The organism is Runella sp. (genome assembly GCF_027484545.1).
Lineage (GTDB): Bacteria > Bacteroidota > Bacteroidia > Cytophagales > Spirosomataceae > Runella.
Window position 1 is genome coordinate 1 of the sequence record NZ_JAIXST010000203.1, and the last position, 49,506, is coordinate 49,506.

The window sequence follows — 49,506 nt, forward strand, 5'->3', positions numbered from 1 at the left end:
AATGAATGCATGAAATTTGCCAATCGTTCTGGTTCGCTTATTTCTACTTTCTTTTTCATTTCGCAAAATTGCAATTATTTTAGTTTTGATTCCAAGAAGTTCGGTCGTTCTCTATAACTTCTTCAATTTTTCTACCGTTTTTGCCAAACGTTCTATTTCGATGGGTTTAAGCAGGTAGTCAATCGAATTCTCTTCAAATGCTTTCATTGCATATTGGTCATAAGCCGTCGCAAAAATCACCATGGGCATATCAGTCAAATGAGCAAGCATTTCAAAACCGGTCATTAAAGGCATTTCGATGTCTAAAAAAATAACATCCGGCCGTAATTCCGTAATTAAAGTAAGCCCTTCGACACCATTACCGGCTTCCCCAATAATATCAAAAGTAGCTTCAAACTGATTAAGCAAGCGCCGCAAACGAGCGCGGGCCAAAGGTTCATCGTCAATTAGTAGCGTTTTTAATGGCATGATTTTCGTTTGCAGCTTACAATTTAGAGTGTATTATAAAATTTATACGGCAAAATAGTGAATTTCGTACTTGAACCAAACAGCGAGAAGAGGCGTTTTCATTTTGCTGAGAATAGAAGTAATTTTGAATTTAAAAAACGCCGGACCGTGAATTACCGCCTGTTAACTTATTATTTAGTGTTTGTTTGCTTCCTTTTGGAGTCTTGTAACATGGATCGCCGCGTTGAAGGCTCTAAAGAAGCCGTTGAAAAAATGAAAAGCATGCAAATCAAACGCGTTACCAACCCGCAGGTTATTGAGATTGTGGATGACTGGGGAGAGCGGATTGTAAAGCAGGCCCAACTGCAGTTAGAAAGTGTTTTATCCAAGCCTAAAGCCGATTTTTCGCAACTCTGTCAACTAAAGGGAACGCGTAAAATAGATTCTTTAGCAAGCCTGTATGCCGTTCAAATCAGCCTGTTGGGGGCAAAAGACATTAAAAATCCGGCACTTTCCACCAAAGAACAGGAGGTAATGGACGCTTATCTGTACAATGCGGAAAATAAGATTTCGCAAATCTCCAATATCCAGAAGTTGGGAGATTCGTTATTTATATATACCTCCCCTATCCCACTTACGAATAGGATTTGCCAAAAATGTTTTGGTGAAGATGCCACGCATTTAGCAGTATGGCGCGTAAGGTTCAGAAAGAGCGACGTCATACGAAAAGTGAATGCGAAGTCGTTGGAAAATAAGAGAAAAAGTTAATTGTTCCCAGTCATCCTTAATTACCTATGAAAAGTTTAATCAGTGCTGTCTTCATTTTATTGACTTTTACCGCTTTTGGCCAAATCCAAAATCGGGCACAGTGGACGTTTGAATCTCCCAAAAACGAAGTAAAAGTAGGGGATGTAGTTGAAGTTAAATTCAATGTGGTTGTTGACGCCGGTTGGTATTTATATTCCAGTGAATTTCCTGCCGAAGGACCTACAAAAGCCGAATTTAAATTTAAGAAAAATCCTACGTTTGAAACCATAGGGAAAATTAAGCCAGTCGGTTTTCATGAAAAATATGATGAGATATGGGAAGCAAAAATCAGTATAGCCGAAGGGAAAGCTTCCTTTGTCCAAAAAATTAAGATTCTTCAGGTAAATCCTGTGATTGAAGGAAGTTTAGATGGGCAAACCTGTACTGTAAAAGATGGATTATGTGTGCCAGTCAGCGCAGAGTTTAAATTTCCTGCCATTAAAGTTGTGGCCGCAGACACCAAAAAAGTCGAAGCCACTCCTACGCAACCCGTCACAAATGAGCAAGCAACAGCTGCCACTTCAACCACCGCAGACAGCAGCAAGTCTTCATTAGAAAGTGCACAACCTGAACCGGCAGCGCAAGCCTCAACCGATTGGTCGCCCACTGTCAATAGCGAACCACTTACCAACGAACCCGAAGAATCTCTTTGGAGTTTTCTATTGGCTTGCTTTTTAGGAGGATTGGCCTCGATTTTTATGCCGTGTATTTATCCCATCATGCCGATGACGGTGAGCTATTTCACCAAACAGGAACACGGCACAGGCAAAGCACTGCTTTATGGACTTTCGATTGTAGCAATTTTTACCTTATTGGGCTTTTTGGTATCCCGCATCGGTGGAGCACAAGCCGCTAATTTTATCAGTACTCACTGGGTGCCAAATGCCATTTTCTTTATTGTATTTATCCTTTTTGGGTTGTCATTTTTAGGTTTATTTGAAATTGTGCTTCCCAATTCGTTTGTCAATAGTGTCGATAAACAAGCCGATAAAGGTGGCCTTATCGGTATTTTCTTCATGGCTTTGACCCTCGTCGTTGTTTCTTTTTCCTGTACGGCTCCGATTGCCGGCTCGCTGCTGATTTTGGCTTCCAAAGGCAACGAAGTGATGCGTCCTGTCTTGGGAATGATTGCTTTTTCAGTACCTTTTGCAGTTGTATTCACGGGATTGGCAATGTTCCCCAAATTCCTCAAAAGCCTTCCTAAATCAGGCGGTTGGCTCAACGAGTTTAAAGTAGTTTTCGGTTTGTTGGAATTTGCCTTAGCGCTTAAATTTTTGAGTAATATCGACTTGGCGTATCGTTGGAACACACTCGACCGCGAGATTTTTTTAGCGATTTGGATTGTGTTATTCTCCATCATTGGATTTTACATACTGGGTAAACTTCGTATGGATAAAGACACGCCTATCAAAGGAATAAGCATTCCGCGATTGTTGATTTCGTCGGCTACCTTTGCGTTTGTGGTCTATATGATTCCTGGTATGTTTGGAGCTCCGTTGCGGGCCTTATCGGGTTGGTTGCCTCCCGAACAAACGCAGGATTTCTATTTGACCAATGCCGTGGAAAGCGGAAGTACTTCTACTTCATTCACCAAAGCAGACCGTAATAAACCACACCTTCCGCATGGCTTAGAGGGTTATTTTGATTACGAGCAGGCACTTGCCCAAGCAAAAACCGTTGGAAAGCCCGTTTTCATTGATTTTACTGGTTTCAACTGCGCCAATTGCCGAAAAATGGAAGCCAACGTTTGGCCACAGTCCGAAGTGCTGAACCGTCTTAAAAATGATTTTGTGATCGCGTCTCTTTACGTAGATGACAAAACCGAGCTTCCCAAAGAAAAGCAATTTGTTTCGAGCTACGATAAACGTGAAAAAACAACAATTGGCGACAAAAACGCCGATTTGCAAATCACGAAGTTCAATAATAACGCTCAGCCTTTTTACTGCGTCGTAACACCTGACGGTGAGCTCCTTACCAAACCCGTAGGATACACAAGTACTGAAGAATTTGTACAATTTTTAGACGCGGGCTTAGGGAAATTTAAACGTTAAAAATCTCTAAAAGAGGCTATTTTGAAGGATGTTCAATTGTATTTTGTTAGTTTTGTGATACTAATAATATATTTAAGCTATGGAAATTACAATAACTATTCCGAAAGGAAGCAACTTAGAGCAGGCTGTAAGGGATATGATAAAAGATAAGAACGAAATTCATCAGGAATTGAGTAAAGGAAATACTTCTGTTATCACACAAAAAGGCCGCAAAATTGTTCGAGTCTCCTTACCCAATCGTTGAAAACCCCGACGGTACTTACTCTTTTTTATCAGATTATGGCATCAATTACAGTATTGCTCTTTTTGATGCCTCTTTCCATTTCAACAATATAGTTATTCCTGAAGGAAATATTGTAGAGTTCAGCTTCGGGGCTGATAAGGAACTTCCAATTGACAAAAAAGTAACTGACACTGTACTACAGTTTTTATCTGATTTTTTTCAAAATCCACAAAATGTGCTGCTTTATGTTTGTGAGAGCATTGACCGTAAACAATTACCTCGCAAAAGAGTTTTTGATAAATGGTTTTTGAAATATGGTCATACAGATTTAGAAAAATATGACTTTTCATTCTCTTTAGATGATATTATCATCACGGGAGCGGTCATTATAGATGCAAAAAATACAGAGCGAGAAGTTCTGTTAAACGCTTTTTTAGAAAGCTATCAAGTTTATTCTGACTACAAATCATGAAAATTTTAGATAGATACATTCTCAAAAACTTTCTCATTACTTACGTCTTTACGGTACTTGTAACGCTGTTGATTATCTGCGTGATTGACTTTACCGAAAAGATTGACAACTTCCGCAAATTCAACCCTCCCCTTCACGAAATTTTGCTGGATTATTACGGCAATCTAATTCCGTATTATGCCAATTATTTGAGTCCGTTATTGGTATTTATTGCTACTGTATTTTTTACAGCCCGTATGGCTGCCCGCACGGAAATTATCGCCATTTTCAGCAGCGGAATCAGTTTTCTACGAATGTTAGTCCCCTATTTTATCGGTTCCATACTATTGGCAGCCTTTACATTTTACATGGTAGGTTGGGTCATCCCTCGGGCTAATAAAATCCGTTTGGCATTTGAATATAAGTACATCGAAGATCAATATTATTTCAGTCAGCGCAATTTTCACATCAAAGTAGCTCCCAAGCATTATGCCTATTTGGAAAGCTACAACAATGCCTCCCTGACGGGTTTTAAATTTACACTCGAACACATAGAGGGGAATCAACTAATAGAAAAACTGACCTCTGACCGCATCGTGTGGGAAAAAAAAAAAAAAAAATGGACTATTTTTGATTATAAAATCAGGAAAATCAATGGAATCCATGAGACAATTACTCAGGGAGTTCAAATAGACACTACACTCAATCTCAGCCCCAAAGACTTTGAAAACGATAAAAATCGCTTTGAAGAATTGACGCTAACTCAGCTAAACGATTATATAGAACTGCTCAAGTTGCGCGGTGCAGACGGAGTAGAAACGTATTTGTTAGAAAAACACACCCGTTTTACTCACCCTTTTGCATTTATTATCCTTACCATTATTGGGGTTGTGGTCTCTGCCCGAAAAAGTCGGCGCGGCTCGGGGCTGCAAATTGCCTTTGGTTTTATTCTGGCTTTTGTATATCTGTTGTTCTTTATGCTGGCTAAAGGCATTGCCGAGTCTGGCAAAATCAATACCATGTTGGCCGTTTGGCTACCCAATATTATCTTCGCAGGTATTGGCTTTGTTTTGTACAAAACCTTGCCGAGGTAAGCGAAAAAAAATTCACCCAAATTAGGGTACTTATCTCCCGAAGGTTTTGCACTATTTCACATCGTACAATCAACAACTAACAACAACTAAATCCACGTTTGAAATGAAAAAATGGCTAATCACCTACTGTTTAGTAGTTACGACTCACCTCCTCATGGCGCAGCAGCCTGCTCCCGCCAACTACCACGCCAACTCCCGTTTTGAGCAAATGGGAACCGCTATGCCTACGCCCAATACGACCCGAACGGCCTCCGGTGCGCCTGGAAAAGAGTATTGGCAGAACCGCGTAGATTATGACATCAAAGTGGAACTAAATGATGAAAAACAGCATTTAACGGGCTCCGAAGCCGTTACCTATTTCAATAATTCTCCCGATGAACTGCGTTACATTTGGATGCAATTGGATCAAAATCTGTTTCAGAAAAACTCCATGTCATCGCAAACGCGTACAAGTTCAGTCAATGAGAAAGGAATGCCAATGGCTTCTATCATGCGTACAATGATCGAAAAAGACTATGGTCATAAAATCACGTTGGTAAAAGACATCAAAACAGGCCAACCGCTTAAATACACGATCAACGAAACCATGATGCGCATTGAGGTTCCCGCACCCCTGAAAACCGGTCAATCGTTTAGTTTTCAGATAGACTGGAATTATAACATTACTGATTTTCGCTATGCGCAAGGACGCTCAGGAGCTGAGTTTTTCCAAAAAGACGGCAATTTTATCTACGAAATAGCTCAGTGGTTTCCGCGTGCCTGCGTCTATGATGATGTAAACGGTTGGCAAAACAAGCAATTTTTGGGACAGGGCGAATTTACATTGGCCTTTGGAAATTATAAAGTAGCGATTACGGTTCCTAATGACCATTTGGTTGGCGCTTCCGGCGAGTTGCAAAATGCCACACAAGTTCTATCTGCGGAGCAATTAAAACGTTTTGACCAAGCTCGCAAGACGTTTGACAAACCTGTACTTATTGTCAATCAGGAAGAAGCGACCAAAAACGAATCCAATAAACCAAGCGGCAAAAAAACGTGGATTTTCAAAGCAGATAACGTACGCGATTTTGCTTTTGCCACTTCTCGGAAATTCATCTGGGATGCTATGAACGTAGAGTTGAACGGCAAAAAAATTATGGCCATGTCGTTTTACCCTAAAGAAGCCAATCCGCTCTGGGGACAATATTCGACCATGCTGGTAGCGCATACAGTAAGAACGTATTCCAAGCTCACCTTTGATTATCCTTATCCCGTAGCTCAGTCCATTCACGGGCCCGTTGGCGGAATGGAATATCCGATGATTTCATTTAACGGCGCACGCCCGGAAGCTGACGGCACCTACTCACAAGGCACTAAAAACTTTTTGATTCAGGTCGTTATTCACGAAGTAGGACACAATTGGTTCCCGATGATTGTCAATTCAGACGAACGTCAATGGTCATGGATGGATGAAGGATTGAACTCTTTCATGGAATATTTGGCCACTAAAGAATGGGATCGCAGCATGGGTGGTGACGTAGCCGAACCACAGAACATTGTAGACTACATGCGCACCGAACCATCGAAGCAAGTGCCTATTATGTCAAGTTCGGACAACATCATGGGTTTTGGGCCAAACGCCTATACCAAGCCGGCAACCGGCTTGAATATCCTGCGCGAGACCATTATGGGCCGCGAATTGTTTGATTATGCTTTCAAAGAATACGCTAACCGTTGGAAATTCAAGCACCCAACTCCAGCTGACTTTTTCCGCACCATGGAAGATGCCTCAGGCGTAGACTTGGATTGGTTTTGGAAAGGTTGGTTCTACGGCGTTGAACCCGTTGACCAAGACTTAGTCGAAGTCGAGTGGTTTGCCTTGGATACTCAAAACCCCGATATTACCAAAGCCGACGCCAAAAAAGAAGCCGATGCCAAACGCAATACCGTAGCCCGTCAGCGCGACAAAGACTATATCAAAGAATCAGTGGTAGAGAAAAATCCGGATATGAAAGACTTCTACAATACCTACGACCCTTACAAAGTGACAGACGCTGATAAGAAAAAATACGAGACTTATTTGGCAAGTTTAAATCCTGATGAGCGCAAATTGGTCGAATCCGGGGTGAATTTCTACACATTGAAAGTAAAAAACAAAGGCGGTTTGCCGATGCCGGTCATTGTGAAGATGCAGTTTGAAGACGGCACCGATTCAGTAGCCCGATTCCCGGCGGAGATTTGGCGGTTGAATGACCAAAACGTTTCCAAAGTAATTACCAGTAAAAAGAAAGTCGTTCAATGGACTTTGGACCCCTATCGTGAGATTGCCGATATTGACGAAGAAAGCAACAGCTTCCCGCGTCAACCGACACAACCTACTAAATTCCAGTTATTTAAAGGTGGACAGGGTTTCCAACGCGGCGGAGGCACGAATCCGATGCGGGAAGCTCAACAAAGCCAACTTCCGAAAGCAGGACAGCAAGGCGGGGCCAAAAATTAATAGGTATTACAAGGGCGGGAATTTATTTCCGCCCTTATTTTTGTATAAACAATTGAGCAGAATCAGTTTGCAGTGTGTTTACAATCAGTATTCACTCAAAATTACTTACGCATGAAACGAATCAACATATCTTCGGGAGCACCGTGGGAGGCGGTTGTTGGCTATTCAAGGGCAGTACGAGTGGGAAATGTAGTCGAAGTAACGGGTACAGTAGCCACCGATGAAAACGGCCCTGTTGCCTTGGGAGATGCGTATGGCCAAACAAAGTTTATCATTAGAAAAATTGAGACCATATTAAAGCAGACAGGCGCTTCACTTTCGGATGTGGTGCGAACCCGGATGTTTGTAACCGATATTTCACAATGGGAAGCTTACGGACGTGCGCACGGGGAGTTTTTCGGCGAGATTCTTCCGTGTACTACCATGGTTGAAGTGTCGAAACTTATATCCCCGGAATATATGATTGAGATTGAAGCAACTGCAATTCTTCAAAATGGGTAGAAAATAGCAAAGGGGATGCAAACTCATCCCCTTTGATTAAATAAATTGATTTCCTAACAGCTTGGCATCAGCCACAAAGTCTCTTACTTTCTGTTCTTCTTCTATTTTACAAATCATCAACACGCCGTCGTTTTCGGCAATGATATATCCTTCCAGCCCCTGTACTACAACCAGTTTATCTTTGGGAGTTTTGATAATACACTGATTAGTACCGTATAACAGTAGTTTGCCTTCGGTTACGTTTTGTTGTTCGTCTTTTTCAGATACATCATACAGCGACTTCCACGTACCCAAATCTGACCAACCCAAATCGCTCAATACCACATATACATTATGGGCTTTTTCCATGATTCCAAAGTCAATGGAAATGTTTTTACAAAGCATGTATGCTTTTTCAATGAATTCTTTTTCCTGCTCGGTGTAATAATCATTTTCTCCAGCCTCAAAAACTTCAGCCACTTCCGGAAGGTATTCAGCAAACGCCTTTTTAATAGCCTGTACACTCCACACAAAAATACCTGCATTCCACACAAAATCACCGCTTTCTAAAAACTTAACCGCGATTTCCAACTGTGGTTTTTCGGTAAACGTTTTTACTTTTTGGGTCAACCCTTCTTCCGCCAAAAATTGAATATAACCATAACCGGTATCCGGCCGGGTAGGTTGAATTCCAAGGGTCAACAGAATATCATCGTTTTGAGCGGCAGTCAGTGCGATACTTATTTTTTCACGAAAAACATCTTCCTTTAAAATAATGTGATCGGCCGGAGCTACTACCACATTCGCTTTGGGGTCACGATTCGCAATCTTATAACAGGCATAAGCAATGCAGGGCGCCGTATTACGTCGGTTTGGTTCCAACAGGATTTGGTCATCGCTCAGAAAAGGGAGTTGTTGTTTTACTAAATCGTAATACTCCGTACTGGTAACAATATAGATATTTTCTAATGGACAAACTCCTTCGAAGCGGCTTGCTGTTTGCTGAAGGAGCGATTGTCCCGTACCCAATACATCGTGAAATTGTTTGGGATTATTGTTGCGACTAAAGGGCCAAAACCGAGTTCCGACTCCACCCGCCATGATGACTACATAGGTGTGATTCATTGCTTTTTCAGAAAACTTTCTACGCGCAAAGCTACGTTTTCTCTGATGCTCTGCCAAAAAAGGTTGATGTCGGCCGTATGCCATACTTTGGTTTTAAGAAAAATCCGTCCTCTAACATACGGTTTATTAATCCACAAAAGTCCCTTATGTACCTGAGCATCAGCCAATTGAGGATGAAAAGTATATTTCAGTCCAACTCCTCCCTTATTTAGTTTCTTTGAAGCGTACTCTTCATTCAAAACCCATGTCAGGGGATTGGTACACACACTCGTTTGAAAATTGTTGGTTTGGTATTTTTCAGGAAAAAAGCCTTTTTGATAGGTGCGCCAAGCCGCAAACCCGCCTGTTTCGTCGGGTGTCTGAGCAGGTTTTATTTGTTGAAATTCGTTAGGCTGAGTTGGAATGTCGGTTATATCACCTACCAAATACGCAAATATCAACTGTTGTTGTAATGGTTTTCCATCAAAAAACTCTTTGAGAAGGCGCTTGGCATGATGAGTGCCCTGACTGTGCCCAGCAATGACAATAGGCCGACCCTGATTATAGTGACTAAGGTAATGTTGAAAAGCGGCTTTTACATCCAAATAAGCCAAATCCAGCGCTTTTTGCCGGTCTTCCTGATTGCGGGTTACAAAAGAATAATAATGTGCCTGCCGATAACGGGGCGCATACACTCGGCAGGAACCGTTGAAAACAGACGCCTGATTCAAAATGGTTGATTCATCTACTCGACGATTCAGCTCAGCATCGTTGACATCAGCATTCCATTCAAAAGTCCCTTCTGCCGGGCGATTCGTATAGATGGTAGGATGTACAAAAAAAACGTCGGCTTTAGCCGTAGCCTGTTCATCTTTCAAATCATCTGCTTTATGAGGTATATTATCAGCAGCGTCTTTTTTGGTGGGCAAGGCAGCCCAGTTATCAAGATTTTCATACTCTGGAGCAGTTGGAATTTTTCCAAAACCGTACGAATTCTGCAATATGACTTGGGCTGTACAAACAGTCACAGCTCCTAAAATCAGTCCAATAACTCCTAAGAGTCGAAATTTTAATTTATTCATTTTGGATTTTTCAAATAATTATGCGTGCATAACACCTTATTTTTGTAATTATAAAAAGTATAAATTGTAAATTATCTTTAAAAGAGCGAAATTTACGCAGTAAATTTATCAACAAGTGAAATCAAAACCAACCTAAAACTTATGAGTAAAGCATTACATAGAGCCGTATTTTACCTAACGGCGTGGTTAGTCAGTACAGGTGCGTTACTGGCTCAAACCAAAATTTCGGGTAATATCACCGATGCCACCACGCGCGAAGGCTTGGTGGGAATAAGTGTTCAGGTACAAGGAAAAGTAATCGGTACTATCACTGATTCAAAAGGAAACTTCTCTTTGACTACCAACACACCTACGCCATTTACGTTGGTCGTGACCTCAATAGGATACGAAACCCAAGAAATAAAAATAGAAGGCAATCGCACTGACATTAAAATTGTCATGAAAGAGCAAGCATTGATGGGGCAAGAAGTAGTCGTGTCTGCTTCGCGGGTAGAAGAAGGTGTATTACAATCGCCCGTTACGGTAGAGAAAATGGACATTCGTGCGATTCGTGAAACACCTGCTGCATCGTTTTACGATGGATTGGCCAACTTGAAGGGAATTGACATGGCGACTCAAAGTTTGTTGTTCAAATCCATCAACATGCGCGGATTTGGCTCAACGGGAAACCCACGTACCGTACAAATGATTGACGGAATGGACAACTCGGCCCCAGGCTTGAACTTCCCGATTGATAACATCGTGGGTATGCCCGAATTGGATGTTGAAAGCGTTGAGATTTTGCCAGGTGCTGCTTCTGCACTTTATGGTCCCAACGCCATAAACGGTTTGGTATTGATGAATAGCAAAAGCCCTTTCTTGTACCAAGGCTTGAGCGCAGCAGTAAAAACAGGGGTAATGTCGGCCAATAACCGCACCGAAGCCACTACACCTTTTGGTGATTTTTCTATTCGCTATGCCAAAGCATTCAACAACAAATTTGCTTTCAAAATCAACTTAGGCTATATCCAAGCTAAAGATTGGCAGTCGAGTAACTACACCAATTTGAACGTAGGTGGCAATGCAGACCCTTTGAGGGGGGCAGGAACTGATACTGATTTTGATGGCACAAACATCTATGGTGACGAAGTACAGGCCAACATGAGGACAGTAGCCAATGGCCTTATCGCCGCAGGACGCTTGCCTTCGGCAGCATTGGCACTTATTCCAAATACCGACGTGAGCCGCACGGGTATTGTGGAAAATGGGTTGGTAGATAATAACGTAAAAAGTTTCAAGTTTAATGGTGCATTACACTACCGCATTAACGATAAAGTAGAAGCAGTAGCGCAAGTAAACTACGGCTATGGTACAACACTCTACACAGGTACTGGCAAATACTCATTGCGTGGTTTCAATTTGACCCAAGCCAAATTAGAACTACGTGGCGATAATTTTACTTTGCGGGCATACACCACACAAGAGCGTTCGGGTGATTCATACACTGCTGGTTTGACGGCATTAGGCATGTTGAACGATGTCAAACCTCATGCTACTTGGCTTGGTGAGTATGTAGGTGGATATGCACAAGCAAGAGGCGCAGGTGTAGCCGAAGCGCAAGCGCACTTATTGGCACGTCAAAATGCCGACAAAGGAATGCCTGCCGTAGGTTCAGACGCTTATAATACTTTGTTGGATAAGTGGAGAAATACACCCATTACAAAAGGTGGCGGTACCTTCTTAGATAAGACCAATCTTTACCATGCAGAAGGTGTTTACAACTTCAAAAACCAAGTTAAATTCATGGACCTGTTGGTTGGCGGAAACATCCGTCAGTATCAACTTCGGTCGGAGGGTACGTTGTTTGCAGATCAAAAAGATGGTAGAAATGGCACCATTCCAATCAATGAGTATGGCGCTTTTGCACAGGCGGCCAAATCGCTGTTTAACAACCACTTGAAACTATCGGCTTCTATTCGTTATGATAAAAACCAAAATTTTGAAGGCCAATTCTCACCACGTCTTTCTGCCGTAACAACTTTTGGTCAGCAAAACATCCGCCTTTCTTATCAAACAGGCTTCCGTATTCCTACTACCCAAAACCAGTACATTGACCTACAAACACCTGGTGGTACTTTGATTGGAGGTTTGCCAGAGTTTGACAGCCGCTATAAATTGTCAACAGGGGTGTTGCGTCAAACCTTAGTAGATTTCTCTATCAATCCAACCAAATACATTACGCCACAAGTCCTTGCCCAAGCCCAAGCGTATGCAACTGCGGCCGTTACGGCGCAATTGCCCGCCATTCAGGCAGGTGTACTTGCCGCAGTAACGGCGCAAGTAACGGCGGGAGTAACAGCACAAGTAAATGCGGCTGTGGCTGCTGGGCAAATTCCTGCGGCACAAGCTGCTGCTGCTATTCAAGCAGGAGTAGCTCAACAGCTGGCCTTACCTGCAACTCAGTCAGCTATTGCGTCAAACGTTCAAGCCACGGTGGTTCAGCAAGTAACGGCCGTAACAACCCAAGTCGCTCCTGCTTATGGGTTGGCGGCTTTACCTAAGTACAAGGCCAAAGCACTGACACCCGAGCGCGTAAAATCCATTGAGATTGGTTACAAAGGCCTGGTTGGCAAGAAATTACTTATAGATGCCTCTTACTACCATAGCACTTACAAAAACTTCATCGGCGGCGTGTCAGTGGTAGTTCCATTAGTTGCTGGAGGCCCTGGCTTGCCTATTGAGTCTGGCTTGGGGAGTGCCTCTACGCGCGCTGGCTATTCGCGCCCTGCCAATAGCGACCAAGACATCGTAGTAACTGGTTTTTCTATTGCACTTAACTACTCGTTACCAAAGAACTTTTTCATAGGTGGTAACTTTGCGAACAACACCTTACAAAACTTTACACCAACTCCTGAATTAGAGACTTCTGGATTCAATACACCTACCAACCGTTACAATGTTAATTTTGGTAAGCGCATTAGTTCAGGAAATAAAATTGGATTCAACATTGCCCTCAAACAGCAAGATGCATTCTTGTGGGAGTCAAACTTTGTGGTACCTACTACTGCGGGGGTTTCTCTTTTCTCCAATACTCAGGTTCCAGCTATCACAAACTTAGATGCACAGGTGAGCTACAAAATGTCAAGCCTGAAATCTATTTTGAAAGTGGGAGGTACCAATCTATTTGGTAAACCTTACTTCCAAGCTTACGGAAGCCCATCAATCGGCTCAATGTATTATGTTTCATTGACGTTTGATGAATTGTTGAACAAATAAATCTTCAAGTTTATACACAAAAAGGCGCCGAGTGGGCGCCTTTTTGTGTTTGTGGGGTTTCATACTTTCCAAGTTTTAAAAACTTAGAAAGTATTCGTCTCATATAGCATCAGTTACTTCCACCCGTCCCTTTGGTGCCGATGGCAGTCATTAACGGCGGAACAGTAAGTGCAGTGCCATTATTCGTTTGGTCGGCTCCAATGTCCAATTTTACTCCTCTGGCACCGCCATCGTAATCTTTTTCTACCAAACTCCCCAAGGCTTTTCCCGCTCCAATACAAGGGCTACCCGTGGCAAGGTGATATTGCGCATCCAATTTGGGATCGGCGTTGGTGCTCGCAGCGTCGAGTTTGGATTGGGTCTTCCAATTGGCAAACCCGTCAAATTCTGTATAGTCATCGTCTGTTTTGTCAATTCGGAACGTAAGCGTTCCGGATTTAAAGTAAAAATTATTACTAACATCATTCGTACCTTCGGGTATACCCCGCAAACGGGCCATCTTTCCTTTAGCAGAAGTTGTTTGGACAAAAATATTGTTGGAAATTTTCAGGTCTTTGCATTTGGGATATTTATCTCCGGTAGGCGTTCCATAAATTTCCCCTCGGGCAATCATCAAGGCTGCACTTGCCTCCTGTGCTACGTTAATGAGCGTGTTGTTATACACTTGAGCATTGAGCGCCGCATAAAGACCAATACCTTCCCATTTGGTATTGACGACAATGTTGTTGCGAATAATGATGTTGATGCTTTCAAAATAAGTTGGATTGGTAGTCGTATTGAACCATTCAGCATCGGTATCCAAATAACCAGCCACCAAGCCGCCTTCCCCGCAATTCATAATAAGATTTTGTTCAAAAATACAGTCCTTGGCCCCTCCTTTGGCGTACAAAGCGTTGGTGGCAATGTCATGAAAATAACAGTTTCGAACAATCATCCTATCCGCATTTACATTATCAATTCCTTCCGCATTTTGGGTGCTTACATTTGCCGGACCAACGCCGGATTTATAAATCTCACAGTTCAGCACCTGAATGTCTTTACAGCCAGGCGTAATTTTTATGCAATCGCGACCGGTATCGTGGATCTTACAATTCAGGATTTTTACATTTGAAATTCCTTTTTTCTTATCGTAAGGTACTTTACGATCATCATCCCAATCACTTTCAAACTTGATACCGTAGTAGTAGCCTCCCACTATTTCCAAGTCTTGGAGGGTTATGTTTTCGGTACCCGGTTCGCGAAACCAAATACAGCTCGTTACATCTTCTACGTTGGTAACGGCCTTAATGATGGCCCACTCACCCGGATAGGAGCGTAAGATGATATTGGAAGTGCGAAACTTTATTTCTTTGCTTTCGTACGTACCTCCTCGCAAGATAATTTCGAGTCCTTTCACAGGGTCAGCTGCATCGGCCGCTTTTTGAATGGTTTTAAAAGGCTTACTTTCACTTCCGTCGTTAGAATCGCTACCGTTGGGAGAAACGTACGCCTTTCCACTGATAGTTTGTCCGCCATTATTTCCCGGATCGCTGCAACCCGGCGGCTCCTGCGGACAGCCACAGGCGGTAGGGTCAGCGTCGCACTCGTCGGTTTCGACGGTTGGTTTTTTACATCCTTCTGTAACCAGAAATAGGGTAGTTAGGGCAACAAATAATTGCTTTTTCATGGTTTTGATTTTAAAAATAGTGACTAAAACAGGCTGTTTTTCTGAAAGAGGCAATAAGAATCACTAATGAGGTTTTTCCTCATTTTGACATGACTCTGAAGTAAGATTACTATTTAGATTTTTGTGTAAACGATGGTCATGGATTTGCTTTTACCACCCGGATTCAATGTCTTGGGATTGGTCGAATAATCAAAAAACCAAATCATCATATTTCCTTTGAAGTCCACCTGATAGGTAGCCGTCGGTATTTTTGAAGAGGTAACGATGAGTTTGTTACCCGTCATGGTGCATTTACCATCGCCGTTCATGGATTCAAGTGTCTTTTTCAAGGCTCCGCACTCATCAGGCACGTTGGTCACAATACTCCCGTCAGCTTTGAAAGTGTACGTGATGTTTTTAGCACAGGGCATGGCCTTCAGCATCGAAGCATTGTCGTCGGAGGCAGTGCCGTTGATATCCACGGAAGTCATAGCTGTGCGTTTCCATGTACCCGTCACGCTGCTCGGAAGTTGGGCAAAAACACTATTATTGATTTGCCACCCCATTAAGAATAATAAGAAAATACCAGCGTTTTTCATTGTTTTCAATTGTTTGAAATTAGATACATTTTTATTCCTTTTGGCGAATAAGAGTGGCAATGACCTTTTTATCAAAGCGAGGATCTGCACTGCTCCAAAACGAGGAGCCATCAGCCTTGTGATAACTAAAACTAAGGGTTAGCTGAAGCTCATTAGTTTGCCAAACACCATTTTTTGCTTCACCCAACGTAAAATTTGGTAAAATTCTTTTCTTTTCGTCTTTAGGCCGAAAATTGAAATGCAGGCGGTGAAAATCCTCTTCTTCAACGGCTCCATAAATTTCGTATTCTTCCTTTCCCAACTTACCAGTTACGGCGGCAAAGCCATCAAACCCGCGCTTTTCACTTCGAGAACCCAAGCCACTCCGCCGCCGCGAACGCCTGCTTGCTTTTTCTGACCTTTCTTCGTCGGTCGTGGGCTCCACGATTTCGAGTTCAATGGTTTTTGATATTCCATCAGGGTCTTGAATAGTGCCTTGCCATTTACCCACGAGCAATGATGCGTTTTCGTCACGGCTATACGCCCAAGGTCGGTCTTTGAGGTCGGTATAGTAGCTATAATAGTATTTGCACTCATACACGCCCCAACTTAGCGCTGCCAAAACACCCAAAAAAAGCAATAATTTTATCCCCTGTGTCATTGGTTCTTTACAATTTATGATAGGTGTAAATAAGCGTATTTTTTTTATACGGGCTAATTTTGGTGGCATCTACCCTTAGGGACATTATTTTTGCCTCGGACGATGTCTCAATAAAATAGGTCAAGTCACCACTTTGACCCAGCGTTTGGGCCAGGTTTTTTTCTTCCGCTCCAATAATTTTCAATTCCCCCTTATCAATATTTTGACCGCTCAACCGTTCAACTTTTAATTCCCAACGCACTTCACGACTTTTTCCACCCTCCGTGGCTACCAATCTTCCATCGCTGAAAAATTCCCAGATAATAATCGTTCCTTTGGATTTCAGCTCTGTTCCAGTAGCAATTTCCGAACCGTCCTGTTTCACTATTTCGTAAACAAAACGTATTGCCTCCCACTTGCCAATCAGCGACTGGAAATTGTCGGGTGTTGGATTTTCGGTTTTTGAGCTGCATCCTGCACCCATGTTTAGGAATAAAATACTCAACAGCACTGCGTAAGGAAATAGTTTTTTCATGGCCTTATTGGTTTCTTTTCATATACCATCTCATCAAACTATAATCTGTATTTCCAATGGATGGGCTACCTGTAACTACCCAGACAATCTCATTATCACTAAGGATTTCCAAATGTCCTGCCAATTTATCCCCATATACTTCCGCGATGTCTTTATTATCGTTATAGAGCGTTAATTCACCCGTTCCGGCCACTGCGCTTTTTACTTGGTAAGACCAACGGCCCTGTTTTTGGCAAGTTTGCTGATAACATCCATCCATTGACCCATCTGCATAAAATTTATAGCCCAAGTATCCGTCTTTAATCATCAAAGTAATTTTGTCACTTGCTGATTCGGAATAGGTTTTGTACACATCCCATCGGCCACCAACAAGAAGTTTAACATATTCTGGTTCAGGTTCTTCCTTTTTATCACTGCAACCCGCTCCCGAATTGAGGATAAAAATGGCACACAAAATACCGTAAGCGAGCAATTTTTTCATAGCTTCTTTGTTATAAAATATTGTCTTTCAGAACTTTAAAAATACAACCCAGTATAATAGCTGTAAAGAACCGTCCACGCCAACACCTTGGCCGGATACGCTATAACGGTGGCTTTGGAGGCCGCGGCCAATTTTCGACAAAAGGAAGGACTATTGCCCAAATCGCAGCAGTATAGGTCGATGACCTTGACTTTTCCTTTCAGAATCCTGCCAATCGTTTCCACATTAGCAAGGCTGATACCCGGATAGCCTATTTGCAGATTAGCGCCCTGCGCATGACAGACAATGTACAGTTTCTCCAAGCCTCCTACACTTAGGGAGTACGTTGCAACCCACTTCATGATGCGCTCAATATCAATGTCACCTCTGGGAAAAATTCCGTAGCTGAATCCAATTTCAGTGCCGTTAAAACTCGTAGAAGGTACCGAAGGTAAAAAATCAGCGGCGTACAAACACATAATTCGGGGATTACCGGTCATTTTTGAGAAGGGTTAGTAAGCGTTGAAAGTTATTTGCCCGCGTTATAAATACTCATTAACAAAGCCTTACTGATACGCTGTCCTGCTTTTTTGCCAATGTGCCCCTGGCCATCGGAAGAGTCTATTCCGTTAACATCCGACGGGTCAGAAGCGGTGTTGCGATTTTCGGTACAAATACGCCACACATTATTTTGCTGACATGCTCCGTTGTTGCTTTCCAGCTCCTGCAAATCAAAAATGACATCGGTGCTTTTGAAGGTATCTTTCATCCATTGACCGACTTTCATTTTGGCAGCGTTGCCCTCAAAAGAAGTAGTGGAATACACCAGCGGAGGTGTTACGTGAACAAAGCGAAGATTGGGAGATTGAGCCCGAAGGGCATCCACAAAGGCTTTGTATTCGGTTTTTACCTTTTCAAAATTATCGTCCATCACATCGGCATAGCCAAATTTGAAGATGGCGATTTGGAGCAAGTCTTTGTTTCGGGTCGCATTTTCTCTAAAAACCCTGGTTTTTTCGGAGGGATTTCCGTTGGCTATGCCGCCTACATCCACAAAGATGCCGCCCCGTAATCCTCCTTCGGTCTTATCGTTGGGACCATAGTAATCAAACGGAAATCCGTTGGCTTTGGCGCCCTCTTCTAAATCCTGTCCAACAGACTGATGAAGGAATAAAGCATTCCAATTTTTGATGCGGTCTTTTTCGCTCGAAGCGAGCTTGTCCCAGGCGTCTATTCCGGCGATACCCACCACGCCGGGTTGGCCTTTGCCGAGTGTTCCGCCGCCGGTGTTGTTACCATTTGTGTTGCCGGAGCCGTTAGGATCAGGCTCACTCTCTGATTTTGAACAACTTACAATCAAAACGAGTAAGAGTAGAGTAATAAGGAGATTTTTCATTGTTGCTGAAATGGGGAAATTTTATTCAAAGTTCAGTACTAAGCGCGATTGTTTAGAGGTAAAAAACGGACATTATGCAAAAATCAGAACCAGCACTACGAGCAGCGCATACAGAAACCCTTGCCAGAGGTACTGTCGAGTGTTAGACATCTTCATAAAGCAGGAAGCAGTTTGGTTGAGGAACGAAAACTACACAAACGCCCGTAACGGGTGGGTTACCATTGCGTAAACGGCGGAGGAAAATGAGTGAAGTGCAGGAAATGGCATTTGGGTTTGCTGATGTGTGTCAGCAAACTCAATGAATTTCGTCATAAAATAATGGTAGCCTTAAATATACCTTCAATGTACCGCGACTAACTTACGGTATTAAAAAAATGCTTATCGGTATGAACACGGTTACTCTTCCATTTCATAACAAAACTCTCTCGGTAGAAACTGCTGAAATCATACGATTGGAAGCGTCAGGCAACTATACCCTTTTTTATCTGTTAGACGGACGCCAAGTGCTCACGTGTAAAAGCTTACATTTTTATGATGAACTTTTACCTTTTCCCTTTGTGAGGGTTCACAAATCCTGTTTAATCAATATCAATTACGTCACGGAGAGAAAAACGCCAACGCTGTTAAGCCTGACAGATGGGTCAGAAATACACATAGCTAGACGCCGAAAAGCTACCATAACCCAGTACATGAGCTACAAACGTAAACCCAGAAGCAGTTCATAAATTTGCCCTTATCAGCTTATCTTCAATGGCTTCCCACGTATAGCTATGACGAAGCATTTTGTCAAATACGAAGTTTTTTTTCTGTAGAATCAATTGCTGGAGCAAACGGGAAGGGGATTTTTCATAATAACTCTCCAAGACGTACCCAAGGCGATTTTGCGCCACAAACTGCGAAACTTTTATTTCAGCATTGATGATAACGGGCGTTTGCGCCTGAATGGCATCGTAGATTTTATTGGGGCTGGCGTTGAGGTTGTTGTCGTTGATGGTCTCATACACCGACAGAATATAATCACATTCTGATGCCAATCGCATGGTTTCCTGTTGCGTTTTCACTCCCCAAAACGTCACTTGCGGATCTTGGCTTAGCTGTCGGGTCGGGTCATCATAGACCCATCCAATCATCCAAACCTGTACTTTGGGAGAAAGTTGGATTAAGTCAGCTAAGAGTTGCGTACCGCGCGTTACCCCTAACGAACCACTGTACAAAATCAATAATTCGTCATCGGCGGCAGCTTTGGGTTGAACGTCCTCAAAAGCATACGGATAATTCTCGACAACCGTGATTTTCGATTGAAATTTTGTTGGAACAAGGGCTTTACGATTTTCGTCCGTAACGATGATTTGTTTGGGTAAACGATACACCAATGACTGCAACGAACGGACCAATGAACTTTCGGTTCGCAAAAAAATCGAGTCAAAAATATCAGCCACGACTCGCCTTCTGCTTCCCCACAAAAACGGGAAGAAAATCAATAATAACTGTTCATTTACCACATGAATACTTGCGTAGCGACGGGAAAAATACAGCCTGATGAAGGTTAAGAAGTACTTGGCAAGCGTTGGAATCGACTTATGGTGGCCTTTTACTAAACAAAATTGGGTACAAAACGGCTTTACAAACGACTGAGAATCATCGCGTCCAATGCCCAAATAAGTAATATCAAACTGAGTGGCTAAGGTCTTGATTTCTTTGTTAATGCGCGTATCAGAACCATCATTAATGCAAACGTAAAGTAGACGGGGCAAAGGCATAGTTGAGAAAATATCAGTATTTTGAAGCAATTTTCGTGGTTTTACGGGAGATTCGCAACTACTCAGGAATCTCCATTCGGATACGCCAATCTTTGGGCAAATAATTATTAATCCGATTCCCCAAACCTTTGACCCAGCCCAAACCCAAGCCCTGATGCGTGACCAAAAGCCAGCCTCTGGGAGCTTCAATGTTTAAGTTTTCTTTTTTCAAAAACAGTAAAGCTTCGTTTTCCGATAACTCCAATCGAGGTATAGTGGGCGAAATTGCAGTACTCAACGCCAACGCGTGGGAAGGTATAAAATCATTGCCCTTAAATTCGCCCATTTCCAAACCAATTCCTTTGGCTGACAGCGTGTTGTCTAAAATCCGAACCTCTTCCAACTGACTATCCATCAGCGCAAGTACCTCTCCGTTGGGTTTGACAAAAAAATGAAAGTTTTCGGGTTTTTCCAGCCAACGACTCACTTCGGGCGTTTGCTTGGCGTGAAGCCGCTTGCAGGACCGAAACCCTTCTTCTTTGCTTCGTCGGGGAAGCGTGTCATAGGGTTGGGCGGTTTCAAAGCCTGATTGTTTTTCAAATACCGAAAAGAAAAAGCCCTCGCCTTTCACCCGATGCGGATAACATTGATAGCCAATGGGTTTGGCAACCACGCCCCACGATTCGGGAATATCTATTTTGATTTCCGCAAACAGTTCACTGTCCAGTATCCACTGTCCGCTTTCTTGATTTTCAATGTCATTGTAGGTACAGGTACAATAAATCAAAATGCCCGACGGCCTTAGCAAGGGCATCGCCGCATCCAAAATGCGCTTTTGCCGCCCCGCGCAGACTTGCACACTTCCGGGCGACCATTCATTAACGGCAGCGGGGTCTTTGCGAAAAAGCCCTTCGCCCGAACAGGGAGCGTCTATTAAAATCACATCAAAAAATGCCTCCAACCGCTCAAAATCCTCCGGGTCATGATTGCTGACGTGTACGTTAGGAAAACCCCATTTCTGAACATTTTCCTTCAAAATCATCACCCTGCTTTTAATCACTTCGTTGGCCAGAATAAGGCTATCGGGGTGCAAAATGGAAGTCAAAAGAGTAGTTTTCCCTCCCGGTGCTGCACACAAATCCAGTACGCGCAACGGTTTTGAAATAGTAGCCACCTGCGGCAAAACGTACCCCACAAGCATGGAAGAAGCTTCCTGCACATAATACGCACCCGAATGAAAAAGTGGATCCAAGGTAAAGACAGGGCGTTGCTCCAGATAACGACCTTCCTCACACCACGGAATAATTTCGCCCGCAGAGGCGTGCTTTTTTCGGGGGTTATAACGAATACTGACGGGAGGAGTTTGCAGTAAAGCGGCCTCAAAATCAGCGAATTCGGTGCCGATTTGGGTTTTTAATTGATCGGTAAATGCTTGGGGAAGTATCAAAATGGGATTGATTCGTAAATAGTCACTAATTTCTTTGCTATGTTTTCTGCCGCAAATTGCTTTACGTGCGTTTGGCCCTTGGCACTCAATCGTTGACGAAGCCCTTCGTCCTGCCAAAGTAACTGTAATTTTTGGGCTAATTCATTTGTATCGTTAGGATTGACATACAATCCACCCTCACCACCCGCCTCTTCCAGGCACGAACCTGTCGCCGCTATCACGGGAACGCCGCTGTGTAATGCTTCGACAATCGGAATCCCAAACCCTTCAAAAAACGACGGATAAGCAAACACCCGCGCCGATTGGTACAGGGCCGGTAAATCAGCAAACGGAACGTTATTTAAAATCCTAACTTTGGTTTCTAACTGATTTTTAACCACAAAAGATTCTATTTCCTGCTGAAATTTGGTTTTTCCGCCTACCAACACCAACTGAGTATCAGCCAACTGAGCGGCCTGAAATGCCTGCACCAATCGCAACTGATTTTTCCGCGCCTCAATCGTCCCTACACATAAAACGTACGGTTGCGTAATACCGTATTTCTGGCGAATATCGCTCAAAAAGCCCTTCTCCAAAATGGACGGGGCCGCCCGAGCGGAAGGTTGGGATGAGGCAAAAAAAGCTTCATGACAATCCTGATACACCACCTGAATTTTCTCCGAAGATGTCCCGTAAAACTCCATAATATCCCGTTTGGTTTGCTCACTGACGGCCACAATCACGTCGGCTTGCTCGCAGGCTTTCCGAAATTTTTGACGGTAAAAAAAGCGGTCTATCGCAGGATACAATTCCGGATAACGCAAAAAAATCAAATCGTGAATGGTCACAACAGACTTAATTCCAGCCTTTTGGAGTCCGGTGGGAAGTTCGTTGCTCAATCCATGAAAAAGTTGAATGCCATCTTTGGAAAGTTGGTTGGTAATTCCATAACTCCGCCACCACGCGCCGTACAGTTTGTTTTTAGAAGACGGCAGTCGAATAGCATCCGCCGGAAATTCGTTAAAAAGCCCCGTTTTTATTTTAGGTGTATAAGCCCAATAAGTAGGCTCGGGAGCATAGTTGCGCAGCGCATTCAGTACAAATCGACTGTAATTGCCTAAACCTGTCCTGTTATTGAAAGCCCGTTTGGCGTCGAATCCGATGCGCATCACTCTTTTTCTGTAGGTTTATGAACGTGCTCAACTTTCTGTAAATCAATCCATTCGTTGCAATGGGGGCACTGAATGTACTTACGACCTTTGTCCCGACGAATTTGTTCCATAAAACCCGACGCAATGATACCCGTAGGAAGCGCAAACAAAGCAATTCCTAACACGAGGACAACTCCTCCGAAAAATTTACCGACGGGCGTCATGGGATACATATCGCCGTAGCCCGTAGTGGTCATTGTAATAACGCCCCACCAAAGCGTGGCGGGAATGCTCGAAAATTTGGTAGGCTGAATGCTGTGTTCCAAATAATACATCACGCTCGACGAAATGAACAGCGTAAAAAAGATAAATGAAAAACAAAGCAGCAATTCTTCTTTATGCTCCAGGATAACGGTTCGAATGAGCTTAAGGGCGTGCGCGTAGCGGGTAGCGCGAAACAAACGGAACAACCGGAACACGCGCAGAATCCGAATAATCCCGAAATCGGAGGTAAGCAGTGTGAAGTAAAAAGGAAAAATACCCAGAAAATCAATGATGGCCCAAAAGGAGAAAATATACGACAATCGCCCGCGCCAACCGCTTTTAATGGCGGGGTTTTCGACACACGACCAGATACGCAGGAAATACTCAATGGTAAATATACCCACTGAAATAATCTCAAAATCCTGAAAAACCCGCTCGTAAAGGCGATTATTTCGGATTTCCGGAACGGTATGAAGAATAATAGCGACCGAATTGAAAAAAATGATGGACACCAAAGCTACATTGATGTACAAACTCAGCCCTCGACGGCCCAAGGCCGAAAATTCCAGCGTATGATAGACTCGTTTACGAAAGGTCACGGTTGATACGATTTTGTACAAAAGTAAGGAGATTACCTCACTTTTTTCATTCTATCGTACTTGTAGGACAAAGCGAACGGGACTGAGCAACAGATAATCTGAAAACTTTTCTAAGCAACTAAACTGGTTTTCTGACGGCTCATGTTTTTCTCTTTTTGTAAAAAATAAAGTATTGCCGCCAGACTGAGCAAAATAATCAGCACGCCCGTTCCGTACGAAATTTGGTGTATAAAATCCAGCCAGCCCGTTTGATTGCTCCGGAAATTTCGATAAAACAGAATCCCTACACTCCCCAGATACCCGAAGGCATCGGCAATATAAAGCAGGAAACCAATATTACTTCGGTAGCGAAACAAGGCGATCCAACGTTCAAAAAGCATGGTGTGAAAAGTAACGTAAGCAAGGTAAGTGGCAAAACCAAACAAAATCATCCACAACGGCGCGGACAGCAACCCATTGGTGAATAAATAGGTAGTAAGCATTAAGAGAAACCCGCTGAAGAGAACAATCATCAGGTTTATGTAAAAGGCCACTCTATTGTTTTTTATCAGCACCATCAGACCCGTAATAATCATGATGGCAATGGCAATGGGAATTTCGGCCGTAGCCAACACCTGGGAGTTTCCTTCGTAGCCTAATCTTGCCCAGATTTCTACCGCAAAATTGTCGCGGATATCCCTGAATATGGTCAAAGCCATGTAAATGAACACGACGAAAACAATGCCGGGCGCAAACATTAAAAAGAACCGCTTTCTTTCCGCTTTCCTCATCGGTACCCGCTCTGTTCTTAAATGAATGTCGTCCGGTGCTTGAGGAGGAATTTTACTCAACATCCATACGCCAACCAATAATAAAGGCACAAATAAAAACCCAGTATAAAAAGGCATCCAAAAATCGCTGACGCCTGCATTTTCTATCAAATACTTTCCCACCGCTTTTACCAAACCCGAAGAAATAATAAAACTGACACTCATGGCCGCCCCCGATAACTCGGTATTTTTCCTGCCTTCCAAAAAAGAAAAGACCAGTCCCCAAATCATCCCAAGAGGAAGGCCATTGAGAAACAACCAAACAAAACCAAAGGATGGGGGAGTAAGGGCAAAAAGTAATAAGGCCAACCAAGAGACACCAATCAGACCCAAAATAGCTTTTATCCGTCCTCGCGGCTGCATCTCGGATACAATCTTGATTCCTGCAAACTTTGAGAGGGCGTATCCTATTACCTGTGCCGTAATCAGCACAATTTTGTAGTCAATTCCCCACAATTGTAACCCGTCGAAAGTAGCGGCCGTAAAAGGTTTCCGAAAAGCATACATGCTGCAATAGGTAATAAAACCGGCCATCATGCAATAGAGGGAGAAACCCAATTTATGGGTTGGGGTAAGCCACGTTATTTTTGTCATTGGTAAAAGGGTATAGGGTAATTACGAAAATCTAATGGAGTAAAAGCAACTAAAAACGAATTCCAACGCGATAGGGATTTTGTTTTAGGGCATATTCAAAGGCTTCGTTTACGTGGGCAAGGTCGAAACCATCATAGACAAGTTCCGTAAAGGGAAACTGAGCGTAATACTGCTCCATAAATACGACAGCGGCTACAAAATCCTCCGTATTATAATTGTGCAACCCTTTGATAACATGCAGGTTGCGGATAATTTTTTCGGCGTCCAATTGCAGGGCAGGCTGGGGGAAAACGGCCCCCACCCACACCGCTGTCCCACCGATACCGAGCAGATTGAGCGTATATTCCATCACTGCCCCTACGCCGCTCAATTCAATAAGTCCATCTATCGGATTTGATTTTCCCATAAGTGCGTTCAATTCGGTAGCATACGAAGTATCTCCTCTCAGGCATATATCCGCTCCAAATCGCTTGGCTGTTTTCAGTCGCTCATCCTCTACATCTACTGCTACGATAGTTTTTGCGCCTGCGGCCTTCGCCATCGCGCAGGCGATAATACCGAGCATTCCTACTCCTGAAATCAAAATATTTCTGTTTTGAACATCTCCTAGCAAGCGATAAGCCCCCGCAACGGTAGCCACGGCACAATTGATAATGGCGGCTATTTTTACGGGCACGTCTTCTTTCAGTTTGGCAAGCGGCGTATGGATATGCAGGATGGTGTACTCACTCAATCCTCCGTGCAGAGTGTTGGTTTCGGTAAGTTGCTCGTGTCCGTATTTGAATAGCCCTTCGGCCTTCTGCGGTATTCCTCTTTCCGCAAGTTCCGTTTGGGGGTTACTGGCAAAAATGGCCCAAGTCACCAAATCACCTTCTTTAAGTTCCTGTCCGCGTTGGTCTTGGCGGGGAGTATTCGGGCCAAAAGATTCGATTCTCCCTACAATCTCATGACCAAGAATGGTAGGAGTTTTTTCCTTTCTTTTCCCGATATAGGTACTAATATCGCTGCGACACAACGTAGTACAGGCATTACGAATGAGCAATTCCCCTGATTTTAACGCTGGAATTGGCAGTTTCACTATTTCCAAAGCCTCACCGTTGGTATAAAAAACAGCGGTATGGGCATATCTTAATTCTTCGTCCATCATTCATTGAATTTAGCATCATTTTTGGAGACAGGCCGCATTTTAAGATTTTTCCATAGCTTTCCCTTGTTCAGAAGATTAAATAATTGTGTACATTGAGGCAAGAAGTAAGGTAAGATTGCCGAAGTGATGCTTTTTTGAAGATATAAAAAGAAGTTTGGAATACGTTGGCATCATAGCCTGAACGTTCTCCAAACTTCTTTTTTCTACTACAACCTTCTATTTTTTTTTGAGGAAAAGCTTACATCCATTCAATCGGGCTGAGTTCGTCTATTCAAAACCGACTGGTGGGTATGATTTTCACTTCCTCTCAAACACCTTCTCTCCCGCTAAGTACGTCTTCAACACTTTCACATCACGCAATTCATTGGCGGGAGCGGTCATCAAATCTTTTTCTAAGATGATAAAATCGGCGGCTTTGCCCAGTTCGATGCTGCCCAAACGGCCTTCTTCAAAATTGCCGTAGGCGGCCCAAATCGTCATGCCGCGCAGGGTTTGCTCACGGCTGAGTGCGCCCTCCATTTGATAGCCACCTGCCGGAAATCCTTTGGCATCTTGCCGAAACACGGCAGAGTGAAACGTATAAAAAGGCGAAACGGCTTCTACTGGAAAATCCGTCCCAAAGGTGATTTTGCCGTTTTGCTTGAATAATTCCTGAAAAGCGTAAGCGTTTTTCTCGCGCGCTTTGCCCAAACGTTCACCCGCCCAATACATGTCGGACGTAGCGTGCGTAGGCTGCACAGAAGGCATAATATTGAATTTACCAAACGTGGGCACGTCGGCGGCATCCACAATTTGCGCGTGTTCAATGCGCCAACGGCGGTCATTTTTCCCTTTTAGGTACTTGGCGTACAGATTGAGCATCAAACGGTTGGCTGAGTCGCCGATGCAATGCGTATTGGCCTGAAACTCGCTGTTGGCCAACTGAGCAATTGATTTTTCAAGTTCGGCGGGGCTAAAGAGCAAAAAACCCGTAGTTTCGGGCGCATCGCTATAAGGTTTGAGCAAACAGGCACCGCGCGAGCCTAAGGCACCATCGGCATAAATTTTGAACGAACGAACATTGAGGCGGTCGGTAACATAAATGCCTTTCTTCAACATTTTATCAATAGTCTCCTGACTCACGCTCACCATCGGGTACAACCGAATTTTGAGCGTTCCTGCCTTTTGGAGGCTATCCATGTGGTCGATAATCTCAGGTGATACACCCGCATCCCCCACGTTGGTAAGGCCATATTGAAAACAAAGTTGCTGCGCTTTGAGGAGTTTTGAGGTAATCTCAGTCTTCGTAGGGGTTGGATTGAGGGCCCGAACGAGCTGTTGGGCACGATCGACCAGTACGCCCGTGGGCTGCCCATTTTTCAAAACCACCAATCCGCCTTCCGCTTTGGTATCGGCAGTGATTTTGGCGAGTTGCAGGGCTTTGGTATTTACCCAACCCGCGTGACCGTCAATACGAGTCAAATAAACAGGATTGTTGGGAAAAGCTTTATCCAGAATGTCTTTGGTGGGAAACTCTTTGACCAGCCAGTCATTTTGGTCCCAACCACGACCGATGATCCACACGGCATCCGGATGCCCCGTTTGGTATTTTTTCAGGCGCTCCACAATCTCTTCCGCCGACTTCGTATCTACCAAGTCGGCTTGGTCAAGCATTTGGCCCAAACCATAAAAATGGGCGTGCGCATCGTACAAACCGGGATAAACCGCCTGTCCGTTGGCATTGACAACCGAGTCAGACTGGTACTTCCCAAAAACAGTGGCAGAATCGCCGATAGCCACGAATTTGCCTTCTTTTATGGCAAAAGAAGTGGCTTTACTAAAGGTAGAATCAACGGTATAAATAGTACCGTTGTAAACAATCAGGTCGGCTTTGTCGCGACTTGAGCAAGAGGCTAAAATGAACGCTAAAAAGGTGGCAAACAGCGCGTAAAAGTAGTTTTTCATCGTGTCAGGGTTAAATCTTGCCTAAAACTACGTTTTAATACGCTATTTTTGAAACGTAAAGCGGGTTTTGTCCTATTATTTGGCCAATACTTCCGCTGTTTAGTACTTAACCCAGTTCAGTCTGCATTATATACTTTTATAATGTTCTTATAATCAGAAAATTATTCACCAATTCGCCATTCACTAATTCACAATTAGTATTTAAAGGCTAACTCACTCCGTTTTTGCTTGTATGAAACGTTTTTTGCTACTTTTTTTTACGATTTTACTACAACCCTTCCTTTCATTTTCTCAAGAGTTGCTCACCCTTGAAAATGCAATTTCAACGGCCCTCGAAAAGAATTATGCCATTAAGATAGCCCGCAGCCGCGAATCAATTGCGCATAACGATAATACCCGTGGCAATGCAGGAATGTTGCCTGTGGTAGCAGGTTCGACCCAAGCCAACTTTAACAACAACAGCGTTAACCAAACCTTTTTTCCATTAGGAAGCACCACGCGTGACCCGTTGGTACAAAGCGGAGTTCATAACCGCAACTCTACTTCAGGCGTCAGCTTGGTATGGACGGTATTTGATGGAATGGGGATGTTTGCCACAGCCGAGCGTTTGCGTGAAATTGAAAAATTGGGAAAAACAAACGTAGAAATCAACATCGAAAATACCGTAGCCCAAGTAGCTGCGGCTTATTACGACATCATCCGCCAAAAGCAACGCCAAGAATCACTGAAAGATGCGTTGGATATTTCAGGAACTCGTCGCGAATTGGCCAAAGCAAACTATGAGGTAGGAACAACTTCCAAATCTGAATATTTGGCTGCTCAAGTAGATTACAATCAAGACCAAGCCGCCTTGGTGGCTCAAGAGCAATTTTTAAGAAACAGCAAAGTCAACCTTAATTCACTGTTGTTAAGAGACTTCAACGTTGACTTTAACGTACCCGATACGATTATCTTCCGTAAAGATTTAGATATAGCTCAATTGCAACAAAATCTTAAAAGTCAAAATCCCAATCTGCTGGCGGCCAATCAAAACCGAAAAATTGCGTCCATAAGTGAAAAAGAAATTCATGCGTTACGCTTGCCGCAGGTCGATTTATTGGGGAGTTATACATACAGTACCCTTAACAACGAAGTGGGATTTGGGGTAAAAAGCAGCAAAAACGGCTCGCTCAACTACGGTGCTCGGTTGGTCATTCCCATTTACGATGGCTATAATCAACGCCGCCGCGAACAAAATGCAAAAATCAACACCATCATTACGGAATACCAAGAAAATGACTTGAAAAATCAGCTTTTGTCAGCATTGGAACGTACCTATATTGCTTATCAAAACAGCGTACAACTTTTTGATTTTGAGGAGAAAAACTTAAAGATTGCCCGTCAAAACGTGGACTTGGCTTTTGAACGATACAAATTCGGAAACTCAACGGCTATTGAATTTCGCGAAGCCCAACGCAATGCCGTTGCTTCGGAATCGCGCCTGATTGAGGCCGCTTATAATGTAAAAGTGACAGAAATTGAGTTATTGCGTTTGAGCAGCTCCATTGTTTCGGACGTTAAATAAGAAAATCAAAGCACGTTTACGGGTTTAAAGTACCTTTGCAGCATGAATTAACTTCTTACACAACCGGTTTTATGCTCACTTTCTGGAATAAAAACTTTACTCGCGACGTTCTTATCACCCTCGTTACCAGTGCCGTTGTAGTTGTTTCCTGCTTTTATGGGCCTACTGTACACATGCCCTTTTTGGTCGGGATGCTTACCGCAGTTGGGCTGGGGTGGCTGCAACCTCGCAAAGGGTGGATACTTGCCATCGAACAAATCGTTTTGATAGCCATTTTCTATTTTGTCATTGATGCCTTAAAACTACTTCCTGCTTTCGATGTCGATGCCACTCAATTTTCGGCCCTTTTGCAATTTTTCCCTGCGTTTACGGGCAGTTTTTTGGGCGGATTTATCAAGCGCTCTTTTTAAGGGCTAAAACGTACGTTATCTGTGTATCGGTTAACCGTTATTAGTTTGATTATCTACACTTGATAGCGCGTGGCTCTGCCGCGTGTTCCTTATTTTAAGACCTACGGCTTTAAATCCTTCCTCTTTCAATTCCCTTTGCCGCTGTATTGCTCAAGGCATGGACACCCATAATCAAGCCTGCAAAACGTTCATCCTTACTGAAACCCTGTTTCCAACGCGCATAAATTTGCTGAATGACTACCGTATTTTTAAACAGCCCGAAAACGTAGTAATAAAGAATATTCGACAAGTCACGACCGCTTTGCTGAGCATACCGGTCGGCAAATTCCTGACGCGTAAAATTGCCGGGAAGCCACGTCAGATTAAAGCTTTTTTCAAAAGGTCTATCTGTTGCCTCTGACCAATACGACAACGACGTTCCAACATCCATCAGCGGGTCGCCTACGGTGGTCATTTCCCAATCCAACACCGCCACAATGTCCGTCAAATCATGGGCATTGAGCACCATGTTATCGTATTTGTAATCGTTGTGAATCAACGTAGGCGCATTTTCAACGGGTCTGTTTTGTACGAGCCAATCGTGTACCTGCTCAAAGACAGGCACTTCATCCGTTTGAGCGGCTTGATAGCGTTTGTACCAACCATCTACCTGCCTTTGTACATAGCCCTCGGGTTTACCCAGATTAATGAGGCCCGTTGCCTGTATGTCAATCGCGTGTAGAGCTACCATATTATCGACCAACGCTTCCGACAAACCTCGCAATAGAGTTGGTTCCAACCCCATTTTGGGGGCAGAATGGGCACGTAAAATTACTCCTTGAACCCGTTCCATCACGTAAAAAGGACAATCCAATACGCTTTCGTCTTCGCAATACACAATAGGTGCGGGGATTTTGGAGTAGCCTGCCGCCTTTAGCAGCGACAATACCCGAAATTCGCGTCCCATATCGTGGCCGCCTTTAATGTGTTTTGACCCAAACGGCGGCCGACGCAACACGTATTCTTTCTGATTGTCTGTTTTGAGAAAATAAGTCAGGTTGGAATACCCTCCGGGAAATTGACTCACTTCCGTAATCACTCCAAAATCAGGCACTTGTTGACTAAAATACGTGTTTAATTTATCGACGTCGAGTTGTTCGCCATCACGTACGGCAGCAGGAGAATCGGTTTTAATGGAAGACATGGGGTTTGGTTTATTTTCACAAAAATACGACTCTATCCGAATCTTCAAACCATCTGTTCAACGCGGTGCTCTTTCGGTTTATTTAATCTCTACATTTGTCTCCCTCCTCCCTTCTCACTACTTTTGTAACAGTTTTGGGTGCCTCACGCTTGTTTCATGACAAGCTTCGACGGCTTAATAGGGAATTCCGTTCAAAGCGGAAACTGTCCCCGCAACTGTAAGTTTCACCCAAAGTCGCTCTTAAACTGCAAAGACCACTGGCAAAATAATGAGTGAATGCGTGAATTAATGAATGAGTGATTTTAACTATTCACTAATTTACTCATTCACAATTCACTCATTAGAAAAAACTGGGAAGGTGCAAGGGCGATGAAACGAGTCAGGAGACCTACCCGAAGTCATTCTTAGTCGCTGCGTACGGAGGATGCGCCCCGATTGAGCGGTAGCTCATTTGTATCAAGTCCCAATTCAACTAAAAAAAGGGACACAACTCATTTCATTTCTATGAACCGAATTTTTAAATCGGTCGGTTTCACCGCGCTTGGCTTCCTAGCGCACGCCTCGTTTGCTCAACAGGAAGTAACTTTAGAAGAAGTCACCATTACCGCCAACAAGTTTGCCCAAAAACAATCCCAAACGGGTAAGGTTGTTAGCATTTTATCGGATTCAATCCTGCAAAAGTATCAATCCCAAACCCTCGGCGAGTTGCTGACGCGCCAGGTCGGACTAATGATTGTGGGCGCCCAAGGCCCCAACGGGACGAATCAGGACCTGTATTTACGTGGATCAAGCACAGGAAACACGCTCATTCTCATCGACGGAATGCCCGTTTATGACCCCTCGTTCATCAGTCCCACTTTCGACCTCAACATGATAACTGTCGGCGAATGTGAACGCATTGAAATCTTAAAAGGAGCGCAATCCACGCTCTACGGCTCCGACGCGGTGGCAGGTGTTATCAATATCTTTACAAAAAAAGGAAAATCAGCAAAATCGGTGGCGGGAATGGTTGCGGTAAACGGAGGTTCTTACGGCACATTTCGGGGTTCGGCAGGTATTAACGGTTCTTTTTCAAAAGGGTATTACAACGTTCAATACACCCGTTTGACTTCCCAAGGTTTTTCTTCGGCTTATGATAAAGAAAACAGAGGCTTTGATACTGATGGCATTAGCCAAAACAATTTACTGGCCAACGTGGGACTTAATCTTTCTGAAAACTTAACGCTCAAACTACGAACGTTACTCAACGGGTATCAATCCGATATTGACGCTGGCGCATTTGCCGACGAAAAAGACTTTACGATTGACCAAAAATTCAGGATGATTGCCACGGGTTTGGAGCATCAGTATGAGAAAGGAAAGCTAACTTTTAACTACGGTTTCAGCCAAAGCAAACGCACGTATATAGATGACTCGACTTCGGTAGAGAAAGGTGCTTTTAACAACTATGCAAAACAATACTACGGAGGCACCACTCAATTTGTTGAACTCTATAATTCACTTAAAATCAATGACCACCTTGAATTGATTACGGGAACGGATTTTCGTTTCAACAACACGGATCAAACCTACGAATCGTACAGCAGTTTTGGAAAATATACATCTCCGCCCTTGGGTGCTGACACTGCCAAAACCAATATTCTAAGCGTATATGCTTCGGGTTTTCTGAAAACCAAAGTCGGTTTCTTTTTAGAACTGGGCGGGCGTTATAATCATCATTCGTTGTATGGGAGCAATTTTACGTATTCGTTCAATCCTTCGTACCTGATTCACGATCAACTAAAAGTGTTCTTCAATCTTTCGTCGGGCTTCAAAGCTCCTTCTTTGTACCATTTGTATTCGCCTTACGGCAACAAAACGTTGAATCCTGAGAAATCGGTTTCAATGGAGTTTGGAGTTCAGATATTTTCTAAAAATAAAGTTTCCAACGTACGTTTACTGTATTTTGACCGTCGCATCAAGGACGTCATTTTCTTTCAATCGCTTTCCCAAGCCCCTTACGGCCGCTACATTAATTTTGACAAACAGCACGATCACGGCTGGGAATTGGAAGGAAAATCACAAATTGACAAGCTGAGTATTTGGGGAAATATGACGCTCTTGGAAGGAGCTATTACGACCAAAGTTTCAGGAAAAGATACAACTTACAATAACCTATACCGTCGCCCGAAGGGTTTGGCAAACGTAGGCGCAGGTTACCAAATTTCGCAGAAATTATTCGTAAGTGCTTCGCTGAGAAGTGTTGGAAAACGATTGGATTGTTTCTACAACAGCGCCACTTTTAACACTGAAACTATAACATTGAACCCCTATACGACGTTGGATGTATACGGCGAATATCAATCTTCGAAATCCATCAAAGCCTACGTAGACTTAAAAAACCTAACAAATAAACAGTACTTTGATACGTATGGCTACAACACGCGCCGATTTAATTTTATGGCGGGTTTGCAGTTGAATTTTTAGCATACATTTCAGCAGGAGCGTTTTACCTCGCTCCTGCTCTATCCATTCATAACTAAGATTAAACACAATGAAACAAACACTCAATCCCCGTTTTTTGACTTTGCTCTGCTTTATTTTAGGCTTAGCCATCATCCGAATTCTGAACGTAGCTCAACTGTCGCCCGTTTCCAATTTCACTCCAATCGGTGCGATGGGACTCTTTGGAGGCGCTTATTTTACAACGCGTTGGAAAGCGTTTGTTTTCCCAATGCTTACTTTACTTATCAGCGATTTGATTATCAATGCCGTGATTTATGGCGGTCATTATGGGTTTATTTACGACGGCTGGTACTTGGTTTACGGCATTTTTGCCTTGATTGTGTTTTACGGAAAAGTGCTGCTGCAAAAAATCAACGTAAAAAACATTGTTCTGGCGAGCGTTATCGCCGCGTTATCCCACTGGATTTTAGCGGATGTAAGTGTATGGCTAAGCGGCGGTACCGACCTCAGAACACAGCTTCCATTAACGCGCGATTGGGCAGGTTTACAGCAATGTTTGACCCAAGGATTTCCATTTATGCGTAATTTCTTAGCCGGAACTTTAGCCTACAGCGCACTGCTATTTGGCGGATTTGAGTTATTAAAAGCGCGCTTTCCACAATTATCCATCGCAAAATGACACCCAAAGCGCTTATGAATTGGTCGGGAGGCAAGGATTCTGCCTTGTCTCTTTATCATGTGTTGCAACAAAAAGAGTACGATATGCGATATCTTCTGACGTCGGTAAATGATTCTTTCCGACGGATTTCAATGCACGGCGTGAGGGAAGACCTCTTGGACCAACAAGCCAAAAACCTTGGAATTGAATTGGTTAAACTGCGCTTACCGGAAACGGTTTCGATGGAAGAATACCAAACGAGAATGGCTGAAACAATGCAACCGCTCATTGGGGAAGGAGTTACCCATTCGATATTCGGCGATATTTTTTTGGAAGATTTACGGCAACATCGCGAAGAGCGTTTGGCGCAAGTGGGAATTCAGGGTATTTTTCCGATTTGGAAGCGACCTTCCCTGGAGCTTTTGGCGGAGTTCTGGGACTTAGGTTTTAAAACCGTAGTAGTCAGTATCAATGGAAATCAGTTGGATACTTCTTTCTGCGGCCGTATCCTTGATCGTGATTTTGTGAAAGAATTACCCAAGAACGTTGACCCCTGCCGCGAAAACGGTGAATTTCACACCTTCGTTTTTGAAGCCCCTTATTTCCCCGAACCCATTCAGTTTCAACCGGGCGAAACAGTGGAAAAAACCTATCAATTTAAAAATTCGGCAGGAGAAGATTTAACTTCGACTTATTTTTTCACAGACCTGATTCCGATTTAGTTATTTGAGATGATGAACCTGCTCTATTCCATCCATCCAAAATAATCGTTTGTCTCTTGCGTTTTATTAGAGACACCTACCGCTCGAAGCACTGAATTTTAAAATCGTAAATTGCCCAAAAACAGTTACTTTTGCGACGAAAGTGTCGGATAAGAGTAAAGTAAAAACAAGCCAACATTTTTTAAAAATGCCTCCACAGAAACCCGCTAAAGGAAAACTATTGATTGCTGAACCGTTTCTAAGTGATCGTAACTTTGAACGAAGTGTGGTTTTTGTGTGCGAGCACAATGAACGAGGCACGTTTGGATTGGTCTTTAATCAAAGTACCAATTTGTTCCTGAACGATGTATTGCAGGAACCCGTTGCCACTAGTTTGCCTTTGTATTTGGGAGGGCCGGTAGAACAAAACACGTTGCATTTTCTGCACCGTTTGCCTTTTATTGAAGACTCCATTCCCGTAGGCGACAATTTGTTTTGGAGTGGTGACTTTGAACAAATTGTGAGTATGCTCAACGTTGGCAAAATAACCGAACAGGATATCCGTTTCTTTATTGGGTATTCAGGATGGTCAGCGGGGCAATTGGATGAAGAAATTCAAAAAAATGCCTGGATCATCTCCGAAGCCGACGCCCCTTTTATTTTCGATACGCCCACTAATCAATTTTGGCGGGCAGTTTTAAGGCGTATGGGAGGCGAATATCGTATTATGTCCCATTACCCAACCGACCCAAGTTTAAATTAAAACCTAAATTACCGGGAACAAGGAATATATTCCTTCCTTATACCCTACACCGCACGGGCGTTCCCGATTAAACTTTACACTCAATTAAAATGTATTTGAAAAGCAAACTACTATTTCTTCTGACGTTTATTTCCCTGAGTGCAACCGCCCAAACGGTGTATATGAAACCACATCTTGGACTGCGGGCAGGTTTGAACGTCGCTACCAGCACGTATTCTCCCAATTTTATCTATAATCTAAAGCGTCAGTCACACCCTAATTTGGGCGTTTTTTACCGCTTTCGTACCCAAAAATGGGCTTTCCAACCAGAAGTTCAACTTTCTGTACGCGGAGGCACGTTTAAAGGTGAATTAGAAGTAGTACGCAACAATTTTAACTTCGCCAGTTTTGTACCAGTGGTGGGTTACATCATTACCGAAGGTCTTACTTTTGAAGTAGCTCCGGAGTTTAGCTATGCTCTGATTGCGCCCAAAAGCATCGTGCCGCTTCGTCGCAACGAATTCAGCCTGGGTTCGGGATTTCGATTCGATTTTATGGACATGGCCGAAGACTTTAGCCTAAACATTAGATACGTACACGGTTTCACTAATTTGTCCACTTCAAAGACCGAGTCTCTGTATAATCGCACGTTACAGGTGTCTGTGATTTATAATCTTTACAAAAAGAAGTAAGTCTGTCTCCCAGAATATTTGGTTTTTTCAATACTGATTGTACTTTTGCAACATGATTTCTAACACAAAAAATATGAATTGGTGGTGGCGTTCTTCTTTTCAAGAGATGAACACGTAACGCTATGCTTATTTTTTAATCAAAAAAGCCCGCTGTTCATCCTACAGCGGGCTTTTTTATTTTAATTCTTTCGACTGTTAAACCTAAAACAATATGACAACTACAGAAACGACTTTCAGAGTAACTACCCAAAGTCGTAAACTATTGGGCGACATGCTTACTCCCGTAGGTATTTACCTTAAACTCCGCGACAAGTTTCCATATACCGTTATGCTCGAAAGTGCCGAATATCACGGTATGGAGCACGGCTTTAGCGTCATTGCCTGCGACCCCGTCGCCTCTTTTATTCTGGACGAAGAAGTAGTAACCCAAACTTTTCCCGACGGTTCCGAAGAGTCGTTTCGTTTACCGTATCGCAAGCACGCCATGCAAACGTTGCGGGATTTTATTCAACGTTTCGATGCCCCCAAAAACGAACATCCTTTCATCAACGGAGGCTTATTTGGGCACATTACGTACGATTCCGTAGAATATTTTGAAGATATTGAGATTCAGGAAAAAACTCCTGACAACGCCATTCCTCAAATGGTGTATCGTGTGTATCGGTTTGTGATTGCTTTTAACCATTTCAAAGACGAAGTATACCTTTTTGAACACGATTATGGCGTGACCCGCGAAGATTCAAATCACAGCAAGTCAATGGGTATGGATTTGGATTCGTTGGAAATGATTGTAAAAGCGCCGAAAATGGCCACGTTCCGTTTTAAAGCCAACGAAACAGAGCAAAGCAACGTTACCGATGACCAAATGGCTGAGACTATCCAAACCTGCATCAATCACTGCTTACGCGGCGATGTTTTTCAGATTGTCCCTTCCCGTCGATTCAGCAAAAAATTTGAAGGCGATGAGTTTAATGTATATCGTACCCTTCGTTCGGTCAATCCTTCTCCATACTTGTTTTATTTTGATTTTGGCAGTTACAAAATTTTTGGTTCTTCTCCCGAAAAACAGATTTTCATCAAAGACGGACAGGCGGAGATACACCCAATTGCGGGCACTTTCCGCCGAACTGGCGACGACCAAAAAGACGCTGAGCTGGCTCGTCAATTAGCGGCCGACCCTAAAGAAACCGCTGAGCACGTTATGTTGGTGGATTTAGCGCGTAATGACTTGAGTCGCAGTTGCGATGTAGTCAAAGTAGTCACGTACAAAGAAGCTCAGTTCTTTTCGCACGTCATTCACTTGGTTTCAAAAGTGACGGGTGAAATGAGCGCAGGCGTGAATCCCCTCCAGTTGGTAGCCGATACTTTTCCAGCAGGTACGCTTTCGGGTGCACCGAAGCACAATGCGATGACCATCATCAATCGTCTTGAAACTACCAACCGAAGTATTTATGGCGGCGCCTTAGGCCACATTAGCTTCAATGGGGATTTTAACCATTGCATTACGATTCGGACATTTTTGAGTAAAAATAACACGCTCTTTTATCAAGCCGGCATGGGTGTTGTGGCCAAATCAAACATTCATTCCGAAATGCAGGAAGTACATAACAAATTGGCTGCCTTACGGAAAGCAATTGAACTAGCCAATGAATTGTAAAAAGCTTAATGTGCTTTTTTTACAAAGTTTCTTTATCTTTGTTTCGCTTGTTGCGTATAGTATTATCATCTAAAAAGAAGTCTTATGCGTAATTTTATCGGGTGTATGAGGGGCTTGATTATCATAGTAAGTATATTGTTTTCCACACTTTTGTTTGGACAGGGGTTTATTGACCTTTCCTCAGGCAATGAAACCTCGCCTTGGTCACCTGATGGTACCTTAACAAAAACGTTCAGTAACGTAGGCATCCCTCCCATCACAGTGACTGCAACCGTTGGAGGTTTTACGGGTCGTTTTAATAATAGTACTCCCCGAACTGACCCCCGCGGGCTCTGGTTCAGCATGAACTTAACCAGTCGTTTACAGGCAGTTACGATTAATTTTACATTTAGCGAGCCTGTCAGCAATTTATCATTCAGTGTACTGGGGATAGACAGAGACTTGAGTTTCAGTAATTATCAGGACCGCATTGCCATCGAAGGCTATGACGATAAGGGCATTGGAGTCGCGCCAACTGTCTCTTATAATCCTGTTTATGCTTTTTTAACCGACGGGACAGCTCCTCATATCAAGGTAGTTTCGGGATTCAATGCCGATCCTTTTGACAGTACTCCTACTACCGTCACTTTCCGTAATTCGGGTATCAAAACACTGACAATAACTTACGGAACAGGCCCAGATATACGATTCGGTGGTCTTACTACACAAAGTATTTTCCTAACTGGTTTATCCTGGTCCAGTATCGTTCCGGTGCAACTGATTTATTTTCGAGGAAAATCAGAAGCGGACCGTGTCAGACTGAACTGGGCTACCGCGACCGAAATCAATAGTTCTCATTTCAACGTGGAGCGAAGTACTGATTTAAAAGATTTTACAACAATTGGTAAAATTACGTCGGCGGGTGATTCCCGACAGCGAATTGAATACAATTTTCTGGATGAAGCCCCTTTGCCGGGAGTGAATTATTACCGGCTCAAACAGGTAGATAAAGACGGAACTTCCGAATTGTCAAAAATTATTGCCGTCAATCCCGATACAGACGCTTCTAAATTTGTGATATATCCCAATCCATCGGATGGGCAAGCCATAAAATTACAGTTCAACAACTTGGAGCTGGACGGCCTTCGATTGGTGACGATGCTGGGGCAGGAGATTCCGTTTGACATACAGGCGGGTACTTCCAATAGTCTGTCGATTCACCCTCAGCGTACTTTGGAAAATGGTCTTTACTTCGTTACTTACCTCACTCCCGACCGAGGCCGAGTTACCCAAAAATTATGGGTAAACCGATGAATCCACTTAAAACGATTTATGATGTAGTTATTGTTGGAGGAGGTCACAATGGGTTAGTATCAGCCGCTTACTTGGCAAAGGCCGGAAAAAGCGTTCTGGTACTTGAACGGAATGATTACATGGGCGGTGCTACTACTTCTCAGCGAATTTTCCCTGATTTTGACGCTAACTTATCTCGTTATGCGTATTTAGTAAGCCTTTTCCCAACTAAAATTATTGAAGATTTAGGTCTATCTCTTCAGCTTCGGAGAAGAGAAACGGCATCATTTACTCCTTTTGACAGAAACAATCACTCCACAGGATTATTGTTAAGCAACACCAACGAAGTTGCTAATCAACGGCAAATCGAACAACTTCATGCGGGCGATTATGCAGGATATCAACGAATGATTGCCATTCAACAGCTTTTTTCTGAAAAAATTTGGGATTCTTTTTTAGAGCCATTACGGGGAAAAACCGCTTGGGAAAAGCAGTTTAGTACACCCGAAGAAAAAATTGCCTGGCAAGCTATCGTAGAACAACCCATCGGCAACTTTATCGAAAGTCATGTACAGGATGATATTCTGCGCGGTGTATTACTGACCGATGCAAAAATCGGAGCCTTTACACATGCTCATGACCCTAGTCTGCTCCAAAATCGGACTTTCCTGTACCACATTGTGGGCAACAAAACGGGTGAGTGGCGTGTGCCGGTTGGCGGCATGGGCGCTGTAGTAGAAGCCCTTAAAAATGCCGCCCTAAAGGTAGGTGCTCAACTCTTAAGCGAAGCCCCCGTTACCCATCTTCAATTAGGACGTGACTACCATACAGTGGGTTATCAAAAAGACCAAAAAACCTACGAAATAAAAGCGAAATATGTACTCGTCAATGCTTCACCGGAAGCCTTGGGTAAATTGCTCGCTGCTCCTTATGCACCCACAGCACAGGATGAAGGAACTGCTTTTAAAGTAAATATGCTACTGCGGAAACTGCCCAAGTTGAAAGCTATGCAGATACGTTCTGAGGAAGCCTTTGCAGGCACTTTTCATGTTAATCAATCTTACTCTCAAATGCACACAGCCTATCAAGAAGCTCTCGCCAATGAGATTCCTGCGTTAGCGCCTTGTGAAATTTACTGCCATACACTGACAGATACGTCTATTCTTTCGCCGCAACTTGCTCAAGAAGGCTATCAAACCCTGACTTTATTTGGCTTGGATATGCCCTATCAGCTATTCGAAAAAAATCCCGAAGCAACTAAAAAACAAGTACTCCGGGAATATCTAAAGGGGATAAATTCTTATTTGGAAGAGCCGATTGAAGATTGTATTGCCCAAGCCGCCGACGGTTCACTGTGCATTGAAACCAAAAGTGCCTGGGATTTAGAAAAAGAAATAGGGTTGCCTCGCGGGAATATTTTTCACAAGGCACTTAGTTGGTTTTTTGCCGAAAATGAAAACGAAATCGGCAGTTTAGGCGTAGAAACCTCGCATGAGCGTCTTTATATTTGTGGCTCAAGTGCCAAACGGGGAGGAGCGGTTAGTGGAATTCCCGGCTATAATGCTGCCATGAAAGTACTCAATGGCTGATTACATAAACTCTCGCTGAATTTCTTCTTTCAACAATTTTAGGGCGTTGGCAGTAGGATTACGGTTTTCCTGAATAATCTTTTCAAAAATCTTCTTTGATAATTCCAAAGGAATGGCATCTGGAGCAACCTGCACCGCTGCCTGATTGATAAGGGTAATCACTTCCTGTTGGGCACCCCGTATCTGTTCCCATGTCTCGTGACTCATATAGACCTGTTGCGATAAGTTATGATTAAATTCTTCCCGAACCTCCTGCATCAAAATCTGCTGAAACTCAATGGCCCTCGTTGCCGAGCCGTTCATCCTTACAATAAGGTTGTTAGGACTGATTCGTTCCAAAAAAAGACACATCCGTTCGTAGGCCTGCAATCGAATGGGCAAAGCTACTTCTACCTGCTTGCGACGTTGTTCAAGTTGTTTTTCTTCAAATTGTTTTTTCAAAAAAGCCGTTACAGTCAAGTACATAGCATACAATACTAAAGCAGAAGGGAGAAGAATTTTCAACAGGTCGGTGACAATTTCCATGTATTTAATGTTTGTTTATCTAAAATAAGTTACCGCAAAGAACGCAAACCGGTGGCAAAATAGTGCGTATTTTGTAGATAAACGTAAAAAACACGATGATAAGTACTAATCCAATTCGGATTTCAGAAGTGGCAAAACAGGAAATACTGGAAACGCTGAGCACCAACAAAATTCCGGACGTATATGGTTTGCGGGTGGGGGTGAAAGGAGGGGGATGCGGGGCACAATTTTTGCTTGGGTTTGACTTACCTACTGAAAACGATCAAATTTACGTTATAGATAAAATCAAAGTTATTATTGATAAACGCCATTTGATGTATGTTATCGGAACTGAGGTAGATTTTGAAGAAACCGAGCATGGGGCAGGATTTACGATTGTAAAGTAACTAATTTTCACTTTATTGGACTTTAAAGAATACTTCAAGGCAAACACCAACTTTTGGCACGATTTTAGGAAGATATGTCTGTAACACTCACAAGACTCAATTTTTGGAAGTTCGTGCAGAAAATCAGTAGACATATTTTTGCTATTTTGGCCGTCATTTCGTTATTATTAGCGTTAATGTCCTTTTTTTTCTTTGAAAGAGGGGCACTGGGGGCTTCCGAGGAAAAATATTTTTCTGCCGTTAAAGAACGGGTTAAATACGAACTCGGCATTTCACAAAATGAGTTGGGAGAGGTGATGAATTTGCTTTCTCAAAATGCCAACACCCAATTCTCTGATTTACGACTTCCCACCAAATATCCTTATTACGTCTATCAGAACGGCCAGTTGATTTTTTGGTCTGATTATCGCTTTATCCTGGACTATGAAGCTATCCGGCGTATTTCACAAACTCAGTTAGTGTCTTTTGAGCAGGGAAGTTTTTTAGTGAGCCGTCGACAATATATTCGATTGCGGGATAAGATAGATGTCGTGTCGGTGGTAAACCTGTATCATCAATATAAAAACGAAAACAACTATTTACAATCCGGCTATAATCCCGATTTATTTACGGTTGATCCACAGAGCATTTCTACGCATCTTGGACCCATTTACAGCAATGTATTGGACCATGATACTCGTTTTCTATTTTCCATTGTTCCTCCAAAATTTGAAACCTATCACAATCAAACTACGCCCGTCAATACAGTCATTTGGGGTGTATTAGCAGCTATATTTTTAGGGATTTACACGTTTCAGTGGGCTTTTCGCTGGACACAACAGCGAAAATATGAATTTGCATTTTTACTTATCGCAGTCTATTTATTGATTCTGAGAGTAGGTATGCTCTATTTCGGAGTTCCTTTTCTGTTTTCCGAAACCGATGTGTTCAACCCCAAATTTTATGCTTCTTCAACGATAGCTCCTTCGCTGGGCGATTTGCTGTTGAATTGCCTCGTGGTTTTTATTCTGGTGTTGTACGTAGCGGATTTTTATTTTCGCTCCAAACTTTATACCGATTTACTGCATACATCCGAAAATTTCAAAACAGCGTTATCCTCCCTGTTTGTCATTATTAGTTTTTGGGTTTTCTACGGCAGTTTTTCTGAACTCAAAAATATTTATGAAAAATCGCAATTTACGCTTGATATCACGCTGAGTATCTCGTTTTCGATGCTGAAAATCATTTGCACCGTTATTTTTATTTTCATTTCAAGCATTTATTTCCTCGGTACTCATTTACTCGTTAGCTTATTTATCCGCTTTAATCCCAAAAACCGAGCACGAGGTACTCTGGTCTTTACAGTCAATACGTTGGTTTGTTTGCTGATAATGTGGTTGATAGGAATTGAAATTGAGTGGGTTTTCATTGTTCATGGTGTCTATTTTTTAGTTCTTTATTTTTCACGTTTTCCACGCATCCTGTATTCGTTCAGGTATCGTACAACGATTTATTATTTTACAGGCGCTTTCTTCTGGGCACTTATTACTACGTACGTGGTCTATACCGAAGAAGACCAAAAAGACATCTCCAACAAAAAAGAGTTTGGGCAGCAAATCATTGCGGAAAATGACGGTTTTGGGGAGTTTTTATTAGACCGCGCCAAAGAATCTATCAGCCGAGACCCGGATATTCAAAATACTTTTGCGAGTGATACGGTGCTGTCGCGAGAGCGAATTCAGCAAAAAGTCAAAAGTATCCACTTGGATAAGTATTTTGATAAATACGATATAGAAGTTCTTTCTTTCCAAGCTGACGGGCAACCGCTCGACAACACAACCGCTGCGCTTACTTTTGACGAATACACTCAATATTATCGTCAGCCCAAATACCAAACTCGCTATCCTTCGCTCTTTTTTATTAATGACATCGTCAATAATTTCAAAAAGCAGTATTTGAGTTTGATTGATATTCATAAAGATTCGATATTAACAGGAAGGGTTGTTTTAAATCTAAATCCGCGCGAAGACCAGCCCAAAAACGTTTATCCGGAATTGTTGATGGATAAGAAGTTTGTGCAGGCACCGGAAACCCGTCAGTATAGCTACGCCATTTACGACGCCAACAAACAGCTAATTTATAGCTTGGGAAGCTATAATTATGATAGAAAGATGCCGTTGGCAGAACTGGAAAATACCGAGTTATTTAATAGCGGCGTATTACTCTATGATTACAAACACGTAGCGAGCAGAGACAAAAACAAGCGATATGTGGTTGTTTCTTCCAAGTCGTATCCATTCAAAAGTATCACTTCCAACTTTTCTTTTTTATACCTGATATTGGTCCTGTATGTCATCTGTATCATTGCAATATATGCACTGAAATACGGATTGCGCCGCCTGAAAATCAATTACACTACCAAGATCCAGATTTTACTTAATGTTGCCTTTTTCCTGCCGTTGATTTTGATAGTATTGATCACCTTGAGTGTTATCAATTCCAATTATTATAACAATCAGGAAAGCACGTATTTGGCGAACACCAAAAATGTAGCGGTTAATTTTGTTCCTTATCTCGAAGAACACCTGCGGGGAGCCCGCAGCAAAGAATCTATGGAGGAAGAACTGGGAAAAATTGCCCGGGATGCCAACGTAGACATCAATTTTTTTACCAACGAAGGAGCGCTCTACACAACCACCAAACCGCTTATTTATGAAAGTAAGCTGTTATCGAAATGGTTAAATCCTGATGCCTATATTCACCTCCTTCAAGACCGTGAAAATGAAGTGCTTCTCAGCGAATCATTAGGAAATAAGCAATACCGTACGGCGTATGTCACTGTGCGGGCGAGCAGCAGCAGCAAACCGTTGGGGATTTTGAGCATTCCTCACTTTGATTCTAAACCCGAACTCGACCGCCAAATCATTGAAGTCATTGCGACGATTTTAAGCGTGTTTGCCTTCATGTTTCTGATATTTTTAGCGTTGTCTTACTGGGCCTCTAACCTCTTGACTATTCCGCTGCGAATTATGACAACCAAGTTCCGGCGCATCAATCTGCATCAACTTAATGAACCCGTTGATTGGAAATCAGATGATGAAATCGGAACCTTGGTGAAGTCTTACAATGAGATGCTTAAAAAGCTTGGCGACAGTAAAGAAGAATTGGCAAAAAATGAAAAGCAATCGGCTTGGCGCGAAATGGCAAAACAGGTAGCGCACGAAATCAAAAATCCGCTGACACCGATGAAATTGACCATTCAACAGCTACAGCGAACTATGTTGCGTGACTTACCGCCCAATATGCCTCAAAGCGAGCGCATTCGGCGTACTTTTGAATCGCTCATTGACCAAATTGACAACATCAGCGACATTGCCACCTCATTTTCGGATTTTGCCAAAATGCCGCTTCCTAAAAATGAGTTATTTGAAATTTCGTCGGTACTGAATAAAGCTGCCGATTTGTACTCTGATGACCTAAAAATTACGCTTCGCCGCGATATTCAAGTGCGACGGGTCAACGTAGTAGGCGATCGGCAACTCATTGGACGAATCATTACTAACCTTATTATCAACGGAATTCAGTCGGTGCCCGACGGCCGACGGCCCGAAGTATTACTCCGCCTTCGTACCGACGATGCCAATGTCTATATCGAAGTTCAGGACAATGGAAATGGTATTCCCGAGCCCATTCGCCCTAAAGTTTTTTTACCCAACTTTAGTACAAAACAAGGAGGCTCGGGTTTAGGTCTGGCCATTGCCAAACGCGGAGTCGAACACGCGGGAGGAAACATTTGGTTTGAATCAGAAGAGGGTCTCGGCACTACTTTTTTTCTCTCTCTTCCGCTTACATTTTCTACTCAGCCTTCTGAATTAGTATTGGCAAAGTAGCGCTATTCCTTATTTAATGGATAAACTCAGCACCGGAATATCCGAGTGATTGACAGTGTCTTCAGTAATACTTCCCAACAGCATGTGAGCTAAGCCCCGACGTTGGTGCGTTGCCATCACAATCAAATCGGCATCCTGTTCGTGAGCAAAATCCAAAATCGCTTCTTCTTCATTAAATACATCTACCGATGAAATATATAATGTCGCATTTTTGAGTCCTGAAACTTTCAACAACTCCTCTTTCCGAGCTTCAATCGCTTCGTCATCTGCCAATTGGCTTGGATTATTAAGATACAAAAGCACAATTTCTCCGTCAAAAATATCCTGTAAACCGGCCAACGCAGTAAATGCCGCAATTTGATCGTTCTTCAACGTGGTTGGAAACACAATTCGCTCGAAAGATTCTACAGGTGCCGGAATGGCTAACACCGGGCAATTTGCCCTACGAATTACCTTCTCAGTATTTGATCCAATAAAAAACTCTTCCATTCCCGATACTCCTCTGGTTCCCATTACAATCAGGTCAATCGCATGGTCTTTGACCACTTCTTCTATCACTCCAATCATTCCCCCTGCGATAACTGCTGTTTCGATTTTTACCCTTGCAAATTTGCCGTTATCAGCTATTTCAGCCAGTGTTTTTTTCAGGCTTTCGTTGACCATATCCAAATATTCATCTTCAATGGCTTTGTCATACAGATAATACTCAGCCATCGGTGTAGCCATTACAACCTTTTCATTGGCATTCAGCAACATGATTGAAGCATTGGTTTTTAGGGCTATATCAGCGGCAGCTTCAAGCGCATTTTGTGCAAAAGCAGAAAAATCTGTCGGAACTAAAATCTTTTTCATTGTGATATATCGATTAGTTTATGAATTATGCCTCAAGATAGAAGCAGCGCATTAAATCAATACTGATTAAAATCAAGCCAACTAACTGATTTACATCAACTAATAACCCGAGCTAAGAAAATTTGTAGCCTACATGCCTTCTATCAACTCATCTCTGCTTAACTTTGGTTACAAATAGCAATTACGCGATATACACCGATGAATCTTTTCAAAATCAGTTGGGCTAATCTGAAAGATAAAAAGCTGAATAGTTTTCTGAGCGCACTTTTAATGACACTCGGAATCGGAATCATTTCTCTGCTTCTGCTGCTCAATAAGCAGTTGGACGAACAATTTCGCCGAAATATCAAAGGCATTGACATGGTAATAGGGGCAAAAGGTAGTCCATTGCAATTGATTTTATCGAGCATTTACCAAATAGATTCTCCTACGGGCAATGTATCACTGGCCGAAGCTCAACGAATTATTAAAAATCCTTTGGTCAAAATGGCCATTCCGCTGGCGATGGGTGACAATTATATGTCTTACCGGATTGTGGGGACGAATGCCAAATATCCCAATCATTTTGAGGCGAAAGTCAAAGACGGACGACTGTTTGAAACAACGATGGAAGCTACCATCGGTGCCAAAGTAGCCCGAGTTACGGGACTTAAAGTCGGGGATGTATTTTCGGGAGCCCACGGTTTCGATAACATGGACGACGTTCATGGAGACAAAAAATACAAAGTGGTAGGAGTTTTTGAAACCAATAATTCAGTGGTTGACCAATTGATTTTGACCGACATTTCAAGTGTTTGGTCAATCCACGAGCACACTGACGAGCCCGGAAAAGGCGCAAATGTCACCTCTATGCTGACAGGTGGTGATTCTACTGAGAAAGACGATCCAAGTCAGGAAATCACGAGTTTATTGGTAAAGTTTCGCAATCCAATGGGAATGGTTGCCCTACCGCGCTTTATCAATGAAAACACCAAAATGCAGGCGGCTTCGGTAGCCTTTGAAATCAACCGACTGTTTTCAATGTTGGGTGTGGGGATTGACACATTACGAGCTATCGCTTTGATTATCATTTTAATAGCGGGCGTAAGCGTGTTTGTATCGCTTTACAATTCACTCAAAGAACGCAAATACGAAATGGCGTTGATGCTTTCAATGGGAGCAACCCGTACCAAATTATTCATTATGTTGTTATTGGAAGGTATTATGTTGGCTGTGGTAGGCTACGGGGCGGGCGTCTTGCTGAGTCGTGTAGGATTGTGGCTTTTTAGCCGGGCTGCCGAGTCGGATTACCATTATTCATTTGCAGATTTCAGCTTACTCCCCGAAGAAATTTGGCTGTTTGGCGGAGCTATTTTATTGGGTATTCTGGCTGCCGCTATTCCTTCCTTAGGAATTTACCGTATCAATCTGTCACGGACATTGGCGGAGGAGTAGGATATTCAATAAAAAGGAACGCTGATTAGTATGATTGATTATGTTTTTTATGAAAAATCATACTAATCAGCGTTCTCTTCATCCCCCCAAATCTTGATGCAAGCTCTTCACCTCTTCCCCAAAAAATATCTTAGATGGTAATTATTGGATTAGCTCCCTGATTCTCCCTTTTGTTTTTGATAGATTACTTCGAAGTTCAAGACCTATTTTTTTAAATCCCATTTCCGATAGCCATTTGTTCCATACAGTAGTGAGTATCTCAGATTCATCTAAATTATTATTCTTAGGGGAAATTTCCGTGACAATTATTGAAGTAGCCCAATAGCGTTTTTTTATAGGAATAAGCCCATAATCATTTTCATCTAATTCCTTCCTCCAATCAGCGCTGCGGCGAAGTGAAGCTATGAAATTAGTAGCTGTTGAGCGATTGTTACTGTGTTTAATGTTAGGGTTAGACTCAAAATCAAAATACCCATCTGTCAATATAACAAGTTGATTATCATGGATTTTCATTAGGTCAGTTTCTAACTGTTCGTTAAAGTACTTCCACAAATCACATCCTTGAAAATCAGCAGTTTGTGTTTTATTTTGAGTTGCTTTTTGGTAGAGTTCGCCCAGGGTATTATCAAGGTGGGCTGTAAACACCTCCAATGCCTTCCTTTTTTTCGCTATTGGTATTTGTTCCATGTCTATGAAAAGTTCATTCATAAAAGGAGTTGGGTCGTAAGTTATGCCTTTCTGAGGAGCAATCACGATTCTGAATTTGTCTTTAGAATTAACAATCATGTTTTTGGTACGAACTGTACGCTCAAATGCTTCAAAAACAGTCTTAACGATGGCTTTATCATTGACCACTTGATTAGGTTGTAACAGCCGATCTGATAAATCAAGCAGAATTACATAGTTTTTGGGAGTTGGCAAGTTGGCTTGGAGAGTATCCGAACAGCCGCTGCATGAAGCCAGAATAACCGCTGCAAAGATGATGTATAGTGCATTTTTCATTGTCTTATAATACTAAATAAGAATTAAGGTGTCGTATATTTGCAAATATGGACTATGCATCAGAGATAAAGGAAGATATTGAAATTCTTTTGGAGTTTGAAAAAAAGTGCAGCCTGGCACTGTTG

The 49,506-nt window shown here is 42.8% G+C and carries 41 protein-coding genes, 1 pseudogene and 1 riboswitch; of the genes and pseudogenes, 21 read left to right on the forward strand and 21 right to left on the reverse strand.

Annotation, left to right across the window (positions count from 1 at the left end; all coding sequences use genetic code 11):
* Positions 1-114 precede the first annotated feature (114 nt).
* Positions 115-468: pseudogene (locus Q0081_RS18995) on the reverse strand (response regulator); the annotation flags it as partial.
* A gap of 210 nt (positions 469-678) precedes the next feature.
* Here Q0081_RS18995 and Q0081_RS19000 point away from each other — a divergent pair.
* The 6 genes from Q0081_RS19000 (at position 679) to Q0081_RS19025 (ending at position 8,053) form a co-directional block, all read left to right on the forward strand.
* A complete protein-coding gene (locus Q0081_RS19000; RefSeq protein ID WP_298356902.1) occupies positions 679-1,215 on the forward strand; it encodes a hypothetical protein in 537 nt (178 codons plus the stop codon).
* 26 nt (positions 1,216-1,241) lie between these two features.
* Positions 1,242-3,305: a thioredoxin family protein gene (locus Q0081_RS19005; protein WP_298356905.1), complete on the forward strand. Its 2,064-nt coding sequence runs from the start codon at positions 1,242-1,244 to the stop codon at positions 3,303-3,305.
* Between the two features lie 215 nt (positions 3,306-3,520).
* Positions 3,521-4,000, forward strand: a complete 480-nt coding sequence (locus tag Q0081_RS19010; protein ID WP_298356909.1) for a DUF6169 family protein — start codon at positions 3,521-3,523, stop codon at positions 3,998-4,000.
* Complete coding sequence (locus Q0081_RS19015; RefSeq protein ID WP_298356911.1) at positions 3,997-5,073, forward strand: LptF/LptG family permease; 1,077 nt, start codon at positions 3,997-3,999, stop codon at positions 5,071-5,073. The genes Q0081_RS19010 and Q0081_RS19015 overlap by 4 nt, the downstream gene beginning before the upstream one ends.
* 103 nt (positions 5,074-5,176) lie before the next feature.
* Positions 5,177-7,552, forward strand: coding sequence for a M1 family metallopeptidase (locus tag Q0081_RS19020; protein ID WP_298356914.1), 2,376 nt, complete (start codon positions 5,177-5,179; stop codon positions 7,550-7,552).
* Between the two features lie 111 nt (positions 7,553-7,663).
* Entirely contained in the window at positions 7,664-8,053 is a 390-nt protein-coding gene (locus Q0081_RS19025; protein WP_298356916.1) for a RidA family protein, read from the forward strand.
* Positions 8,054-8,089: 36 nt separating this feature from the next.
* Here the strand turns inward: Q0081_RS19025 and Q0081_RS19030 are convergent, their stop codons facing one another.
* Together Q0081_RS19030 and Q0081_RS19035 are read right to left on the reverse strand one after the other, a co-directional pair.
* Positions 8,090-9,157 (reverse strand): mannose-1-phosphate guanylyltransferase, encoded by a 1,068-nt coding sequence (locus tag Q0081_RS19030; RefSeq protein ID WP_298356919.1) that lies wholly within the window; start codon positions 9,155-9,157, stop codon positions 8,090-8,092.
* The gene (locus Q0081_RS19035) at positions 9,154-10,218 is read right to left on the reverse strand and encodes a DUF3089 domain-containing protein (protein ID WP_298356924.1); all 1,065 of its coding nucleotides are present in this window, start codon (positions 10,216-10,218) and stop codon (positions 9,154-9,156) included. Before Q0081_RS19035 ends, Q0081_RS19030 begins: the two co-directional genes overlap by 4 nt.
* A 141-nt stretch (positions 10,219-10,359) precedes the next feature.
* Here Q0081_RS19035 and Q0081_RS19040 point away from each other — a divergent pair, with 141 nt between their 5' ends.
* The gene (locus Q0081_RS19040; RefSeq protein WP_298356927.1) at positions 10,360-13,473 is read left to right on the forward strand and encodes a carboxypeptidase-like regulatory domain-containing protein; all 3,114 of its coding nucleotides are present in this window, start codon (positions 10,360-10,362) and stop codon (positions 13,471-13,473) included.
* Positions 13,474-13,582: 109 nt separating this feature from the next.
* Here Q0081_RS19040 and Q0081_RS19045 read toward each other — a convergent pair whose 3' ends face one another.
* The 7 genes from Q0081_RS19045 to Q0081_RS19075 form a co-directional block, all read right to left on the reverse strand.
* The gene (locus Q0081_RS19045) at positions 13,583-15,139 is read right to left on the reverse strand and encodes a right-handed parallel beta-helix repeat-containing protein (RefSeq protein WP_298356930.1); all 1,557 of its coding nucleotides are present in this window, start codon (positions 15,137-15,139) and stop codon (positions 13,583-13,585) included.
* A gap of 113 nt (positions 15,140-15,252) precedes the next feature.
* The gene (locus Q0081_RS19050; RefSeq protein WP_298356933.1) at positions 15,253-15,717 is read right to left on the reverse strand and encodes a hypothetical protein; all 465 of its coding nucleotides are present in this window, start codon (positions 15,715-15,717) and stop codon (positions 15,253-15,255) included.
* A gap of 31 nt (positions 15,718-15,748) precedes the next feature.
* On the reverse strand, positions 15,749-16,357 hold the full coding sequence (locus Q0081_RS19055) for a hypothetical protein (RefSeq protein WP_298356936.1): 609 nt from the start codon (positions 16,355-16,357) through the stop codon (positions 15,749-15,751).
* 7 nt (positions 16,358-16,364) lie between these two features.
* Entirely contained in the window at positions 16,365-16,871 is a 507-nt protein-coding gene (locus tag Q0081_RS19060; protein ID WP_298356939.1) for a hypothetical protein, read from the reverse strand.
* Between the two features lie 4 nt (positions 16,872-16,875).
* The gene (locus tag Q0081_RS19065; RefSeq protein ID WP_298356942.1) at positions 16,876-17,352 is read right to left on the reverse strand and encodes a hypothetical protein; all 477 of its coding nucleotides are present in this window, start codon (positions 17,350-17,352) and stop codon (positions 16,876-16,878) included.
* 35 nt (positions 17,353-17,387) lie between these two features.
* The gene (locus Q0081_RS19070) at positions 17,388-17,831 is read right to left on the reverse strand and encodes a hypothetical protein (protein WP_298356945.1); all 444 of its coding nucleotides are present in this window, start codon (positions 17,829-17,831) and stop codon (positions 17,388-17,390) included.
* 29 nt (positions 17,832-17,860) lie between these two features.
* The gene (locus tag Q0081_RS19075; protein WP_298356948.1) at positions 17,861-18,727 is read right to left on the reverse strand and encodes a hypothetical protein; all 867 of its coding nucleotides are present in this window, start codon (positions 18,725-18,727) and stop codon (positions 17,861-17,863) included.
* Positions 18,728-19,113: 386 nt separating this feature from the next.
* Between Q0081_RS19075 and Q0081_RS31925 the strand changes: the two genes are divergently transcribed.
* Positions 19,114-19,452, forward strand: coding sequence for a LytR/AlgR family response regulator transcription factor (locus Q0081_RS31925; RefSeq protein WP_409034078.1), 339 nt, complete (start codon positions 19,114-19,116; stop codon positions 19,450-19,452).
* Here Q0081_RS31925 and Q0081_RS19080 read toward each other — a convergent pair.
* The 7 genes from Q0081_RS19080 to Q0081_RS19110 form a co-directional block, all read right to left on the reverse strand.
* Positions 19,447-20,487 (reverse strand): hypothetical protein, encoded by a 1,041-nt coding sequence (locus Q0081_RS19080; RefSeq protein ID WP_298356951.1) that lies wholly within the window; start codon positions 20,485-20,487, stop codon positions 19,447-19,449. The genes Q0081_RS31925 and Q0081_RS19080 overlap by 6 nt on opposite strands.
* 58 nt (positions 20,488-20,545) lie before the next feature.
* Entirely contained in the window at positions 20,546-21,913 is a 1,368-nt protein-coding gene (locus Q0081_RS19085; RefSeq protein WP_310586510.1) for a methyltransferase RsmF C-terminal domain-like protein, read from the reverse strand.
* Positions 21,910-23,061 carry a glycosyltransferase family 1 protein gene (locus Q0081_RS19090; RefSeq protein ID WP_298356954.1) on the reverse strand — a complete coding sequence of 384 codons (1,152 nt, stop codon included), beginning with the start codon at positions 23,059-23,061 and terminating at the stop codon, positions 21,910-21,912. The genes Q0081_RS19085 and Q0081_RS19090 overlap by 4 nt, the downstream gene beginning before the upstream one ends.
* Positions 23,061-23,906 (reverse strand): ion transporter, encoded by an 846-nt coding sequence (locus Q0081_RS19095; protein ID WP_298356957.1) that lies wholly within the window; start codon positions 23,904-23,906, stop codon positions 23,061-23,063. The genes Q0081_RS19090 and Q0081_RS19095 overlap by 1 nt, the downstream gene beginning before the upstream one ends.
* A 110-nt stretch (positions 23,907-24,016) precedes the next feature.
* Positions 24,017-25,309: a DUF5690 family protein gene (locus Q0081_RS19100; RefSeq protein WP_298356960.1), complete on the reverse strand. Its 1,293-nt coding sequence runs from the start codon at positions 25,307-25,309 to the stop codon at positions 24,017-24,019.
* A gap of 49 nt (positions 25,310-25,358) precedes the next feature.
* Positions 25,359-26,456 (reverse strand): zinc-binding dehydrogenase, encoded by a 1,098-nt coding sequence (locus Q0081_RS19105; RefSeq protein ID WP_298356963.1) that lies wholly within the window; start codon positions 26,454-26,456, stop codon positions 25,359-25,361.
* Positions 26,457-26,753: 297 nt separating this feature from the next.
* The gene (locus tag Q0081_RS19110) at positions 26,754-28,400 is read right to left on the reverse strand and encodes an amidohydrolase (RefSeq protein ID WP_298356966.1); all 1,647 of its coding nucleotides are present in this window, start codon (positions 28,398-28,400) and stop codon (positions 26,754-26,756) included.
* A gap of 232 nt (positions 28,401-28,632) precedes the next feature.
* Between Q0081_RS19110 and Q0081_RS19115 the strand changes: the two genes are divergently transcribed.
* Both Q0081_RS19115 and Q0081_RS19120 read left to right on the forward strand, forming a co-directional pair.
* Entirely contained in the window at positions 28,633-29,964 is a 1,332-nt protein-coding gene (locus tag Q0081_RS19115) for a TolC family protein (RefSeq protein ID WP_298356968.1), read from the forward strand.
* Positions 29,965-30,035: 71 nt separating this feature from the next.
* On the forward strand, positions 30,036-30,374 hold the full coding sequence (locus Q0081_RS19120; RefSeq protein ID WP_298356971.1) for a hypothetical protein: 339 nt from the start codon (positions 30,036-30,038) through the stop codon (positions 30,372-30,374).
* Between the two features lie 109 nt (positions 30,375-30,483).
* Here Q0081_RS19120 and Q0081_RS19125 read toward each other — a convergent pair whose 3' ends face one another.
* Positions 30,484-31,557, reverse strand: coding sequence for a phosphotransferase family protein (locus Q0081_RS19125; RefSeq protein ID WP_298356973.1), 1,074 nt, complete (start codon positions 31,555-31,557; stop codon positions 30,484-30,486).
* A gap of 119 nt (positions 31,558-31,676) precedes the next feature.
* A riboswitch (cobalamin riboswitch) is annotated at positions 31,677-31,968 on the forward strand.
* A gap of 93 nt (positions 31,969-32,061) precedes the next feature.
* Between Q0081_RS19125 and Q0081_RS19130 the strand changes: the two genes are divergently transcribed.
* The 8 genes from Q0081_RS19130 to Q0081_RS19165 all read left to right on the forward strand — a co-directional run bounded on the left by Q0081_RS19130 (position 32,062) and on the right by Q0081_RS19165 (position 41,313).
* Positions 32,062-34,023 carry a TonB-dependent siderophore receptor gene (locus Q0081_RS19130; RefSeq protein ID WP_298356976.1) on the forward strand — a complete coding sequence of 654 codons (1,962 nt, stop codon included), beginning with the start codon at positions 32,062-32,064 and terminating at the stop codon, positions 34,021-34,023.
* 67 nt (positions 34,024-34,090) lie between these two features.
* Positions 34,091-34,681, forward strand: coding sequence for a DUF6580 family putative transport protein (locus Q0081_RS19135; protein ID WP_298356979.1), 591 nt, complete (start codon positions 34,091-34,093; stop codon positions 34,679-34,681).
* Complete coding sequence (locus Q0081_RS19140; RefSeq protein WP_298356983.1) at positions 34,678-35,382, forward strand: diphthine--ammonia ligase; 705 nt, start codon at positions 34,678-34,680, stop codon at positions 35,380-35,382. Before Q0081_RS19135 ends, Q0081_RS19140 begins: the two co-directional genes overlap by 4 nt.
* Before the next feature lie 187 nt (positions 35,383-35,569).
* Positions 35,570-36,124 (forward strand): YqgE/AlgH family protein, encoded by a 555-nt coding sequence (locus tag Q0081_RS19145; protein ID WP_298356986.1) that lies wholly within the window; start codon positions 35,570-35,572, stop codon positions 36,122-36,124.
* A gap of 161 nt (positions 36,125-36,285) precedes the next feature.
* Entirely contained in the window at positions 36,286-36,795 is a 510-nt protein-coding gene (locus Q0081_RS19150; protein WP_298356989.1) for a PorT family protein, read from the forward strand.
* 211 nt (positions 36,796-37,006) lie between these two features.
* On the forward strand, positions 37,007-38,452 hold the full coding sequence (locus tag Q0081_RS19155; protein WP_298356992.1) for an anthranilate synthase component I family protein: 1,446 nt from the start codon (positions 37,007-37,009) through the stop codon (positions 38,450-38,452).
* A gap of 84 nt (positions 38,453-38,536) precedes the next feature.
* The gene (locus tag Q0081_RS19160; RefSeq protein WP_298356994.1) at positions 38,537-39,745 is read left to right on the forward strand and encodes a T9SS type A sorting domain-containing protein; all 1,209 of its coding nucleotides are present in this window, start codon (positions 38,537-38,539) and stop codon (positions 39,743-39,745) included.
* Positions 39,742-41,313: an NAD(P)/FAD-dependent oxidoreductase gene (locus Q0081_RS19165; RefSeq protein WP_298356997.1), complete on the forward strand. Its 1,572-nt coding sequence runs from the start codon at positions 39,742-39,744 to the stop codon at positions 41,311-41,313. The genes Q0081_RS19160 and Q0081_RS19165 overlap by 4 nt, the downstream gene beginning before the upstream one ends.
* Here Q0081_RS19165 and Q0081_RS19170 read toward each other — a convergent pair whose 3' ends face one another.
* Positions 41,314-41,838 carry a hypothetical protein gene (locus tag Q0081_RS19170; protein WP_298356999.1) on the reverse strand — a complete coding sequence of 175 codons (525 nt, stop codon included), beginning with the start codon at positions 41,836-41,838 and terminating at the stop codon, positions 41,314-41,316.
* Positions 41,839-41,933: 95 nt separating this feature from the next.
* Here Q0081_RS19170 and Q0081_RS19175 point away from each other — a divergent pair, with 95 nt between their 5' ends.
* Together Q0081_RS19175 and Q0081_RS19180 are read left to right on the forward strand one after the other, a co-directional pair.
* Positions 41,934-42,224, forward strand: coding sequence for an iron-sulfur cluster assembly accessory protein (locus Q0081_RS19175; RefSeq protein WP_298357002.1), 291 nt, complete (start codon positions 41,934-41,936; stop codon positions 42,222-42,224).
* A 113-nt stretch (positions 42,225-42,337) separates the two neighbouring features.
* Positions 42,338-46,093: a PAS domain-containing sensor histidine kinase gene (locus Q0081_RS19180; RefSeq protein ID WP_298357005.1), complete on the forward strand. Its 3,756-nt coding sequence runs from the start codon at positions 42,338-42,340 to the stop codon at positions 46,091-46,093.
* 9 nt (positions 46,094-46,102) lie between these two features.
* On the opposite strand, the gene Q0081_RS19185 is transcribed toward Q0081_RS19180, so the two are convergent.
* A complete protein-coding gene (locus Q0081_RS19185) occupies positions 46,103-46,945 on the reverse strand; it encodes a universal stress protein (RefSeq protein WP_298357008.1) in 843 nt (280 codons plus the stop codon).
* Positions 46,946-47,143: 198 nt separating this feature from the next.
* Between Q0081_RS19185 and Q0081_RS19190 the strand changes: the two genes are divergently transcribed.
* Positions 47,144-48,379, forward strand: coding sequence for an ABC transporter permease (locus tag Q0081_RS19190; RefSeq protein WP_298357011.1), 1,236 nt, complete (start codon positions 47,144-47,146; stop codon positions 48,377-48,379).
* Between the two features lie 141 nt (positions 48,380-48,520).
* Here the strand turns inward: Q0081_RS19190 and Q0081_RS19195 are convergent, their stop codons facing one another.
* Positions 48,521-49,381, reverse strand: coding sequence for a hypothetical protein (locus Q0081_RS19195; protein WP_298357014.1), 861 nt, complete (start codon positions 49,379-49,381; stop codon positions 48,521-48,523).
* Positions 49,382-49,506 lie beyond the last annotated feature (125 nt).

What these genes read in the sequence shown, in the direction of transcription:
- Q0081_RS19125 (WP_298356973.1), bottom strand. Translation starts at nt 31,557, where the DNA reads ATGTCTTCCATTAAAACCGATTCTCCTGCTGCCGTACGTGATGGCGAA.
- Q0081_RS19160 (WP_298356994.1), top strand. Translation starts at nt 38,537, where the DNA reads ATGCGTAATTTTATCGGGTGTATGAGGGGCTTGATTATCATAGTAAGT.
- Q0081_RS19130 (WP_298356976.1), top strand. Translation starts at nt 32,062, where the DNA reads ATGAACCGAATTTTTAAATCGGTCGGTTTCACCGCGCTTGGCTTCCTA.
- Q0081_RS19115 (WP_298356968.1), top strand. Translation starts at nt 28,633, where the DNA reads ATGAAACGTTTTTTGCTACTTTTTTTTACGATTTTACTACAACCCTTC.
- Q0081_RS19135 (WP_298356979.1), top strand. Translation starts at nt 34,091, where the DNA reads ATGAAACAAACACTCAATCCCCGTTTTTTGACTTTGCTCTGCTTTATT.
- Q0081_RS19050 (WP_298356933.1), bottom strand. Translation starts at nt 15,717, where the DNA reads ATGAAAAACGCTGGTATTTTCTTATTATTCTTAATGGGGTGGCAAATC.
- Q0081_RS19030 (WP_298356919.1), bottom strand. Translation starts at nt 9,157, where the DNA reads ATGAATCACACCTATGTAGTCATCATGGCGGGTGGAGTCGGAACTCGG.
- Q0081_RS19070 (WP_298356945.1), bottom strand. Translation starts at nt 17,831, where the DNA reads ATGACCGGTAATCCCCGAATTATGTGTTTGTACGCCGCTGATTTTTTA.
- Q0081_RS19025 (WP_298356916.1), top strand. Translation starts at nt 7,664, where the DNA reads ATGAAACGAATCAACATATCTTCGGGAGCACCGTGGGAGGCGGTTGTT.
- Q0081_RS19035 (WP_298356924.1), bottom strand. Translation starts at nt 10,218, where the DNA reads ATGAATAAATTAAAATTTCGACTCTTAGGAGTTATTGGACTGATTTTA.
- Q0081_RS19080 (WP_298356951.1), bottom strand. Translation starts at nt 20,487, where the DNA reads ATGCCTTTGCCCCGTCTACTTTACGTTTGCATTAATGATGGTTCTGAT.
- Q0081_RS19005 (WP_298356905.1), top strand. Translation starts at nt 1,242, where the DNA reads ATGAAAAGTTTAATCAGTGCTGTCTTCATTTTATTGACTTTTACCGCT.
- Q0081_RS19040 (WP_298356927.1), top strand. Translation starts at nt 10,360, where the DNA reads ATGAGTAAAGCATTACATAGAGCCGTATTTTACCTAACGGCGTGGTTA.
- Q0081_RS19045 (WP_298356930.1), bottom strand. Translation starts at nt 15,139, where the DNA reads ATGAAAAAGCAATTATTTGTTGCCCTAACTACCCTATTTCTGGTTACA.
- Q0081_RS19120 (WP_298356971.1), top strand. Translation starts at nt 30,036, where the DNA reads ATGCTCACTTTCTGGAATAAAAACTTTACTCGCGACGTTCTTATCACC.
- Q0081_RS19175 (WP_298357002.1), top strand. Translation starts at nt 41,934, where the DNA reads ATGATAAGTACTAATCCAATTCGGATTTCAGAAGTGGCAAAACAGGAA.
- Q0081_RS19100 (WP_298356960.1), bottom strand. Translation starts at nt 25,309, where the DNA reads ATGACAAAAATAACGTGGCTTACCCCAACCCATAAATTGGGTTTCTCC.
- Q0081_RS19055 (WP_298356936.1), bottom strand. Translation starts at nt 16,357, where the DNA reads ATGACACAGGGGATAAAATTATTGCTTTTTTTGGGTGTTTTGGCAGCG.
- Q0081_RS31925 (WP_409034078.1), top strand. Translation starts at nt 19,114, where the DNA reads ATGAACACGGTTACTCTTCCATTTCATAACAAAACTCTCTCGGTAGAA.
- Q0081_RS19020 (WP_298356914.1), top strand. Translation starts at nt 5,177, where the DNA reads ATGAAAAAATGGCTAATCACCTACTGTTTAGTAGTTACGACTCACCTC.
- Q0081_RS19185 (WP_298357008.1), bottom strand. Translation starts at nt 46,945, where the DNA reads ATGAAAAAGATTTTAGTTCCGACAGATTTTTCTGCTTTTGCACAAAAT.
- Q0081_RS19015 (WP_298356911.1), top strand. Translation starts at nt 3,997, where the DNA reads ATGAAAATTTTAGATAGATACATTCTCAAAAACTTTCTCATTACTTAC.
- Q0081_RS19065 (WP_298356942.1), bottom strand. Translation starts at nt 17,352, where the DNA reads ATGAAAAAATTGCTCGCTTACGGTATTTTGTGTGCCATTTTTATCCTC.
- Q0081_RS19195 (WP_298357014.1), bottom strand. Translation starts at nt 49,381, where the DNA reads ATGAAAAATGCACTATACATCATCTTTGCAGCGGTTATTCTGGCTTCA.
- Q0081_RS19105 (WP_298356963.1), bottom strand. Translation starts at nt 26,456, where the DNA reads ATGATGGACGAAGAATTAAGATATGCCCATACCGCTGTTTTTTATACC.
- Q0081_RS19145 (WP_298356986.1), top strand. Translation starts at nt 35,570, where the DNA reads ATGCCTCCACAGAAACCCGCTAAAGGAAAACTATTGATTGCTGAACCG.
- Q0081_RS19140 (WP_298356983.1), top strand. Translation starts at nt 34,678, where the DNA reads ATGACACCCAAAGCGCTTATGAATTGGTCGGGAGGCAAGGATTCTGCC.
- Q0081_RS19190 (WP_298357011.1), top strand. Translation starts at nt 47,144, where the DNA reads ATGAATCTTTTCAAAATCAGTTGGGCTAATCTGAAAGATAAAAAGCTG.
- Q0081_RS19150 (WP_298356989.1), top strand. Translation starts at nt 36,286, where the DNA reads ATGAAACCACATCTTGGACTGCGGGCAGGTTTGAACGTCGCTACCAGC.
- Q0081_RS19155 (WP_298356992.1), top strand. Translation starts at nt 37,007, where the DNA reads ATGACAACTACAGAAACGACTTTCAGAGTAACTACCCAAAGTCGTAAA.
- Q0081_RS19090 (WP_298356954.1), bottom strand. Translation starts at nt 23,061, where the DNA reads ATGCGCATCGGATTCGACGCCAAACGGGCTTTCAATAACAGGACAGGT.
- Q0081_RS19000 (WP_298356902.1), top strand. Translation starts at nt 679, where the DNA reads ATGGATCGCCGCGTTGAAGGCTCTAAAGAAGCCGTTGAAAAAATGAAA.
- Q0081_RS19165 (WP_298356997.1), top strand. Translation starts at nt 39,742, where the DNA reads ATGAATCCACTTAAAACGATTTATGATGTAGTTATTGTTGGAGGAGGT.
- Q0081_RS19110 (WP_298356966.1), bottom strand. Translation starts at nt 28,400, where the DNA reads ATGAAAAACTACTTTTACGCGCTGTTTGCCACCTTTTTAGCGTTCATT.
- Q0081_RS19060 (WP_298356939.1), bottom strand. Translation starts at nt 16,871, where the DNA reads ATGAAAAAACTATTTCCTTACGCAGTGCTGTTGAGTATTTTATTCCTA.
- Q0081_RS19075 (WP_298356948.1), bottom strand. Translation starts at nt 18,727, where the DNA reads ATGAAAAATCTCCTTATTACTCTACTCTTACTCGTTTTGATTGTAAGT.
- Q0081_RS19170 (WP_298356999.1), bottom strand. Translation starts at nt 41,838, where the DNA reads ATGGAAATTGTCACCGACCTGTTGAAAATTCTTCTCCCTTCTGCTTTA.